Here is a 56,146-nt window from a genome sequence, read left to right on the forward strand (position 1 = left end):
TGCGGGGAGGGTCGGGCCCGTGCTCGGGGCGGCCCTGGCGAACGCCGAGCACGCCGTCGTCGGCGTGACGGCGGTGTCCGACGCGGGCCGCGACCGCGCCGAGGCGATGCTCCCCGGTGCTCCCGTCCTCGCGACCCCCGACCTGGTCGAGCGGAGCGAGCTCGTGCTGCTCGCCGTGCCGGACGACCAGCTCGCCGGGCTCGTGCAGGGCCTGGCGGACGCCGGGATCTGGCAGCCCGGGCAGCTCGTCGTGCACACCAGCCCCGACCACGGCGTCGAGGTCCTGCGGCCCGCCCTGGCCGCCGGCGCGATCCCGCTCGCGATCCACCCCGCGATGGCGTTCACGGGCACGAGCGTCGACCTCGCGCGACTCCGCGACGCCTACTGCGCGGTGACCGCCCCGGCGCCCGTGCTGCCGATCGCCCAGGCGCTCGTCGTCGAGATGGGCGCGGAGCCGTTCGTCGTGACCGAGCAGGACCGGCCCGCGTACGCCGACGCCGTGCGTGCAGCCGTGTCGTTCTCGACCGCGATCGTGGACCAGTCCGCCGGGACGCTCTCCGGCATCGGCGTCGAGCACCCCGGTCGCGTGCTGGGCGCCCTCGTGCGCTCCGCCGTCGACAACGCGCTCGCCGCAGCCGACGGCCAGGCGACCCTGTAGCCGTCCCTGCGGTTCCGGGCCGGAGCGGTGCGGCCGGTACCATCGGTGCATCCCCACGACCCCATCGGAGCCGCACAGCATGACCGACGAGACCGCATCCGCCACCGAGCCCTCGGGCGACGGCCCCTCCGCCGAGGAGCTCGCCGCCGCCGAGACCAGCGAACAGCGACAGGTGCGGCTCGACAAGCGGGCGAAGCTCCTGGACGCCGGCATCGAGGCCTACCCGGCTGAGCTGCCGATCACCACGATGATCCCGGCCGTGCGCGAGCAGTACGCGCACCTCGAGACGGGCGAGGAGACGCAGGACGTCGTCGGGCTCGCCGGGCGCATCGTGTTCTCCCGCAACACCGGCAAGCTCTGCTTCGCGACGCTGCAGTCCGGCGACGGCGCCCGCGTGCAGGCGATGGTCTCCCTGGCCGAGGTCGGGGACGAGTCCCTCGCCCGGTGGAAGGAGTTCGTCGACCTCGGTGACCACGTCTTCGTGCACGGTCGGGTGATCTCCTCGCGTCGTGGCGAGCTGAGCATCATGGTCGACGAGTGGGCGATCGCGGCGAAGGCGATCCTGCCGCTGCCGAACCTGCACAACGAGCTCAACGAGGAGACCCGGGTCCGCCAGCGGTACCTCGACCTGATCGTCCGCGACCAGGCCCGCGAGACCGTCCGTGCCCGCGCCGCCGTGATGTCCTCGCTGCGGCAGACCTTCACCGGACACGACTACCTCGAGGTCGAGACCCCGATGCTGCAGACCCAGCACGGCGGCGCCTCGGCCCGCCCCTTCGTCACGCACTCGAACGCCTTCGACACCGAGCTGTACCTGCGCATCGCGCCGGAGCTCTTCCTCAAGCGGGCCGTGGTGGGCGGCATCGACCGGGTCTTCGAGATCAACCGGAACTTCCGGAACGAGGGTGCCGACTCGTCGCACTCCCCCGAGTTCGCGATGGTCGAGGCGTACCAGGCGTACGGCAACTACGAGCAGATGGCCGACCTGACGCAGGAGCTCGTGCAGAACGCGGCGAAGGCCGTGACCGGTGGGTCCCTCGTCGTCACGCTCGCCGACGGCACCGAGTACGACCTCGGTGGCGAATGGGCGCGCATGGACATGTACGGCTCGCTGTCCGAGGCCGCCGGGCGCGAGATCACCCCGGAGACCCCGCTGTCCGAGCTGGTGGCGCTCGCCGAGGCCGAGGGCGTCGAGGTCGCGCACGCCACGCACGGCAAGTACGTCGAGGAGCTGTGGGAGCACTTCCACGGGGACGACCTGCACGCGCCGACCTTCGTGATGAACTTCCCGGTCGACACCTCACCGCTGACCCGCGAGCACCGCAGCCGCCCGGGCGTCGTCGAGAAGTGGGACCTGTACGTCCGCGGCTTCGAGCTCGCGACGGCGTACTCCGAGCTCGTCGACCCCGTCGTGCAGCGCGAGCGCTTCGTCGAGCAGGCGAAGCTCGCCGCCGGCGGCGATCCCGAGGCGATGCGCGTCGACGAGGACTTCCTGCGTGCCCTCGAGCACGCGATGCCGCCGTCGGGCGGCATGGGCATGGGCGTCGATCGCCTGCTCATGGCGATCACCGGCCTGGGCATCCGCGAGACGATCCTGTTCCCGCTGGTCAAGTAGGACGCGAGCGGACGTCGGACGGGAGGCGCGGTGCCGGCTGGCACCGCGCCTCCCGTCCGTCCCGGCACCGTCCCGGGCACGTGGCGCTCACCGGGGCGAGGTACGATGCTCCGGTGCCAGATGGAGTCGTGACCGGGATCATCTTCGCCGTGACGCCGACCGTCGTCGTCGGCCTCATCTTCTGGTTCGTGATGCGCGCGATCATGCGCGCCGACCGCACCGAGCGGTCCGCGTACGCGAAGGTCGAGGCCGAGGAGCGCGCGCGCTACGAGCGCGAGCACGGCCGCCCCGCTCCCGCACCGACCTCGGCGGAGTAGTCCCGACCAGCCTGCGCCCACAGCGCAGTCCGTCACCGGCCGTTCACCGACGGGTGGTGCAGTGACGTGGTGACCGCACGTCCCTCCCCGTCGTCCCTGGCCCCGTCGGCGCTCGCCCCGTCGTCCCTGGCCTCGGACCCGGCGGACCTCGACCCCGAGGACGCCTTCGGGCACTCCGTGCTGCCCGACGCGGCCCGTGACGCCGTGTGGGCGGACGGCGACGAGGACGACGTCGACGTCTGAGCGCCCGCCGTCGGTCACCGACCGTTCATCCCGTCGTCGCCCCGTCGTCGCCCGCACGGGTGAGCATCGTCCGCATGTCCATCACGCACGCCTTCACCGGCCGCAGCCTCGTCGGCGACATCGAGAGCGAGTACGACGAGTTCGACCTCGACGCCGACCTCGAGTCCTCCCAGCGACGGGACGGGTGGCTCGAACCCTCCTGGTGACATCCCGCTCCTGACGCTCTTCGGGGTACGGCCACCGGATCACGACGATCCGGAACGCCGTACCCCTTTTCCGTGTCCGCTCGGCGCAGCGCCCCGGGGTACACGCTTGCGATCGTCGATGAAACCTCCCTGCAACACCGGAAACTCGGCGACATCCCCTTGTGCGCGGGCATCGGCCGGGTCCATGCTGACGTTGGGCCTGTACCCCGCGGGGGACAGCTACTCGGGTGAAGCACGACGTTCCCTGGGAATCGATCCGATCGGTTTGTGGGGTACACCTCGCGACCGCTTTACTCATCACCACCCCCCAACGAGGCCATCACCGTCGAACCGCAGGGAGAGTCACCATGACGATCGCGACCGCAGCACCGAAGACGACGACCACTGGCACCACCGCGCGCCGGAGCAAGAAGGCAGCAGCCGCGAAGACCGCGGTCGCCGCGGTGGAGACCACCACCCTCGACGCCGTCGAGGTCGAGGCCGACGAGCAGCTCGCGGGTGTCCGCGGCGCCTCGGTCGACCAGGTCGGTGACTACCTGCGCCACATCGGGCGCCTCTCGCTCCTGACCGCGGAAGAAGAGGCGGACATCGCCCGCCGCATCGAGGTCGGCCTCTTCGCCGAGGAGAAGCTCAACACCGAGCCCGGCATCGACAAGACGCTGCAGCGCGAGCTGCGCTGGCTCGTCCGCGACGGTGAGCGCGCCAAGGAGCGCATGATCACCTCGAACCTCCGACTCGTCGTGAGCATCGCGAAGCGCTACTCGCAGCGCGGCCTGCCGTTCATGGACGTCATCCAGGAGGGCAACCTCGGCCTGGTCCGTGCGGTCGAGAAGTTCGACTTCACCCAGGGCTACAAGTTCTCGACCTACGCCACCTGGTGGATCCGCCAGGCCATCTCGCGTGGCCTCGCCGACAAGGCGCGCACCATCCGCATCCCGGTGCACACCGTCGAGCTGATCAACAAGATCTCGCGCACCGAGCGGGACCTGACCGTCGACCTCGGCCGCGCGCCGATGGCCGATGAGGTCGCCGCCGAGCTCAGCATGAGCACCGAGGAGCTCCTCGACCTCAAGGGCCGCTCGCACGAGCCGGTGTCGATCCACACCGTCGTCGGTGACTCCGACGACAGCGAGCTCGGCGACTTCATCGAGGACGAGGACGCCGCGAGCCCGAACGAGCTCACCGAGACGACGCTCCTGCACCGCGACATCCGTTCGATCGTCGCCGAGCTGCCGAGCGACGAGGCCAACGTCATCCGCATGCGCTACGGCCTGGACGACGACAAGCCGATGACGCTCGACGAGATCTCGAAGATCGTGCACACCACGCGCCAGGCGGTCAGCCGCGTCGAGTCGCGTGCCAAGCTGCGCCTGTTCGCGAAGGCCGTGAGCCAGGACATGCAGCTGTACCTGACCGACTGAGGTCAGCAGGCTTCGGCCGGGGTCTCGACCTCGGCACGGGGAACCGGGCCGTCCTGTGGGAAGGCGGTCCGGTGGGGTGATGGGACGGCCCGTCCAGGCACTGCCTGGGCGGGCCACTTCGCTGTCCGGGGCCCGGCCGCCCGCGGCCCCGCGCGCTAGTCCTCGAGCTCGCGGCCGAGCTTCTGGCGCAGGTCCTGCGGGATGAGCTCGATGAGCTGGTCCGGGCGGACCGGCAGGTCGAGCAGGCTGAGCTTCACCCGGCCGGTGCGTCCGTGCCGCTCGGCGTCGAGGCGCACGACGCTGCCGGCGTCCTTCCGCAGTCGGATGTCGATCTGCGCCCCCGTCGCGACCTCGCCCACGACGAGCCCGTCGACCTCGAGGGCGGCGCTCCTGGTGCCCTCGGCGATGTCGAAGCGGTAGCGCTCCCGCGCGGCCAGGACCACGGCGCGGTCGATGCCCGCCATCGGGGCGACCGGGGTCACGACCGAGCCCGACAGTGCGGGGGAGAGCACGGGTCCGCCGGCCGCGTAGTTGTAGGCGGTGGACCCGGCGGGGGTCGCGGCGACGATGGCGTCCGCGCGGTAGTAGCCGTAGCCGAGGCCGTTGACGCTGAGGTCGGCGGAGACCTGTCCGGCTCCCGGGCGTCGCACGATCGTCAGGTCGTTGAACGCCAGGTAGTCCGTGCGGGCGCCGCTCCACGACAGTCGGGCCTCGAGGGCGTGGTGCGGTTCGAGCTGGTACTCGCCGGCGGACAACCGGTCGAGCGCGTTCTCGAGCTCGGGCGGCTCGATCTCCACCAGGAACCCGACGTTGCCGTAGTTCACGCCGAGCACCGGCACCGGGCGCTTCGCCACGAGTCGCATCGCGCCGAGCATCGTGCCGTCCCCGCCGAGCGCGACGACGAGGTCGACCTGGTCCGTGAAGTCGTCGTCGCCGATCACCTCGACGTCGCCGCCGATGCGCTGCGCGTCAGCCCGCCGGGCAACGAGCCGTCCGGCACCCGAGGCGTTCCACCGCTGCAGGGTCGTGATCGACTCCCGCACGTTCTTGGTGGGGTGGACGACGAGGCCGACGACGGGCTGCTCCATGCCCAGATCGTAGCCGCCCGGGCCTGGTCGGCGGCCAGTGCGGAGGTCCTGGGCCACCGTGCGAAGAGAGGTCACGCCCACGGCGAACAGGGGCAGCCCTGCGGGGGTCCGCTGGTTAGTCTCGATGTACGTCACCGAGCTCCCACGAGCCCGGCAAGGGAGAGCACATGTTCGAGAGATTCACCGACCGAGCCCGTCGTGTTGTCGTCCTCGCTCAAGAAGAAGCGAAGATGCTCAACCACAACTACATCGGCACCGAGCACATCCTCCTCGGCCTCATCCACGAGGGCGAGGGCGTCGCCGCCAAGGCGCTGGAGTCGCTCGGCATCTCGCTCGATGCCGTCCGCGAGCAGGTCCAGGACATCATCGGGCAGGGCCAGCAGCAGCCGACCGGGCACATCCCGTTCACGCCGCGCGCCAAGAAGGTGCTCGAGCTGTCCCTGCGCGAGGCGCTGCAGCTCGGCCACAACTACATCGGGACCGAGCACATCCTGCTCGGCCTCATCCGCGAGGGCGAGGGCGTCGCCGCCCAGGTCCTCGTCAAGCTCGGTGCGGACCTCAACCGCGTCCGTCAGCAGGTCATCCAGCTCCTGTCCGGTTACCAGGGCAAGGAAGCGGTCGCCGTCGGCGGCGAGCAGCAGCAGAACGCCCAGCAGGGTTCGCAGGTCCTCGACCAGTTCGGTCGGAACCTCACCCAGGCCGCGCGCGACGGCAAGCTCGACCCGGTGATCGGGCGCGAGAAGGAGATGGAGCGGGTCATGCAGATCCTCTCCCGCCGCTCCAAGAACAACCCCGTCCTGATCGGTGAGCCGGGCGTCGGCAAGACCGCGGTCGTCGAGGGCCTCGCCCAGGCGATCGTCAAGGGCGACGTCCCGGAGACGCTGAAGGACAAGCAGCTCTACTCGCTCGACCTCGGCTCGCTCATCGCCGGGTCCCGCTACCGCGGTGACTTCGAGGAGCGCCTCAAGAAGGTCACGAAGGAGATCCGCACCCGCGGCGACATCATCGTCTTCATCGACGAGATCCACACGCTCGTCGGTGCCGGTGCTGCCGAGGGCGCGATCGACGCCGCGTCGATCCTCAAGCCGCTCCTCGCCCGTGGTGAGCTGCAGACGGTCGGTGCGACCACGCTCGACGAGTACCGCAAGCACTTCGAGAAGGACGCCGCACTCGAGCGCCGCTTCCAGCCGGTGCAGGTCAACGAGCCGTCGCTGCCCCACGCGATCAACATCCTCAAGGGCCTCCGCGACAAGTACGAGGCGTTCCACAAGGTGTCCATCACCGACGGCGCGATCGTCGCCGCGGCGAACCTGGCGGACCGCTACGTGCAGGACCGCTTCCTGCCGGACAAGGCCATCGACCTGATCGACGAGGCCGGCGCACGTCTCCGCCTGTCGATCCTGTCGGCGCCGCCGGAGCTCCGGGAGTTCGACGAGAAGATCTCGACGGTCCGCGGGCAGAAGGAAGCCGCGATCGAGGAGCAGGACTTCGAGAAGGCCGCGAGCCTGCGCGACGAGGAGAAGAAGCTCCTCGGCGAGCGTCTCCGCCTCGAGAAGCAGTGGCGTGCGGGTGACGTCGCCGCGTCCGGCACCGTCGACGAGGGCATCATCGCCGAGGTCCTGGCGCAGGCCACGGGCATCCCGGTCTTCAAGCTCACGGAAGAGGAGACCTCGCGTCTCGTCTTCATGGAGAAGGCCCTGCACGAGCGCGTGATCGGACAGGAAGAGGCCATCTCGGCCCTCTCGAAGACGATCCGCCGCACCCGTGCCGGTCTCAAGGACCCGAACCGCCCCTCGGGCTCGTTCATCTTCGCCGGCCCCACGGGCGTCGGGAAGACCGAGCTCGCCAAGGCGCTCGCGGAGTTCCTGTTCGACGACGAGGGCGCGCTGATCTCCCTCGACATGTCGGAGTTCGGTGAGAAGCACACGGTCTCGCGACTCTTCGGTGCCCCTCCCGGGTTCGTCGGGTTCGAGGAGGGCGGCCAGCTCACCGAGAAGGTGCGCCGCAAGCCGTTCTCCGTGGTCCTGTTCGACGAGATCGAGAAGGCCCACCCGGACATCTTCAACTCGCTGCTGCAGGTCCTCGAAGAGGGTCGCCTGACCGATGGTCAGGGCCGCGTGGTCGACTTCAAGAACACCGTCATCATCATGACCACGAACCTCGGTTCGCAGGGCATCGCGGGTGGTCCGGTGGGCTTCCAGGTCGAGGGTGACTCGGCAGTCGGCTACGACCGCATGCGCTCGAAGGTGAACGAGGAGCTGAAGAAGCACTTCAAGCCGGAGTTCCTGAACCGCGTCGACGACACGATCGTCTTCCCGCAGCTCTCGCAGCCCGAGCTGCTGCAGATCGTGGACCTGTTCGTGAAGCGCCTGTCGGACCGCCTGCTGGACCGCGACATGACGGTGGAGCTCACGCTCGCCGCCAAGGAGCAGCTCATCAAGGTCGGCTTCGACCCGGCACTCGGTGCCCGACCGCTGCGCCGCGCGATGCAGCACGAGGTCGAGGACCAGCTGTCCGAGCACATCCTGCAGGGTGAACTCAATGCGGGCGACCACGTGAAGGTCGACTTCGCCGAGGGTGCGTTCCAGTTCGAGACCGGGCGTCAGCCGGGTCGCGAGGAGGTCCTCGCCGGGGCGAACGCCGTCGAGTCCGCGGAGACCCCGCAGGGCGAGATCGAGTCCTAGGACTCCTCGACACGACGGACGGGAGGCGCGGTGCCAGCTGGCACCGCGCCTCCCGTCCGTCCGTCCGTGGTGACGAAGTGATGTGCGGGTTCCGGCGTGCGCGGCGGACACGACCCCCGGGCGGGGGGTACCGTTGTTCGTGCGAGGGTTCCCCCCAACACCTCGCGACCGACGTCCGGCTGGTTCCCCCAACGGGTCGGACGTCAGTGGCCCCGGTCTCCCCCCCGACCGGGGCCACTTCACGTTCCGGACCGGCCGCGTCAGCCGAACGTCGCGGCGAACTCGCGGACGGCGCGTTCCCAGCGCTCCGGGTCCTCGTTCCACTCGAGCGTGTGCCGCGCGTGCGTGAACGTCTCGACCCGAGCGCCCCGGGCGCGGTGAGCCGCGACGTCGGCGGCTGCGACCAGGGGGTCGGCTGTCGAGTGCAGCAGGAGCGTCGGGGTGCGGTCGTCCTGCCAGCGCGTGACCGACAGCGGGTAGGGGACGCCGGCGAGGCGGCTGAGGCCCGGCGTGCTCGCGATGCGTCCGGCGACGACGCCGACGGCCGCGGGGAAGCGTGCGGTCGTGACGGCTCCGCGGAGCGCGGACCGGACGTCGAGGAGCGGTGCCACCCCGACGATGCCGTCGACCGGCGTGCGTGCGGCGGCGGCCGACGCGGCGAGGGCGCCGGCGGACCAGCCCTGGAGCACCACCCGCTCGGCTCCACGGGCTCGGGCGGCGTGTGCGGCGGCGGCGACGCGGTCGACCGCCGCGGGGTCGAGGGAGCGCAGCGGCAGACCGGAGGTGTCGATCACCTGGTTCGAGGCGCCGAGCTCCCGCCAGACCCGCAGGCCGCGCAGGACCTGCTGCGGGCCGAGCGACTGCCCGTGGACGTGCACGACGTGGATGCGCCCGACGACGCCGTCGGGTTCCTCACCCGGGACGTCTCGCTCGTCGGTCCACACCAGCTCGGACTCCGGTGGCACGAACGGTGCGGGGCGGAGGAGTCGGCGTGCGGCGGCGGCCCCGAGGGCGACGCTCCCGGCGGTGGCGATCACGGTGCCGGTGACGGCGGTGCGGACGAGCTGCATGGTGTCCACCCTGCCAGCGCGACGTGTACGTGCGTCGGGTGCCCACGGACGGACGGAAGGCGCGGTGCCAGCTGGCACCGCGCCTCCCGTCAGAGCGTGCTCGGTGTCCTAGGCCTGGACGTCGCCGCGCCAGCCCGGCTCGGTCGGGGCGTTCTCGACGCGCTCCTTGTAGTTCTGCAGGTCCTTCTTGACGGCGTGACCGCCGACACCGACAGCGGAGCCGAGCTTCTCGAGGAGGCCGGTCGGCTCCCAGTCGATCTGCGCGGTGACCCGGGTCTCGGCGTCCGACAGCTTGTGGAACGTGACCACGCCGGCGTGCTCGACGTCGCCGTCCTTGACGGTCCACGCGACGCGCTCGTCCGGGTGCTGCTCGGTGATGACAGCGCGGAACTCGCGCTCCTGACCGGCGACCTTGACGGTCCAGTCGGTGGTCTTGTCGTCGACCTGGACGATCTTCTCGACCTCGTCGAGGAAGTGCGGGAACTCCTCGAACCGGGTCCACTGGTCGTAGGCCTGGCGGACGGGGACGTTGACGTCGACGGTCTCGATGATCTGGGGCATGGTCGCTCCTTCGTTCGTCGTGCTGTTCGTGTTCGGGCTCTTCGTCTTCGTGACGCTCTGTGTTCGTGACGCTTCGTGTTCGTGACCGACGCTAGGCCGGTCCGGCTGGAGGCCCTCCAGGGGCGGTGTCCCCCTGCTGCGCCGTATGCTCGACGGGATGACTGGTCACGGCAAGCACGCGTTCGACGAGCGGGACGAGCACGGCATCCGGGTGCGTCCGGCCCTGGCCTCGGACGTGCCGCACATCCAGCGACTCATCGCGCCGTACGTCGACCGGCGCATCCTGCTCGGCAAGGAGAACGTCGCGCTCTACGGTTCGATCCAGCAGTTCCGGATCGCCGAGGGGCCCGACGGCGTGCCGATCGGCTGCGGCGCCCTCGCCGTGTTCTGGGACGACATCGCCGAGGTCCGGACCCTCGCGCTCGACGCCGACTGGATCCACAAGCGGGTCGGGCACCGGATGCTCGAGGCGCTCGAGCACGATGCCCGCGAACTCGGCGTCGCGCGCATCTTCTGCCTGACGTTCGAGGTCGAGTTCTTCGCGAAGCACGGGTACCTGGAGATCGGCGAGCAGGTCGTACCGCCCGACGTGTACGCCGAACTCGTGCGGTCGTCGGACGAGGGGGTCGCGGAGTTCCTCGACCTCGCCCGTGTGAAGCCGAACACGCTCGGCAACACCCGCATGTTGAAGATCCTCTGACCGCGGGTCAGCTGGGGATCGTCTGACCGCCGGTCAGCTGGGGACTGTCTGACCGCCGGTCAGCTGGGGATCGTCTGACGCTTTCGGGGGTGGCGCGGCGTCGCTCCGCCGCGCAGCGGAGGGTTCGCCCTACCCTGTGCGCATGTCGTCGTTCCGCCACCCCGTCGGACCCGAGTCGTCCCGTGTCTACTGGCGTCGTCGCGCGCTCGTCGCCGGCGTGCTGCTGCTCGTCGTCGTGGTGGTCGTGCTGATCGTGGTCGGTCGGGGGAGCGGGGCGTCGTCGGCGTCTGCGCCGGGGGCCTCCCCGTCGGCGTCCACCGGTGGTGGGGCCGAGGCCGCGTCTGCTCCCGCTGGTGACGGGTCCTCGCCAGCCCCGTCGGCGTCCGCTTCGGCGCCCGCTGCGGCATCCGGCGACGCGGCGACCTGCTCGAAGGACCAGATCGAGCTCACGCCGGTCGTCGACAAGAGCACCTACGGGCCGACCGAGGACCCCCAGATCGCGATGTCGATCAAGAACACCGGCTCCGACGCGTGCCACATGGACCTCGGTTCGGCGCAGCAGGCACTGACGATCAGCTCCGGCGAGGAGCAGTACTGGTCGTCGAAGGACTGCCAGACCGGCGGAACGAGCCAGGACGTCACGATCAAGGCCGGGCAGCAGCTCACCACGCCGGCGATCGCCTGGGACCGCACGCGCTCGTCGACCACCACGTGCGACAGCGCGCGGCCGTCCGTTCCCGGTGGTGGCGCGAGCTACCACCTGCAGGTGGCCGTGGGGGACCTGGAGTCGAAGGAGTCGGCGCAGTTCGTGCTGAACTGAGCGCGTCCCGCTGAGCGGCACGTGGCGCGCCCGGCGGTCATCCGCCCACCGCACTCCGCTGTGGGAGCGATCCACTCTGCGTCATGCTGACAGAGTGTCGGATCAGGGAATCGTGCAGGAGTCGGCCTACGAGCGCGACCGCGGCGTGGAGCCGGTGAGGATCGCGACGCTCAAGGGGCTGCGGAAGCGCGCCAAGCGTGGGCTGTTCGAGCCCGCCGGCGACACCATCTGGTCGGACGGCGTCCGCAGCGAGTAGCGGGCGGGGCGTCAGTGCGGTCCGCCCTCGGGTCCGCTGCTACGCCTGTTCCTCGCCCGGTCCGGGTTCGAGTCCGGTCATGAAGTCGTCGAGGAACGTCTGCATGTCGAACGGCCGCGCGCTGTCTTCCGGTCCGTGGTGCGTGGAAGTCATGCGTCAACGGTACGTCACATCACTAGGTTGTCTAGCGACCTGTCCGGAAGCGGCGTTTCCGGTCCTGGCGTCGTCCGAGAGCGGCGCGGCCCGGACATGCGAACGGGCCCGCCGTCCGAAGACGACGAGCCCGTTCCGAGCAGCTGAGGTCAGCCGATGACCGAGATGTTCTCGGCCTGCGGGCCCTTGCGGCCCTCAGTGATCTCGAACTCCACCTTCTGGTTCTCCTCGAGCGACTTGTAGCCGTTGCCAGCGATCGCGGAGAAGTGCGCGAAGACGTCGGCGCTGCCGTCGTCCGGAGCGATGAAGCCGAAGCCCTTTTCGTTGTTGAACCACTTGACGGTGCCAGTTGCCATGATGGCGTTTCCTTAACTTTCTTGCCAGGCCACGATCGTTGCCTGTCTTGCGAGACGGCTCTTGCTGCCGCCGATCCACCGACGGTTGTCGTCAGATCAGTGCGTCCCGCGGGCATGGGCCGGTGGGACGGGTTCGGGGCCAGGCGACCTGGGAAGATCAGTGACCGATGGCGCTCGAAGGTGCAGAGCACCGGAAGAACGATGGACTCCCGCCGGAGCGGTTGGTACCAACCTACCGTGCTGCGGCCGCAATGGAAGAGGCAGCGCCCACTTCTGTGGACGATCGAGGGTTTCGTTACGCTCGCGGTCATGGGGACCGTGCTGCCGGGAGTGATCGCGTTCGTCGTCGGGACCGCCCTCGCGGTGGCGGCACTGGTGCCCTGGGTGGCGCTGCAGTACCGCCGTCACGGGGCGTTCGGGTTCCGCCGGAGCCTGCTCGCGTTCGGCACCCTGGTCTACGCGCTCGCGCTCGTCTCCTACACGCTCCTGCCCCTGCCCGACGACGTCTCGGCGCTCTGCCCGGGTCCGTCGCCCCAGCTCGTGCCGTTCACGTTCCTGCAGGACATCGCGAAGGAGGGCGGCCTGACGGGTCCCCGGTCGTTGTTCGCCAACCCGGCCGCGGCGCAGGTGCTGTTCAACGTCATCCTCTTCATGCCGTTGGGCGCGCTCGTCCGGCACGCGGTCCTGCGCCGGCGCTGGCTCGCGGGGCTCCTGCTCGGCACCGTCGTGGGCTTCGGTGTGTCGCTCCTCGTCGAGTGCACGCAGCTGACCGGGGACTGGTTCCTCTACCCGTGCGCATACCGGCTGTTCGACGTCGACGACCTGCTGGCGAACACCGCGGGAGCGCTGCTGGGCACCCTGGCGGCCCCGCTGGTCGCGCTGCTCGCCGGCTCGGACCGGACGACGGACGCATCGGCGCCGCGCCCGGTGACGCTGCTCCGTCGAGCGTTCGGGATGTTCGCCGACCTGCTCGCGATCGTGTTCACCGGCGGTCTGCTGACCTCGGGCACCGCGATCACGCTGGCCCTGCTCGAGGTCGACGAGCGGTCGACGCCCGCGGTCGCGCTGCTCACCGTCTGTGCGCTCCTCGCCCCGGTGGGTCAACTGGCGATCGTCCTCGCCTCGGGACGCACCCTCGGTGAGCACGTTGTGCGGTTGCGGCCGGTCCCGCGGCCGGGAGCGGGACGGCGTGTCGTCCGCTGGGCCCTCGGTTCCGGCGGGTGGGCGTTCTGCAACGCGGTGGACTTCCCCCTGTCGGGCCTCCTGGCCCTGGTGCTCGTCGTGGCTGCGCTGGTCGGGCTCCTCGCGACGCGCGACCGACGCGGCTTCGCGAACGCCGTCGCCGGCCTCGGTGTCGAGGACGACCGCGTCCCCGCAGCCACGTCCGGTCGCCCGACGCAGGAAGATCTGGTGGACTAGGGGCGATGGCAGACAAGGAACAGCGCTTCCGGAGCGAGCAGCTCGAGGAGGCCCTCGCGAAGCAGGACGTGGCCGCGGTCGCGTTCGCCCTGCGCAACGACATCGTGATCGTCCCGCGGCTCGTCACCGGCAAGAAGGACATGCAGGTCCGCGTCTTCGGCCGCGAGGGCTCCGACAAGCGCATCCTGCTGCTCTTCTCGTCCGCCGACGCCTACACGGCGATGGTGCCGGACGAGAAGATCCGGCAGGTCATGGTCTACGACGGGCCGAGGCTCGAGGAGTTCCTGGCGGCACACCTCGACTCGCTCGAGGGCGTGTTCTTCGACATCGCCGGGCCCCACACCATGCAGGCTGCACCGTCGGACCTGCTCGCCGCGCTCCGCGCGTAGCCGTCGATCAAGGCGGTCGTCCGCCCGCTGCTCCGGCCTGGAGGCGCTGGTCGCCTCCGCCGTACCGCGCACCGTCACCGGTGGTCGGGTTCGTGGTCGTGGGTCAGAACGCGCGGTCGAGCTCGCGTTCGCGGACCGATTGCGTCAGCGAGAACGCGACGCGCAGCGCCTCGCGCAGGTGTTCGGTATCCGCGCCGAGCACGGTCGTGAACCCGAGCCGGGAGGCCTCGTTCGCCCGCTGCTTCGCGCCCGTCGCCGGACGGATCTCGCCCGCCAGGCTGATCTCGCCCACCGCCGCGAGCGTGTGCGGGTACGGCCGGTCGCGTGCAGCGCTCGCCAGGGCCAGCGCGATCGCCAGGTCGGCGCCCGGCTCGGTGAGCTTCATCCCGCCGACCGTCGAGACGTAGACGTCCGCGTCGGAGAGCTTCAGGCCGGCGCGGCGTTCGAGCACGGCGAGCAGCATCGCCACGCGTGACGCGTCGACGCCGTTGACCACGCGGCGCGGCTGCGGCGCCGAGCTCGGCACGACGAGCGCCTGCACCTCGACCGGGAGCGCGCGGCGTCCCTCGAGCGCGACCGTCACGCACGTGCCGGAGACCGGGGTGCCGTTCCGCGACATGAAGAGGCCGCTCGGGTCGGGGACCTCGTGGATGCCGTCGCCGGCCATGTCGAAGCAGCCGACCTCGTCCGTCGGGCCGAAGCGGTTCTTGAGGGCGCGGACGAAGCGGAGCGCGGTCTGCCGGTCGCCCTCGAAGTGGCACACGACGTCGACCAGGTGCTCGAGCAGTCGCGGACCGGCGATCGAGCCGTCCTTCGTGACGTGGCCGACGATGAGGACCGGGAGTGACCGCTCCTTCGCCACCCGGATCAGGGTGGAGGCGACCTCGCGCACCTGCGACGTGCCGCCGGCGATGCCGTCCACCGTGCTCGACGAGATCGTCTGGACGGAGTCGGCGATCACCAGGTCGGGCTGCACCTGGTCGATCTGCCCGAGGATGACCCCGAGGTCGACCTCGCTCGCCAGGTAGAGCTGGTCGTGCATGGCGTTCGTGCGCTCGGCGCGGAGTCGGACCTGGTCCACGGATTCCTCGGCGCTGACGTAGAGGACCCGCTTGCCGGTCGCTGCCGCTCGCGAGGCGACCTCGAGCAGCAGCGTCGACTTGCCCACGCCCGGCTCGCCCGACAGCAGCACGGCGGCCCCGGGGACGATGCCGCCGCCGAGGACGCGGTCGAACTCGCCGATGCCGGACGTCCACCGCTGCACCCCGGTCCCACGGGCCTCGGTGATCGGTCGGGCGACCCTGGTGCCGGCGACCGAGACCGCCGCCGTGCCGCGCGAACTCGCAGCGGCCGCCGTCGTGTCCTCGACCGTGCCCCACGCCTGGCACTCACCGCAGCGGCCGACCCACTTGATGCTGGTCCACCCGCACTCGGTGCAGCGGTAGAGGGACTGGGTGCGCGCCATGGCTCGAGGCTAGAGCGCTCCGCCGACACCGCGGTGCCGTGGCGCATGCCCGTCTCGTGCGTCGTCCTGGTCGTGCTGGGGCGTCTGGTCCTGGCTGCGAGCCTGCTCCGGCAGCGGGATCCCGCCCGTCATCCGTTGGCGCAGCCGCTCCACACGGCCAGGGCGGTCGCCGTGGTCGAGCTCGGCTGCGTGCTCGACGTCCTGTTCGGCACGGGCAGTCGCGACGGCGCCGGCCTCACGCCCGAGGTCCTCGGCCTCTCGCGCGGACAGGTAGTGCCGGATCGCCGCGACGGTGTCGACCCGCGCATCGACGGCGGGCTCGAAGGCGCTCGCCCAGATCTCGTAGCCGCGGTCGTTCGGGTGGAACAGGTCGCCGTAGCTGTTGAAGAAGGTCCGACGGAGCCCCACGCGCTTCGTGATGACGTGGAGCGGCGCCACGGTCAGTCCGAGTTCGGCGGCGACGCGGTGCACGATCTCGTTCGCCACAGCGACCTTGCGCTCCCGATCGGGCACGAACATGCAGGGCAGCTCGGCGACGATCGCGTGCGACGGCACGGCGCTGTAGATCGCTCGGAGGTTCCGTTCGAACTTGTCCGGGTGGAAGTCCGCGATGTCGTTCGCCCCGATCGAGACCGTGCAGATGTCCGGCGAGTACTGCCGCAGCTTCGGGAGCTGGTCGTGCTTCGCACCCCACGTCGTCGCACCCGAGACGCTGAGGTTCACGACGCGCACCGACATGCGCGAGCGGTGCCGGACGCGACGAGCCAGGAGTCCGACGTACCCGCGCCCCGGAGCCGTCGCGCCGACGCCCTGCGCCGCGGAGTCGCCGATCGCGAGGTACGTCAGCTGACCCTCGTGCTGCAGGCGCTCGCGCCACCAGTCGGCGTGGACGGGCAGCATGTCGACCACGCGCTGGGAAGCGGCTCGCTGCCCCCGGATCCCCGCGCGGGCGCCGAACGCGCCGCCACCCACGACGGCGAGCCCGCCGATGACGGAGGTGAGCAGGGCGACGAGGGTGCGGGTCTTCATGCCGGAGACCGTACGCGCGCTCGCTGCCGCCGGGCTCTGCCGAGACCGACCCGTGGACGACGGGCGGGACGACGTCGGCTGTGCAGGGGAGTCGACCCGCGGTGGTCGTGAGCACTGCCGCGATCGTGTAAACTCTCTCCCGGTACCGTGTCCGAGCGGCCGAAGGATCATGTCTCGAAAACATGTGTGGGGGCAACTCCACCGTGGGTTCAAATCCCACCGGTACCGCCACAGAGAACCCCGCTTCGGCGGGGTTCTCTTCGTTTCCGGCGGATGACTCCGCGAGCAGCGCGCGGCACGCACCGAGTCGGCAGCGTCGATCCGTGACACTGCCTCGTCCGCGCGTTCCGGCCCTGAACGTCCCCCGTCGTGTCCCCCGGAATGCCGTCAGTATTCCCCTCGGAATTGTTCGGTGAAGCATTCCTGCAGACGCAGGCCACCAGCCCTCGCCCGAGCGGTGCAATGCAGCAAGGGGTTGCGAGATCGCAATTAGTTCCGCTACCGTACGAGCGACCGGGTTCTTGGGGGGCTAGCGGTCAGACCGCTAGTCGGCGCATCGTTGCGTTCACCCGAGAAGCTGTCATCCGCTGCGGTGAATCAGGGGCACATGCGACGCGAAGCAGGCACAGGGCGAGGAACCGGCGACGAAGTCGTCGAGCTCCACGGTTTCACGAAGTCGTTCGACGAATTCGAAGCGGTCCGCGATCTGTCGCTCGGAATCCGAAGAGGCGAAGTCTTCGGTTTCCTGGGACCGAACGGCGCCGGTAAGACGACGACGATCGAGTGCATCGTGGGGCTGCAACGGCCGACGGGCGGTTCCATCCGGGTCCTCGGACTCGATCCGTCGCGGGACCGCGGCGAGATCACCCGCCGCGTCGCCGTGCAGCCGCAATCGGCGAGCCTCTTCGACACACTCACCGTCCGGGAGACGCTCGAGCTCTTCTCGTCGTTCCACAAGCAGCCCCGCGCCCTCGAGGAGGTCCTGGCCGAGATCGGTCTCCAGGAACAAGCGTCAGAACGTTCCAAGGCGCTCTCCGGCGGGCAGACCCGAAGGCTCCTGCTGGGGGTGGCGTTGGTCGCGGATCCCGAGGTGCTCGTCCTCGACGAGCCGTCGGCAGGGCTCGACCCCGCGGCGCGACAGGCGCTGTGGAAGGTGATCTACGGACTGCGGGATCGTGGGACGACGATCATCCTCTCCACGCACCACATGGACGAGGCGACCTCTGTCTGCGACAGGGTGGCCATCATGGTGGGCGGCCGACTGGCCGCGCTGGACAGCCCGGACGAGCTCGTCCGGCAGCATGCGAGCACGAGCGACGTGGCCTTCACCGTCGCGACAACGGTCTCGGACGCGGATCTGGCGTCGGCGCTGGAAGTACCGTTCACATCCGACCCCGTGCCCGGCGGGACGAGGGTCCGAGTGACCACCGACGATCCCGACGAACTCATCCGCCGGGTGACCTTCGCGAGAGCCCTGCGTGCCCGCGAACTCAACGTCCGCCAGGGCAGCCTCGAGGACATCTTCCTCCGACTCGCCGAGCTCCCGGACGACCGACGCCGGCGCGACACCACGGCCGAAGGGAACCGCTCGTGACCACGGACTCCGCAACCGCCTCGCGATCTCGATCGCGCGAGGCGTTCAAGCAGCTGACGTTGCTCAGCACCCGCGAACTGCTCCGCAACATCAAGACGGTCATCGCCCTGATGTTCATGTTCTTCTTCTTCCTCATCCTGATGGCGGGGATCGACTTCGTCATCAACGGAGGCCGCCCTGCTCCCGTCGCCTCGGTGGCAGACGGCCCGCGCAGCGCTCAGGTCGTCGACGCTCTGAAGGAGCGAGGCATCACGGTCCGCGCGGACAGCTCCGCCACGGCCGAGATCACGGTGGACGGAGACCGCGCGCAGATCGTGCTCCCCGCCAAGGACAAGCCCGCGTGGAAGGAACTCGTCGCCGCCGTCCACTCGACCGGTGTCCCGTCCGCGAAGATCGTCGTGACGGACGCCTCAGGGGCGCCGGAGACCGACATCCTCCGGATCAACCTCGCGACCGTCCTGGTGACCGGTTTCATGGCGATCGCGTTCATGGGCACATCGGTGCCGCTCGTCACGCTCCGGCAGCGGGGGACCCTGAGACTGCTCGGGACGACGCCGGTGAAGCGGCTGTCCTTCATCGTCGCGCAGAGTCCGATCCGGTTCGCCCTCGGCATCGGTGAAGCGCTCGTCATCGTCCTCGTCGCTGCGAGTCAGGGCTACGTCGAGTCGTTCAACGTCCTCCGACTCTTCGTCACCCTCATCCTCGGGCTTGCGATGCTCTTCGCCTTCGCGTACCTCCTGGCGAGCAGGTCCGCTCATCCTGACGTGATCACGCAGGTGACCGGGTTCCTTCCGGTCATCGTCATCCTCACCTCGGGCACGGTGCTGCCGATCGACATCTTCCCCGACGTGGTCCGGTACATCACCTACGCGTTCCCGAGTACGTGGTTCATGCAGGCCATCGGGGCGGACATCGCCGGCACGGATCCGTTCGTACCCGTCTACTGGCTGTGGTTGATGATGGCCGGGGTCGGAGTCGCTGCGGCGTTGCTCGCCGCGCGACTCTTCAAGTGGGATCAAGGCGACCTCTAGCGAGGTCGGGGAACCATCGGGGGGAACCATTGGGGGGAACAATGGCATCACACACGATCACGGCCGAGCCGCTCAGCGCGGAGTTGCGAGCGCTCGACGACCTGGTGTCCGACGAGGGAGGTCTCGTCCATGCCGTCCAGAAGCTCACGGGCGACGAAGAGCCCTTCGCTGTCTACACGGCGACGCTCGGCGCGCTGGACCGCCTGCAGGAGAACATCCGCGTTGCGCCCGGGTCGGAAGCGGGGATCGAGCTGGCCGGGAGCGGCGGCGGGACCGACGAACGACTCGCTCGCGCCATCGCGATCGTGGAAGCGGTCGAGCGCTACTCCAGCTGCGTGCCCCCGGACCGGCTCCGCTGGGCCAGCCCCCGCGAACTCGGTGACTCGGCCGTCGACCTGACCGTCCTGCCTCGATGCAGCGCTCACGAGCTCTCCGATGTCCGCTGTCCGGTCCGCGAGGCCGATCCGGAAGAACGTGTCCGGTGGACGACGGCATGGTCGTCGGCGCGGCAGCAGCTCGTCTGGGTACCGGCGACACTCGTGTGGATGCACCTCGAGGCGCTCACGTCCAGCGAGCGCCTGACCGTCCCGATCTCCACCGGGTGCGCAGCCCACACGGATGCCGCGCAGGCACTGCTGAACGCCGTGTGTGAAGTCGTCGAACGGGACTCGATCGCCCTCACGTGGCTGCAGAGGCTGCAACTGCCCGAGATCGACCTCGCTGACGCGCCCCGGGCCGTGACGGCCGCTGTGGCTGCGGCGAACTCGACCGGACGCGTCCACCGCTTCTTCGACGCGACCACGGACCTCGGCGTGCCCACGGTCTACTGCGTCGACACCGACCCGTCGTCGGAGACGCTGCGCCACGTGGTGATGTGCTCGACCGAACTGGACCCTGCACGAGCCATCGTGAAGATCGTCCGCGAGATCGCGTCCTCCCGCATCGCGCTCGAGCACGCCGGTCCGGTCCCCGACTCGATCGACGACTTCACCAGTGTCACCGACGGTGCGCGCTTCATGGGGCACCCGGACCGCGCGGACGAGTTCTCCTTCCTCCTGGAGAACGACCGCCCGACGCGGCGGTTCTCCGAGTTGCAGAACCTCGACGCCGGTGACCCGCAGAGCTCCCTGAACGCCGTCGTGCGGAAACTCCACGATGCAGGCTGCGAGGTGCTCAGTGTCGACCTGAGCACTCCGGAGGCCCGAGCGGTCGACCTGACCGTGGTGCGGGTCATCATCCCCACGCTCATGCCGTTGTCCTTCGCTCACCGCGCGAGGTACCTGGCCCATCCGCGGCTCTACGACGTCCCGACCCACTTCGATCAGGCCGTGCTCGGAGAACGGGACCTCAACCCGTACCCCCAGCCCTTCGCCTGAGACAGGAGCTCCGATGCTGCAAGCGCACCTCATGGGTGACGGGACGTTCTTCGCTGCGCTCCGAGGGCGAGCGCGTGCCGACCCCTTCACCACGTCACCCGACCGTCGAGCCGTCTTCGACTCGACGAACTGGCCAGCAGCACGAGCCCGCGTCCTCGTCACCTCCGCCAGGGACAGAGCTGCCGAGGAGCACCTCGATGCAGCCACCCGAGGCGCGGGACAGACCTGGATCCCCGTGCAACTCGAAGCGCGCAGCCTGCGCGTCGGTCCGGTGATCGGACCCCGGCGAGCGGTCTGCATGGACTGCTTCGACCGACGGCAGGAACAGCACGGTCGGCGGAACCGCACGGACGTCGAGCTCGAGGCTGCCCACAACGGCGGTTCGCCCGCGAACGGGTTCACCCCGGCGCACGTCGACATGGTGTTCGCGGTGCTCGACCGCATCACGTCCTCCGACGAGCGACTCCGGGCAGCAGCTTCGTCGCTCTGGCGCTTCGGCTACTCGGACCTCTCCGTCAAGCAAGCACTTGTGATTCCGGTAAGTGGTTGCCGACGATGTGACCCGGATCACGGCGAAAGAGAGCGCTCCGTGCAGCTTTCGCAGTACTTCCCGCGTTAAAGGCGGACCGGATCGTCGCTCAGCCGCTCGTCGCCAGCGGCCCGTTCTGCGTGCAACAAAAGCGGCAATTGTTTGTCAGAGAATTCACGGAGTCCGATCCTTGCGTCAATTGAGAAAGCGTCGATAGCGTCTTTTCCAGACATCGAAGATCCTCGAGTCCACGGACCTCGCGAATGTGGGGGAGCGGGGAACGGTGTCCATTCAACAACAATCTGAAAAAGGGGAAAAAATGGACAAGGCAATCGATCTGGTGTCGGTGGAAGAGCTCTCCGTGGAGGACCTGCCCCAGGCAGTCGCCCCCGGTGCGAGCAGCGCCGGAACCGTCGGCTGTGTGTCGAGCGCGGGTAGCTGCGCCGGCACGCTCAGCAGCGTCAGCTCGTACAGCAACCACTGACCTGCGAGGGCGGACGGCCGACGGCCGTCCGCCCCTTCTCCTCTCCCATCTCCCGACCGAGGCACAGATGACGCAACTCACGAGCGAGACCGAACCCGACGGGGTGCTCCGGCTGGCCAGTGGTGTGACGCGTGGCGTCGCAGCAGACGGCCGTCTCCTCCTCAGGAGCCCGGCCGGACACTTCGCGGCAGTGCCGGCGGGCGTCGAGCCGCTCATCGCGCGACTCGAAGCGGGTTGCGACCACGACGAACTCGTGCAGCTCATCCGCCGGACGGACGCCGTCGACGAGACCGGAACGGCTGCCACCGACGGTGTGCGCAAGTTCCTCGATGCGCTGCGGAAGTCCGGTTTCATCGAGGGGCAGTCCGGGGAGCACTCCCGTACGGATCGCTTCCTCGCCCGCGCCGGGGCCGACTTCTTCGCTCGACTCCCGCTGCCGGTGAACATCGACGGGCTCGCCGCAGCGGTCGCGCGCCCGTTGCACAGGTTCTCCGCGCCCACGCTCCTCGTCGTCGCGGGGATCACGGCAGCCACGGCGGTCGCAGGTGGACTCGCAACGGTCCTCGCGAACACGAGCGAACTGGCTCAGCCGTCGATCGAGGCCATCGTCATCGTCGCCGTCCTCGTGGTCATCCAGCTCGCAGTGCACGAGACCTGTCACGCCATCGCCATGCGCACGCAAGGAGCGCGGGTCCGTGAGATCGGTGTCGGGCTGCTGTACTACTTCGTCCCCGTCGCCTACGTCGACCGCACCGAGGCGTACGCGGTCCGGTCCCGGCCAGGGCTCGTGCTCATCGCCCTCGCTGGTCCCCTCGTCGACGCCGCGCTCATCGGTGTCGCGGCCGTCCTCGCGCTGAACGTGACGGGTGGAGCCCACGAGGCCGTGGTCCTCTACCTCACCGCCGAGCTGTTCCTCCTCCTCGCGAACTGCAACCCGTTGTTCCGCTCCGACGGCTACCACGCGATCGAAGCCGCCTTCGGGGCGCTGAACATGCGGGCGCGCGCCTTCACGATCGTCACCAACGCCCTGCTCCGGCGACCGCAGCCTGCCCACGTCCTCACCATGGCCCGAGTGCGCCGGGTCGGCCTCGTGTCCTACGCGCTCGGAAGCGTGCTCTACCTGGTGCTGATGCTCTGGAACCTCTCGCACACCATCCTGCTGACCGTGTTCGGGACTCCGTCATGACGCAGTACGCCGTGGCGCCCTTCACCATGTCCCGGATCGCATCGCTGCCGGGGGATGCACTGCACTTCGACCAGCAGCTGACCCCGGACCTCCTCGAGGAGGGACACCGGCTCCAGGAGCAGGTCGACTCGATCAGCCGACAGGTCGCAGACGCAGTGCACGTCCTGGTCCCGACGTGCTCGGAGGGTGATCGCCGAGCGCTCCTGGGTCTCCGGAGAGACCTGCACAACCGCCGGCCGTTGACGACCGTCGGACTGGAGGCAGCGGAGCGACACGGGTTGGACCTCGAGGAGCTGGTGCAGCGCCGAGCCGCCGTCGCGGTGAGCCGGGCGCTGATCGCGAAGCTCGCGGACGAGGACGGCACGCGGGCTGAAGAGCGGGTCCGGGAAGCGCTCCGCACTCCGGACGTCGCGGATGCGCTCCGGCTCCTCAGCCCTGGTTTCTTCGAAGCGCTCGGGAAGCCCGCACCAGCGGGGAGCAAGCGGGGAAGGTCCGCTCTGGCCTTCACGTCGAGAGCCGCCCTCAAGCCGAGCCCGCTGTCGACACTGACCCGCGTGTCCGTCGACGGAGCGAACCTCGACGACCGCGTCTCCACACTGTCGCCGGTGGTCGCCTCGACCGTCCTCCGGGAGCTGGCCACCCGCCGTCACGCCCTCCCGACGCTGCAGTACCGGTCCGCCGTGCGCGCGACGGGGGAGCGTCTCGTCGCGAGCGTCGAGACGGCGGAGATGACGCACGGCGCGGTCGTCTTCGGGAGACATCCGAAACGGCTGCACGACGCGGACAGCGATGCCGCGCTCCTCAGCACCTGGGTCGGTGGTACCGCAGACGAGTTGCTCCGCGTCGCTGACGGCGGAGGTTGGGCGCGCGCAGCACGGTGGATCGCGTCCGGGGCCGTCTCCGCCGTACCCCCGTGGGCCCACGACTCCCGCCGTCCGGAGTCGGCGCTCGGCGAGCTGATGCTGCGCAGCGACTGCACGGAGGTGGCCGCTGCCGGGGCGCTCCTCCTGCAGGTCGGTCGCGACGCGCAGACGCTCGCGTCGACGTCGGGACCGTCTCGGAGCGCCGTCCTCCGGTCGATCCAGGACGGACTCCAGCAGCTCGCCTCCGACCTCGACATCGATCTCCCCCGCCAACGCCTCGTCAACGAGGACGCGGGTGCCGCGTCACGTCCCACGACCTCGTCGAGCGACCTGCCGGGATCGCTGGCCGCCCTGGTCCGCCCCACCCTCTTCCGCTCTCGGGTCTACGACGTCGTCAAGGACGCGTTCGTCGCCGCGCACGGTGCCGGCGGTGCGACACACGACGTACTGGGCTTCCTGACCGAGTGCTCGTTGTCCAAGCCGTTCCGCGCAGCGCTCCAGGCCGCTCGCGCGGCAGACCGCAGCGTGGACGCACACGTCGGGCGCAGCGGACTGCCCGTCGGGGCCACCACGGCGCCACCCACGATCTCCGCGTTCGTGCAGACCGCGCACGCCCACGACGACCGGACAGCGGTCGTGAACCAACTCATGCCAGGGGTGGGCGGCGTGGTGGCCCGCTTCTGTGCGCTCGGAGACGCGCCGTCGACGCTGGTCCCGATGATCACCGGGTGGGTGGAGCAGCTCTACCCGGGTGCGGACGACGTGCGCTCGGTGCTGCCCGGGGTCGACGTCAACCCCTTGCAACGCGCCGCGGCCGCTGCCGTCCCGCCACTCCGAGGTGCGGACCTGGAAGAAGCGCTGCTCGGCATCGCGCTCACCCACGACCCGGAGACCGACGTGCTCGAGTTCGTCCGGAACGACGGCGCCCTCGTCGCGCCGGTCCCTCTCGGCATCGTCCCGGCGTGGACGTTCGAAGGGCCGGTCGGACTGCTGCTCGCGCTCGTCGACCCGTGGATCGACGGTTCCCGCATCACCCGTGAGTCGAACCCGATCCGGCGGGCAGGCCGCACGGAACGCGTGGAACGGCATCCTCGGCGCACCGACCGTTCGCTCGTCACCCGGCGCCAGACCTGGCGGGTGCCCGTCGACAGCATCCCGGTCCAGGGGAACTCGACACCTGGCGACTTCCTCACCGCCCTGCACGGGTGGCGGACCGCGAACGGGATGCCGGACGAAGTGTTCGTCCGGATCCACGGCGACGACCCGTTCGACGCGGACACGCGGAAGCCGATGTGGATGCGCTTCAGCAGCTGGTACACGGTCAGCGCGGTGTGGGCGTTGCTGCCGGGGCGTCACACCCTCGAGGTCCAGGAGAGCCTCCCGGTCCGCTCCGGCGCGGAACACGCAGTGGAGCACGTCATCACGCTCGGATGGCCGCGGCCGACGCCTGGTCCGCTCCGGGCCCGGCACGAGATCGCAGTGGAGTCGAGGAGATGAGTGGCACGTGGACGTACTGGAAGGTGTACGCGCCGACGGCGGAGATGGATCGGGTCGTCCTCGAACTCGCTGACCTCGTCGAGCGCATCGCCGGTGCCGCGACCTCCTGGCACGTCCTCCGCTACGCGGATCACTCCGGCCCGCACCTCCGCTTCAGGGCGTTCACGTCGCCGTCGAGCGCGGACGCCGTCCATGCCTCCCGGCACGAGGTGGGGCACCCGGTCCGCCTCGACCTGTACGAGCCGGAGGTCGACAAGTGGGGAACGAGCGGCGTCCGGCGTGCCGAGGAGCTGTTCACGACCTCGACGCTCCTCGCGGTCCACGCCATCAGGGAGCGGATGGACGTCGCGGACCTGCTCGTGCGACACACCGTGTCCGTCCTCGTGCCCGACCAGCGGACCCGCCTCGCTGTCCTCCGCACCCACGCGGCGTGGTGGCTGGGAGAGCAGTCGTCGGACGGCGGAGCGGTCGAGTCGAGCCTCGCAGCGCTCCGCGACGAACCCCCGCCGAACGTGCAGGACGGCGACCCGTGCAGCCACCGACTGCTGGGGCGCTTCGTCGACGGCCTCGCGGACGCGATGCGTCATGCCGGACCGGGACATCCGCCCGTGTACCACCTCCACCAGCACGTGCACCTCACGATGAACCGCCTCGGGCTCTCGCCACAACGAGAAGCCACTGCGGCCCTCAACGAACTGATCCGTCTCGAAAGGGCAGGCGTCGAACAAGGATGAACACCTCGCTCACAGCAGCAGCGCTCGACATGGCCACCCAGAACGACGCGCAGTTCACGATCCCGACGATGCCACGCGTGGTCGCAGCCGTCCCGACGACGTGGTTGCAGGACCGGTACGTGATCGAAGGGGTCGTCTCACGGCGGGTGCTCCAGGGCCGGACGGTGCAGCGTCTCCTCCCGGATCTCCTTCCGCTCCTCGACGGGACGCGGACGTGGGGCGAGCTCGCAGCGGACGCCGGAGTGGCCGAGCCCACCATCCGTCAGGTACTCGGGATCCTGTACTCGGCGGGACTCCTGGAGGAGGGTGACGCACCGAGGCCGACCGGCGACCAGGCCCTCCACGACTTCCTCAGCAGGACCTTCGACGCGACTCGGCATCACCAGTCCGGCTCAGCCGCGCGGGCGGCGCTCGACGCAGCGACCGTCGGGGTCGTCGTCGACGACCAGGACTTCGCGTCGGAGGTCGTGGCTGCGCTGCGATCGAGTCACGTGCGGGTCATCCCGGTCGACGAGTTGCAGGACACCCCGCCGAGCCTCGCCGTCACGGTGGACCTCGACGGTGTCCGACCTGACGCGCAGATCTGCGCTTCGCTCCGCGCTCGCGGTGTCCCCGTGCTGCCCGTCACGCTCCGCGGAGCGGACGTGAGCATCGGCCCCGTCAGCTACCCCGACCACAATCCGTGCCCGGACTGCACGGAAGCGGGGCTGCAGGTGCTCGGAGCACACCGAGACGTCCCCGGCGAGCAGGTTCCGCTGCGCGGACTGCTCCCGGCCTGCATCGTCCAGGAGGCAGTCCTCCTGCTCGCTGGGGTCGGCACCGCCCGGACGGTCTCCGAAGCGATCGTCATCGGCGGCGATCCGCTCAGTACGCGCTTCGAGTTCGTCGTCCGGCGGCCGGGGTGTCGGACCTGTGGCACGGGCGAGTCGGACTCCGACGGCGGGATCGCCTTCGCCTTCGAGGAGTCCGTGGCCTTCCCTCCCGCGCGTCTGACGAAGCCACGGACGCACCAGCAGCACTTCGAACCCGCGAACATCGCGTTGAGCCTCGAGCAACGGCCTGCCGAAGGCGAGTGGTTCCCGCTCCCGGTCGATCTCGAGGTCGACCGACCGACCGGGGCCGCCGCATCGCTTGCGCACGTCCTCGCTTCCGGCTTCGCGCTGAAGCCGCCTCACCTCGCAGAAGCAGGCAAGGTGCGCCGGTGGGCTCCGACGGGCGGTAACCTCGGCTCCCCGCAGGCGTACTTCACCACTCGCGACGTCCCCGACGTCCCCGACGGACGATGGATGTACCGCGGGGACGCCTACGCCGCGTGTCGCCTCGGCGACGCTGACGACGGCGATCCCGGCGTCGAGCTCGTCGTGGTGAGCGAGATGTACCGCGTGTGGAAGAAGTACAACACCTTCTCCTACCGCATCGTCGCGCTCGACGCCGGCGTCGCGATGGCCCACGTCGCCATCGCGGCGACAGGTCTCGGGCTGCCGACGACCAACCACCTCGGATGGGTGGCAGCCGAACTGCAGTCCCGCTACGACCTCGACGACAGCGAGCAGATGGTGACCGGGAAGCTCACCATCGGAGGCCTCCGATGACCGACCGCATCAGCATCGTCAGCGACCTCCGCACCGCGGCCGACGCCAGCGCGCAGCGCGTCGGATCTGCGCCGCAGCCGGTGTCGGCAGTCCCGGGCTCCCGGGAGCTCGGCCGGGCGATGCGGTACCGGTCCGCCACGACGCACTTCGTCGACCAGCCCGTCGAACGGCGCCACGTCGACGCCTCGGCGGCCGCCATGACCACGATGGACGCCGGTCTCTGGGGCGACGCAGCGCACAGCTCGCCGCTCCGCGTCCTGGTCGCCTGCCGACGGGTCGCGGGCGTGCAGCCTGGTCTGTACGAGTACGTCGACGGGGGGCTGCTCCGCCTCGACGGGGATGCCGAACCGCTCCGGATGCGCGAGATGGTGTTGCAGCCCGAGTTCGCTGAGGCAGGCGCCATCCTCCTGGCCGTCGGGAACCTCGCAGGGATGACGAGCCGCTTCGGCGCCCACGGCCACAGGATGCTGCTGAGCAGAGGAGGAGCCGCGTGCGAAGCAGCATGGCTCACCGCGGTCCGGTTCGGACTCGTCGGGAGCATCTTCGCCGGTTTCCTCCCCGGCGCGCTCCGCCAGCGCACCGGCATCGACGGCAGTTCTGACCTGCAACTCCTCGCACTGGCGATCGGCGCTGCGGCATGAGCGTCCACCCGCGGGAGCGGTTGGTCCCGGAGCTGTTGCATCCGTTGCGGCTCTCCATCGTGGCGAAGATCGTCGGAACGCACAGCATCACCTTCCGGGAGCTGCGGGACGATCTGGGGGTGTCGGACGCGGCGCTGAGCCGGCACTGCTCGAACCTCGAGGCAGCAGGTCTGGTGAGCGTCACGAAGACCTTCATCGGGAAGACCGCGCGGACCCGGTTGAGCATGACGACGGACGGTGAGGTCCGGTGGCAGTCACACCGAACTGCGTTCTGCGAGCTGATCGGCGTGGACACCGGACCGCTCTCGGCAACGGAGCCGACCGGCGACGCCGCCCCTGCGGACGCCGCAACGCCGCATCCGCATCGGCGCGCCCGATCCTGACGTGGCTCGGACGAGCGAGGCACGGACACCAGCTCGATCCTGATCGGCACCGGCGCGGACGTCGGAAGGGTCGGCCGCTTCGTCTCGCCGCAACGCGGTCCGGCGGTCGCCTGCGCTCCGGCGCCGGGCGGTCTCACGCGCCGGCTCCGCCGTCCACCGGGATGCTCGCCCCGGTCACCATCGACGCACGGTCACTGAGCAACCAGGCGGCGACCTCGGCGACCTCCTCCGGACGCGCCATCCTGCCGAGGGGGACCGACGCGTTGATCTGCTCGGTGATGCCCGGCGTCGCGGCCTCCCACTCCTCGATCATCTCGGTCTCGGTGCCGCCCGGCGTGATGCCGTTCACCCGGATGCCCTCGGGCGCCCAGGTCACGGCGGCCGTCTCGGTGATGCTGTTCAGCGCGCGCTTCATGGCGCCGTAGGCGGGGAGTGCGGGGTTCGCGCGGCGGCTGCCGATGCTCGAGGTGTTCACGATCGATCCGCCACCGGACCGGCGCATCAGTGCTGCCTGGGCGTTCATCGCGATCCAGTGGCCGCGGAAGTTGACCGCGAACTGGGTCTCGACGTCCTCGTCGCTCGTGGTGTCGAGCGGGCCGGGCTGCTGGATCGCTGCGCCGTTGTTGAAGGCACCGTCGAGCCGTCCGTGCAGGGTGTCGACGTGGTCGACGGCCGCCCGGATGCTGACGGGGTCCGCGAGGTCGAGTGCGACGGCGTCCGCGGTACCGCCGGTGCTGCGGATGTCGGTGACGAGGGTGTCGAGGGCGTCGGTGCTGCGGGCGGCGAGGACGACCGCGGCGCCCTCGCGAGCGAAGAGCCTCGCGGCGGCGGCACCGATGCCGCGGCTGGCGCCGGTGACGAGGACGACCTTGCCGGCGAGCAGGTCGAGGGAACGGGGTGCGGTGAGTTCGGTCATGGCATCAGCGTCGGTCCGACGGGAGCGCCCGATCCAGGTACAGCCGGTACCAGGACGCCGTCGGACGGGCGGGGCAGGATCGGGGCATGGACAAGCAGGAGCTCGCCGCGTTCCTCCGCTCCCGCCGGGAGCGGCTGCGGCCGGCGGACGTCGGGCTGCCGTCGGGTGCGCGTCGGCGGACGCCGGGGCTCCGCCGTGAGGAGGTGGCGGTCCTCGCCCACATCTCCACCGAGTACTACGTCCGGCTCGAGCAGGGGCGCGCCCCGCGGCCGTCGGCGGAGGTCCTGTCCGGCATCGCCGGCACGCTCCGACTCACGGACGCCGAGACCGACCACCTGCACCTGCTCGCCGGGACCGCCCGGGCGCGGACCGGGACGCTCCGACGCGAGGTCCGACCGAGCATCCTGGCCGTGATCGAGCGGCTGCCGCAGACGGCCGCGATCGTGCTCGCCGCGGACTTCGAGGTCCTCGCGTGGAACGCGCTCGCCGCTGCACTGATGGAGGACTTCGCCCTGCGCGACCGTGCCGGACGGAACCTGGCGCGTCAGGCCTTCCCGATCACCGGCTCGGACCAGCCCACGGACCCGCCGTACGGCATCTCGGACGGCGCCGAGTTCCAGCACCACGTCGTGATGCGCCTGCGGACGACCCTGGCGGAGCACCCTGCGGACGAACAGGTCGTCGCGCTCGTCGACGAGCTCCGGTCGGGGAACCCCGAGTTCGCCCGACTCTGGGACCGCCACGACGTGCAGCCGGCACCGATGCTGACGAAGACCTTCCGCCACCCGGCCGTCGGACCGGTGACGGTGGACTGCGACACGCTCGCGCTCACCGACGCTGACCAGTTCCTGGTGCTCTACACCGCGGCGCCCGGGTCAGCGGGTGCGGACGCCCTGGCCCTGATCGGGATGCTCGACGGACAGCGCGCACGCTGACCACGGGCAGCCCGTGCGGCACGGACCACCGCACCGCAGTCGTGGACCGACGCAACGTCTCCTCCGCTCGGGGCATGGGGATGAACCGGGACCGACGTCTGGCCGTGATCGTCGGGAGCCTCGTGGGGGTGCTCGGCGGCGTCGGGCTGATCGCTGCGGGCGCTCTCCTCCTGATCGGCTCGTAGCGCGGGCCGGACCGGACGCGGGTCGGCTCGCCACAGCCGGACGGGAGGCGCGGTGCCGGCCCGCCCCGCGCCTCCCGTCCGGACGTGGTCACGCCGCGCTGCCCGCGCCCTTCCGTCGCGCCCGCCCTGCCGACCGCGGCGGGTGCTGTCGCAGGTGCCCGCTGATCCGCCCCAGGACGTCAGCCAGCTGCGCTGCGTCCTCGTCACTGACGTGCGCGAACAGCAGCTCGTGCACCGTCGCGATGTGCCCGGGCAGCACGGTCGAGAGGGCGTCTCGCCCGGCGTCGGTCAGGGAGACCACGGTGCTCCGCTCGTCGTCGGGTGACGGTCCCCGCGTGACGAGCCCGCGCTGCTCGAGCACCTGCGCCTGGTAGGTCAGGCCGCTGCGGCTGTAGACGACCCCGTCCGCCAGGTCCGTCATCCGCAGCCGCCCGTCCGGCGCGTCGCCCAGTCGGGCGAGCACCTGGAACTGCACGGAGCTGAGTTCGCCGGCGTCGCGGAGCTGCTGCTCGACCGCCGGGCGCAGCAGGGCCGCGACCTCGGTGAACGACAGGTATGCGCCGAGCTGGGTCGGAGTGAGTGCCGACGGGGGAGAGTCCATGCGTCGATCCTACCTGTTGCTTCGAACTCGAAGCAGGTGTACGGTCGACCCATCGCTTCGAATTCGAAGCAAACGATGAAGGGGAAGACCATGGACGAGAACACGATGCGGGCAGTGCGGTTCCACGAGGTGGGCGGCCCGGAGGTCCTGCGGACCGAGGACGTCGAGCGCCCTGAGCCGGGCACGGGCGAGGTGCTGGTGCAGGTCGCCGCCTCCGCCTACAACGCGGCCGACAACGGCATGCGCGGCGGGTTCCTGCCGATCCCGGTCCAGCTGCCGCACGTGCCCGGGTACGACGTCTCCGGCACGGTCGCGGCGCTGGGCGAGGGCGTCGAGGGCCTCGCCGTCGGCGACGCGGTGGTCGGGTTCCTCCCGATGGAGCGCGACGGCGGTGCCGCCGAGTACGTCGTGACACCCGCGGAGGCACTGGCCGCCGCCCCGACGAGCGTCCCGCTGGTGGACGCCGCGGCGCTCCCGTCCGTGGCGCTGACGGCCTGGCAGGCCCTGTTCGACGAGGGGCGCCTCGAGGCGGGCCAGCGCGTGCTGATCAACGGCGCCGGTGGCGTGGTCGGGAAGTACGCGATCCAGCTCGCCGTCCGTGCCGGTGTGCACGTGGTCGCCACCGCGAGCCCGCGGAGCGCCGACGCGGTCCGCGCCGCCGGAGCACAGCAGGTCGTCGACCACACCACGACGGACGTCCTCGCGGCGCTCGACCAGCAGGTGGACGTGCTGCTCAACCTCGCGCCGATCGAGCCGGAGCGGTTCCGGGCGCTCGTCGCCGCCGTGCGTGACGGCGGGGCCGTGGTCAGCACGACCGCGTTCATGGCGACGCCGGACGACGAGTCCCGGGGCGTCCGCGCCGCGACGGTGTTCGTCCTGCCGGACCGTCAGCGACTGGCCGAGCTCGTCGCGCTCGTCGACGCCGGGCAGCTCACCGTCGAGGTCACCCGACGCATCCCGCTGGCGGAGCTCCCGGCGCTGCACGCCGAGGGCGCGGCCGGTCGGATCGCCGGCAAGGTCGTCGTCACCGTCTGAGGGACGACGACCGCCAGCCGGTCAGCCGATGGAGGACGCCGCGTCGACCGCGTGCTCGCCCGTGACGTACGGGGTGAGGTCGATCATCCGGTCGTCGACGCGGAAGACGTACCGGCCGACCTGCTCGACCACCGCGCTGCCGCCGAGCCAGTCGGCGGCCTCGCCACGCTCCTCCGGTCGGAGCCAGTCGACCGGGTCGGACGTCGACCGGAACCCGAGGACGGCCGCGGTGTCCTGCAGGGCCCGACGCTCGTCCGCGCCGAGCAGGTTGCGCTCACTGCGGAAGTAGACCGAGTCGGGGTCCACCTCGTACAGCCGCCGCATCCACACCCGGTTGACCGAGGCCACCAGCGCGTTGCGGGCGCCCTCGCCGGAGGGGTCGCCCACCCGCTCGGCGTTGTCCCAGAACGGCGCGACGTCCGGTCCGACACGGGCTCCGTCGAACACCCCGACCGAGGGGATCATCGGGACGCCGCAGCCGAGCAGGTAGACGTCGTCGCCGACGGTGGCCCGGATGTGCTCGATCGCCTGCCGGTAGGCCTGTTCGCGGGGCAGGTCGACGTGTCGGTGTCCGGCGATCGCCCCGGCGTACATGAAGTCGAGCTTCAGGTAGCCGTAGCCGTCCGTCGTGATCCGGTCGAACACGCCGCGGAGGTGGTCGAGCACCTCCGGGTTCGTCGTGTCGAGCGAGTGGTAGTACGACCCCCAGTTGTACCCGGAGACGAGCGGACGGCCGTCGTCACCGGCCACGAGCAGGTCGGGGCGCTCGGTGGCGATCGTCGATCCGGGCAGGGCGATCAGCGGCGCGAGCCAGATGCCCGGGCGGAAGCCGTGGCGCGCGATGGTCCGCGCCGTCGCGGCCATCCCGCTCGGGAAGTCCGGTCCGGCCGTCCAGTCGCCGACGATCGGCTCCCACCCGTCGTCCATCTGGAAGACGTCGACCGGGTACCCCTCGAGGTCGGCGGCCGCACGCGCGATCCGGTCCTCGGTGATGTCCTCGTAGTACGAGTACCAGCTGCTCCACACGGTGCCGGCGCGGGCGGTCCGGCGACCGAGCCGCTCGGCGACCCGGTCGGCGTACGCGGCGAAGACGTCCTGCTCGGCGCCGTACGCGACGAACCACTCCGCGTCGTCGTGCTCGCTCCTCGCCCACAGGACGTTGCGGTCGGCGCCGACCCGCGGGGTGCCGAGCCCGAGCGCCCCGACGAGCAACGTCCCGCCGTCCGGACCGGTCACCGCGCCCACGGCACTGCCGGAGTGTGCGTGCGGTGTCTCGTTCGCAGCGTCGTCGGCGGTGAGCAGCCGTTCGGGGCTGTCCTTGATCCCGATGGTGTCGCCGTCGACACCTGTCCATCCGCTCGGACTCCACGAGTTCCAGCCGTGCCGGTAGAACTCGGCTGCGGCGCCGAAGGTGTGGAGCAGCGCGACGGGCCCCGCGGGGACGATCCACCCGTCCGCCGTCCGGCGGGGTGTTCCGGAGACGTTCGCGGGGACCCGGAGGCCGTCGAACTCGAACGTGAACTGCAACTGCGGGCTCCTCGCGGTGTCGGTGTGCGCGGTGTCGGCGTGCTGTGTCAGGACGCGGCGGCGACCGCGGTGATCGTCGGGCTCGTGTCCGCTGCGAACCGCTCGGGGATGGGTGCCCCGGCCCGACGCATCGCGACCAGGACGCTGCCGACGGTCGGATCGTGGCGGGGCTCGACGAGCTCGAGGGTCGTGTCCTCGGCGGACAGGGCGCTGGCGAACGCCTCGCGGAAGCGCGGCGCCCGGAAGAGCCCGCCGGAGTACGACACCGGAACGGTCTCGCCGGCGGGGAAACCGAGCGCGCGGACCGTCGTGCCGACCAGGGTCGTGAGCTCGGCTGCGGCGCGGTGCAGGATCTCGGCAGCCGCGTCGTCGCCGGCGTCGGCGGCCGCGACGACCACCTTCGCCAGGTCGGCGACGGTCCCGCGGTCCGCCCCCCACTCGTCCATGACGACGCCGATCAGGTCGAGGTCCTCGGTCACCCCGACCCGCTCGCGGACGAGTGCGTGCAGCGGACCCCGGGGCAGTCGGCCGTCGGCCATCCGCGAGAAGGCGTTGAGCCCCTGGACGGCGACCCAGTACGCGGACCCCTCGTCGCCGAACACCTCGCTCCAGCCGCCGACGCGGTGGGCGGTGCCGTCGCGCTCGCCGTAGGCCATCGACCCGGTGCCCGCGATCACGTTCACGCCGTCCCGCCCGGCCAGGGAACCGGCCCAACCGCCGACCATGTCGTTGCCGCAGGAGTACCGGTCGTGTCCGAGCACCGCGGCGGGGAGGGCGTCGAGCACCGGGGTGTCCCGACTCGACTCCCCGTGTCCGGGGATGCCGAAGTGCGCGAACGTGATGTCCGCCGGGGTGATGCCGGCCGCCGACGTCACCGCGCCGACGCCCGTACGGACGACGTCGCCGACGAGTCCGGTCCCCGCGTCGAACCAGGAGGAGGTCGGCTGCCGCGACTCGGCGAGCGTGGTGCCCTCGCCGTCGGTGAGCAGGAACGCGGTCTTGGTGCCACCGCCGTCCATGCCGAGGAAGACCGTCATGGCCGCGCGACTCCCCCGCGGTGGTCGTGGATCGTCACGCCCTGCACGACGCGGTTGACCGTGCCGCCCGGGAACGGGTTGTCCGGCGTGCAGCCGTGCGCGACCGACGTCGCGAGGGCGAGGAGCTGCGCGAAGCCGACCAGGGCGACGCTGCGGAACGCGTCGTCGAGCCCCGCCAGGCCGTCGAGCGGGAAGGAACGCTCGTCGTCCGCGTCTCCGCCGACCGAGACGACCCGCACGGTCCCGTCCCCGCGCAGCTCGCGGAGGATGTCCGCGTCGTACCGCGCCGTGTACGGGTCGGCCGAGCCGTAGACGACCACCAGGGTGTGTGCACCCGCGACGGCCTTCGGGCCGTGCCGGAAGCCGAGCGGGGTGTCGAAGAACGACACGACCCCGCCCGCGGTGAGCTCGAGCAGCTTCAGCGCGGACTCGCGTGCCAGGCCCTGCAGCGCGCCGCTGCCCAGGTAGACGACGCGTTCGGTGTCCTCGGCGAGCGAGGCGATCCGTGCCTCCAGGCCGGCGATCGTCCGCGCCGCCGCGACCAGCGCGCCGGTGCCCGCCACGAGCTCCGGCCGGAAGGCCAGGAGGACGGCGAGGAGCATCGTGGAGAAGCTCGACGTCATCGCGAAGCCGGTGTCGTTCGTCTCGGCCGGCATGTCGAGGACGAACGACCGGTCCTGCCCGCGGTGCTCGCGGGCGAGGGAGCCCGCAGGGTCGCAGGTGACGACCAGGTGGCGCGCACCGGGCGCGACGTCGTCGAGGACGCGGGTCGCCGCGACGCTCTCCGGGCTGTTGCCGGAGCGGGCGAAGGAGACCAGGAGCACCCGGCCCGGGTCGCCGAGCGAGCCGTGCGGGTCGGCCACGATGTCGGTCGTGGCGATCGACTCGACGCGACGGCCGAGGTGGCGGCGGAGGTCGACGCTCGCGATGTCCCCGACGAAGGCCGAGGTGCCGGCCCCCGTGAGCACGATGCGCAGGTCCGGGTCGGCGAGCAGCGGCTGCAGGAAGGCGTCGAGCGCGGTACGGCGGTCGTCGAGCGACGCGACGAGGCGCTGCCAGCTGTCGGGCTGCTGCAGGATCTCGCGGTGGGTCGCGGTCTCGTCGGCGCGGACGGGGGCGGTCGTGGTCACAGGGACTCCTTGCTGGTGGTGGTGGCGGCCGCTTCGGCGAGACGCTCGCGCGGGGCGACGGCGGCGGCGTACGGGCGCAGGACGTCGCGGACCCGGTCGAGCACGATGTCCTCGGCGCGGTTCGGCAGCAGGCCCTCGCGGACCCGCTCGTACTGCACCGGCAGGTACTGGCTCAGCAGCGGGAGCGGGATGCCGACCTCGTCGAGGCGGTGCAGGAGCGCCTCGGTCGCGGCGGTGATCTCCGGGTCCGGCCAGTAGTAGCGCATGCGGTCGCTGTAGCTGTAGGTGCGGGCGATGCGCCGCTCGTGCTCGTCGCCCTCGTAGTAGCGCTCCCACCGGCCCGGCTCGGCGAGCATGCGGCGCTCGACGACGCCGCGCAGGTCGGTGGCGGTGCCGTCCGGTACGAGCTCCGACTCGAGGGCGTCGAGGGCGAAGAGCGCCTCGCGGAGCCCGAAGGTCAGACCGGGGCCGACCTTGAGCACCGCCCAGTGGTCGTCGACCAGGGCACGGAGCGCCTCGGGCGTCTGGTAGTCGGTCGAGTGCGCCTCGTACACGAGTCCGGGCGTCGCCTCGATGACCTCCTGCAGGGCGGCCGTGGCCTCGGGGACGTAGTCGATCACCTGCAGGTGGTCGAACTCGACCGCGGGCTGCACGACGAGGGCGACGACGCGCGGCCACACGTCGGCGAGCCCGGCGCGCTCGAACGCGGCGCGGTGCACGTCCAACGTGCCGACCGCTGCCGTCGCCGGGGTCGGCACGAGGTCGTGGAGCGTCTCCTTCGCCCCGCCGGGGGTCGGGACCTCGGTGCCGATGACGTAGACGATGCCGTCGCGGTCGATCCCGGCGTCGGTGGCGGCGGACTCCGCGGCGGCGAGCAGCACCGCGGCCCGCTCGGCGACGACCGCGTCGGTCAGCGGAGCGGTCTCGCCCTGCAGCGGCATGCTGCAGTCGAGGTGGATCTTCGTGTACCCGGCGGCGACGTAGGCGCGGACGAGGTCGACGGCGAGCGGCATGGCCTCGTCGGCCGGGCGCTCCTGCCACGTGTTCGGGCCGAGGTGGTCGCCGCCGAGGACGAGCCGGTCGGCCGGGAAGCCCTCGGCCTCGGCGAGCTCGAGCACCGCCGCGCGGAAGTCCGCGGGTGTCATGCCCGTGTAGCCGCCGAACTGGTCGACCTGGTTCGAGGTCGCCTCGACGAGCAGGGGTGCGTCGTCCTCGAGCGCCTGGCGCATCGAGGCCCGCAGGACGTAGGGGTTCGCCGAGCAGACCGAGGTGATGCCCTCACCGGATCCGGCACGGTGGCGAGCGACGAGCGCAGTGATGGGGTTCACGTGGTTCTCCTGGTGCGTGCGCCGCGGTCGGCGGCGCTGCCGACGCGGCACCGTCCGGCGCCGCGTCCGGTCTCAGTGTCGGCAACGACCGATCAGTTCCGCTGCCGTAACGATCACTCCGGTCATTCGCAGTGATCGTTCTGGCGCATGATGGGGCCATGGACAACGACACCCCGGACGTCGGCCGCAAGCGGCGGGACCGGATGCGGGACATCCTCGAGCGGGTGCGCGAGCAGGGGTCGACGAGCACGGACGAGCTGATCCGCGCCTGCGGGGTCTCCGCGGCCACGGTCCGCCGCGACCTCAGCGAGCTCGAGGCACGCGGGCTCGTCCGGCGCAGCTACGGCCGGGTCGAGGCCGTGGGTGCGCTCCCGGAGCTGCCCGTCGTGATGCGGGCCTCCGAGGCCGACGCCGCCAAGCGCGCGGTCGGACGGCTCGCGGCCCGGCTCCTGCCCCCGGGGCGGCAGGCCGTCGCGGTCAGCGGAGGGACCACCACGCAGGAGGTCGTGCGGGCGCTCGGCGACCGGAACGGCCTGACCGTCATCACGAACGCCGTGACCATCGCGCTGGAGGTCTCGCGCAGTCCCCGGGTGAAGACGATCCTGACCGGCGGGACCCTCCGCGCCACCTCGCTCGAGGCGGTCGGCCCCCTGGCCGAGGCGGCGTTCTCCGCCTTCAAGGTGACGACGGCGTTCCTCGGCACGGACGGCATCAGCGCTGCCGGCGGCGTCACCACGCACGACGACACCGAGGCGCGGACGAACGGCGTGATGGTCACGCACGCCGACCGGGTGGTCGTGGTCTGCGACGGGTCGAAGGTCGGACGGCAGACGATGGCACGGATGGCCGACATCGGTGACGTGTCCGTCCTGGTGACCGACGAGCACGCCCCGCGCGAGGCGCTCGAGCAGATCGCCGCGGCGGGCGTCGAGGTCCTCATCGCCTGAGCACTGCGCACCCGAACGCGCACTCGTCCTGCGCGTTTCACGACGCTGCGTGGTGGTCGCGTCCGCCGCCCCCTACCGTGGGGCCCGGCCGGCGAACCCCGTCGAGGCCGCGCACCCGGACACCGCAGGAGCCCGTGTCGGGAAGCGCGCCCTCCCACCCCTCCGTGCCTTCTGCCACCGCAGGTGGTTCCGACCGCCGTCCCTCGGCGGTACCCCGAACGAAGGGCTTCCCGTGTCCCGCATCGTGTTCGTCGGCGCCGGCAGCGTCGTCTTCACCCGACAGCTGCTCGCCGACCTCCTCCGCTACGACGACCTCCCCGAGCTGGACCTCCGGCTGTTCGACGTCGACGAGCGCCGCCTCGCCGTCGCCGAGGCCACCGCCCGCCAGGTGAGCGAGCGCCTCGGGCGTCCGGTCACCGTCACGGCGACGACCGACCGCCGTCGCGCCCTCGCCGACGCCGACTTCGTCGTCGACATGGTGCAGATCGGCGGGATCGCGGCGACCCGGACCGACCTCGAGATCCCGGAGCGGTACGGCCTGCACCAGACGATCGGCGACACGACGGGGGTCGGCGGGGTCTTCCGTGCCCTCCGCACCTTCCCGTTCCTCACGGAGCTGACCGCGGACATGCGCGAGGTCGCCCCGGACGCGGTCCTGCTCAACTACACGAACCCGATGGCGATGAACATCTGGTGGGCGAACACCGTCGCGCCGGACATCACCGCGCTCGGGCTCTGCCACAGCGTCTACTGGACGGCGCACGACCTCGCCGGACTCCTCGGCCTCGACGTCGAGCAGACCCGCTTCCGCGCAGCGGGCGTCAACCACCAGTCGTGGTTGCTCGAGTGGACGCACGACGGCGAGGACCTCTACCCCCGTCTCCGTGAGCGCATCCGGCAGGACCCGGAGCTCGAACGCCGCGTGCGGGTCGAGGTCTTCAAGCGGGTCGGCTTCTACCCGACCGAGACGAGCGAGCACTCCTCGGAGTACCTGTCGTGGTTCCTCCGCTCGCCGGAGCAGGTGGACCGCTTCCGCCTGCGGCCGCTCGAGTACGTCGGCATCTCCGAGGACAACGTCGCGGAGTTCGAGGCAGCCGAGCGCGACCTGGCGGCCGGCCGGCCCGTGCAGCTCGAGGAGGGCGCGTCGGAGTACGCCCCGCAGGTCATCCACTCGCTGGTCACCGGCACCGAGCGCGAGATCCACGCGAACGTCCCGAACGCGGGCCTGATCGACAACCTGCCGGCGGGCTGCGTCGTCGAGGTCCCGACCACCGTCGGCGCCGCTGGCATCGCACCGATCCCGATGGGGGCGCTCCCCGTGCAGGCGGCGGCGCTGAACCGGCCGTACGTCTCCGTGAACGAGCTCACGGTGCACGCCGCGCGGACGGGCGATCCCGTCGCGATCCGGCAGGCGGTGCTCATGGACCCGAACGCGTCGTCGACGCTGACACCCGAGCAGATCTGGGAGCTGTGCAACGACCTCGTGGTCGCCCACGGTGACCTGCTGCCGGAACCGCTGCGCGCGACGATCCCGGCTCGCGGGATCTGAGCTCGCGGGCCGACGCACCACTGACGACGAAGGAGTCCGCAGTGACACGCACCAGGACCAGCTCCGCCCGCCGCCGCACCGCACGACGTCGCACCGCACGCACGGCACTCGCCGTCGCGATCGCGGTCGCCGCGTCGGTCCTCACCGGCTGCGCACCGCAGGGCGCCACCGTGCTCGACACCACCGCACCGGTCCACCTCACCATGTGGTCGGGGCAGAGCGACGAGGCGGCGAAGCTCCTGCAGGGGCTCGTCGACGAGTACGAGGACGCACACCCGAACGTGACGATCGACATGTCCTCCGGGGCCTCGTCGACGGACGAGCTGCTGCAGAAGCTCGCGGCCTCGTTCGCCGGGAACGACTCACCCGACATCTCGTACACCTTCGGGTCGTGGGCGAGCCAGCTCGAACGGTCCGGGCGGACGCTCGACCTGCGCGCCGAGGCCGAGGACCCGGAAACGCACTGGGACGAGTTCTCCCCGGCGGCCCGCGGGACCGCGCAGCCGACCGGGCGGAAGGTGATCGGCTTCCCCGCGGTCGTCGACAACATCTCGCTCTTCTACAACAAGACGGTCTTCGACGCCGCCGGCGAGCCGTACCCGACGGCGGACTGGGACTGGTCGGACTTCCGTCGCACCGCGAAGGCGTTGACGGACCGGGACAGCCAGACCTTCGGCTACGGCTACTCGGTGTCCGGCAGCGAGGAGACCACCTGGCAGATGTGGCCGCACCTCTGGCAGAACGGCGGCTCAATCCTGTCCGAGGACGGCGAGCACGCCGCGTTCGACTCGAAGGCCGGCGTCGACGCCCTGTCGTTCATGCGGTCCATGGCCGTGACCGACCGCAGCGTGTACCTCGACCAGACGGACACCAAGTTCGCGCAGCTGTTCGAGAGCGACCGCGTCGGCATGATCACCTCCGGTCCGTGGGAGCTCTCCGCCCTGAAGACCGCCGGGACGTCGTACGGCGTGGTGCGGCTCCCGGGGACGGACGGCGACCACCAGACGGTGTCCGGACCCGACCTCTGGACCCTGTTCGACAACCACGACGTGAACCGCGCGTACTGGGCGAAGGACTTCACGAAGTGGCTGACCTCGCCCGCGCAGGACGAACGGTTCAACGTCGCTGTCGGCAACCTGCCGCTGCGGTCGAGCGAGGCCGACAGCCCGGCCTTCCGGGAGCAGGTCGCAGCCCTGCCCGGACTCGACGTCATCCAGGCGAACTCCGCGAACGCGAAGCAGGTCCGTCCGACCCTGCCCGGCTACAACGGCCTGTCCGAGGCCTTCGGCGACGCGGTGTCCCGCGTGCTGCAGGGCGAGGGCGAACCGGCCGAGGCACTCCGGCAGGCGACCGTCGCCGCCGACAAGGCACTCCGTCAGGGCTAGGAGGCCCCCGTGACCACTCCCGCACTCCGTACCCGTCCGACCACCGGCGCTGCCGGCGCCCCGGAGCCGCGTCGACGACGATCGGCCGCCGCCCGCGAGGGCCTCGCCGGCTGGGGCTTCGTCGGCCCGGCCCTGGCGGTCGTGCTCGGCCTCACGATCTTCCCCGGGGTCTGGGCGCTCGTCCTCTCCTTCCAGCGCTGGGACGGCTTCAGCCCGCCGTCCTTCGCCGGCATCGAGAACTACCAGGACCTGGCCACCGACGCGAGCGCGCTCGCGGCCGCCGTGCACACCCTGCTGTACACGGTCCTGTTCGTCCCCGCGTCCCTGCTGCTCGGGCTCGCCCTGGCCGTCGCCCTGAACCGGCGCATCCGGTTCATCGGCCTGTACCGCACGGCGATCTTCGTGCCGTTCGTGGCCTCGGCCGCGGCGACGGGCATCCTGACCACCTACCTGTTCAGCCCGCAGTTCGGCATCGTCAACACCGTGCTGCGCGTGCTGCACGTGCCGCCGCAGGGCTGGCTCGAGGACCGCTCCGAGGCGATGGTGGTGATCGTCATCATGTCCCTGTGGGGGCAGGCGGCCTTCACGACCGTCATCTACCTCGCCGCACTGCAGGACGTCCCCGGCGACGTGCTCGAGGCAGCGCGGATCGACGGCGCGAACACCTGGCAGACCTTCTGGCGCGTGGTCTGGCCGCAGCTGGCGCCGGTCACCGCGTTCGTCGGGATCTACCAGACCCTGCAGGCCGTGCAGCTCTTCGACCTCGTCTACGCGACCACCCGCGGCGGACCCCTCGACGCCACCCAGACGATCGTCTACTACCTGTGGAAGACGGCCTTCCAGAACCTGCAGTTCGGCTACGGGTCCGCCATCGCCTACGGCATGTTCTTCGTCACCCTCACCGCGACCGTGATCGTCACGGTCGTGCAGCGCCGAGCCGGAAGGAACGCGGCACGATGACCGTCGAGACCCGAGTCCTCGAGACCCCGAACCGGCGGTCCGCCGTCGCGGCACCGACGGGACGCCCCGCGCCCCGCCGTCGACGTCGCCTGCCGTTCAGCCCGTGGCACCTCCTGCTCGCACCGGTGGCACTCCTGTTCCTGCTGCCGTTCGTCGAGATGTTCCTCACCTCGCTCGAACCGGCGTCGGAGATCAACAAGTTCCCGCCGTCGTTCCTCCCGACGCAGTTCACCCTGTCGGGCTACACGCGCCTGTTCGCCGAGTCGGACATCCTGCACTGGCTCCTCAACACGGTGATCGTGTCGGCGTCCGCGATCGTCTCGCACCTGGTGCTGTGCTCGCTGGCCGGCTACGGGTTCGCACGACTGCGGTTCCCGGGGCGGACGTTCGGGTTCCTGGCGATCCTCGCGACGATCATGATCCCGTCGCAGCTCCTCATGATCCCGACCTACGTCATGTTCGCGCGGCTGCACCTCGTGGACAGCCTCGGCGCCGCGATCGTGCCGTGGCTCGCGTCGGCGTTCGGCATCTTCCTGATGCGGCAGTTCTTCCTCTCCCTGCCCGCCGAGCTCGAGGAGGCCGGCCAGATCGACGGGTGCTCGCGCCTGCAGGTGTTCTTCCGGATCGTCCTGCCCCTCGCCCGTCCGGCGCTCGCGACGCTCGCGATCTTCACCCTGCTCGGGTCCTGGAACGACCTGGTCTGGCCGCTCGTCGCGATCAACGACGCGGACTCGTTCACGCTGCAGCTCGGTCTGACGAACTTCCAGGGCGCGCGGCGGACCGACTGGTCGCTGCTGATGGCGGGGAACGTGGTCGCGACGCTGCCGCTGATCCTGCTCTTCCTGGTGGCGCAGAAGCAGTTCGTCGCGACGATGGCGTCGGCCGGCCTGAAGGGCTGAGCGGCACGATCGACGGGAGGCACGGTGCCCACGGGCACCGTGCCTCCCGTCGTCCGTGCGGGCGGTCCGGGAGGCGCGTGTCGGCCCGGCACCGTGCTGCCGGACGGCGCGGTGTGCCGGACGGGAGGCGCGGGTCCGGTCGGTGGCGAGCCTCCCGTCGTGCGTCCGGACGGTCGGGAGGCGCGTGTCGGCCCGGCACCGTCCCTCCCGTCCGGCGGTCCCACCGGGCACGACGAAGCGCCCCTCGGATCCCGAGGGGCGCTTCGGCGTCGTGCGGCCGTGTCGGCGACCGCTCACTTCAGGCCGGAGGACGCGAGCCCGTCGATCACCCGCCGCTGCAGCACGATGAACAGGACCAGCACCGGGGCCATCGCCATCAGGCTCGCCGCCATGAGCAGGGGGTAGTCGATCGTCCGGTCGCTGGACAGGGTCGCGAGACCGGCCGCGAGCGGCATGTCCTCGGCGCGGGTGGAGACCACCAGCGGCCAGAGCAGCTCGTTCCACGACCACAGCACCGTCGTGATCGCGAGCACGCTGATCGACGGACGTGCGAGCGGCAGCATGATCCGCCAGAAGGTCTGGAACGGGTTCGCGCCGTCCATGCGCGCCGCCTCCTCGAGCTCGGCGGGCATGTTGCGGAAGGCGGTGCGCATGAGGAACGTGCCGAAGGCGCTGAACAGGCCGGGTGCGACGATGCCGGCCAGGGTGTCCAGCCACCCGAGGCCCTGCACGATCTGGTACTGCGAGATGAGGTAGACCTGCGACGGCACCAGCAGGATCGAGAGCACGATGCCGAGGATGACCGCGCGTCCGCGGAAGCGCATGCGGGCGAAAGCGTAGCCGGCGAGCGTGCACAGCACGATCTGCGCCAGGGTGCGGATCAGGGTCACCCAGATCGAGGTCGCGAGCTGGTCGAGGAAGGGGAGCCGCTCGAAGACCCGGGCGAAGTTGCCCCACTGCAGCTCACCGGGCCAGAAGGTCGGTGTCGGCGAGGTCACCTGCGCGTTCGTGGACAGCGCCATGATGATCTGCCAGAGGAACGGGAACGCCATGACGAACCCGCCGATGCCGAGCACCACGTGGATCCACCAGTGGCTGCCACCGCGGCGACCGGGCCGCGACGCGGCCTGTGCGCGGGTGCGACCCGCGGCCCTCGTGGCCGCCGCGACCTTGCTGCCGCGCGCGTCGATGATGCCGGTCATGACTGGACCCACTTCCGCTGGACCCGGAACTGCACGACGGTGATGATGCCGATGAGCACGAAGATCACCATCGCGATGGCAGCCGCGAAGCCCTTGTCGTTGTCGATGAACCCGGCGTTGTAGAAGTAGAAGACGAGGGACATCGTCTCCGGGATGACCGGGTTGGTGGAGCCGAGGATGGCGTAGAGCAGGTCGAACAGCTGGAAGCTCGAGATCGTGGTGACCACCAGCACGAAGAAGATGCTCGGCGTCAGCAACGGCACGGTGAGCGAGCGGAACTGACGCCAGCGGCTCGCACCGTCGAGCTCGGCCGCCTCGTACAGCTCGGGCGGGATGTCCTTCAGCCCGGCGCCGAGGATGATCATCGAGAACCCGAGCGACGACCACAGGCCGACGAGGGACACCGCGACGAGCGCGAAGCCCGGGGTGGAGATCCAGTACGGGCCGTCGATCCCGAAGCGGCCGAGGAACCAGTTCACGATGCCGAAGTCGCCGTTGAACATGATGCGCCAGACCAGGGCGATCGCGGCCGGCATCGCCACGTAGGGCAGGAAGAAGAGCACCCGGTAGAACTGTGCGAACCGCAGGCCCGGGGTGTTGAGCAGGCTCGCGAGCCAGACCGCGATCGGGATGCCGAGCAGGACGATCACCGTGTAGACGATCGTGTTGACGAGCGACTGGTACAGCTGCGGGTCGGTCAGCAGGCGGCCGTAGTTCGCGAGCCCGGTGAAGGTGGCGCCGCCGAAGACACCCCAGCTCGTGAACGAGTACCAGAAGGTCTGCAGGATCGGCCAGATGAAGAACGTGCCGACGCCGATCAGCAGCGGGAGCACGAACAACCACGGCCAGATGCCGTCGGTGCGGTGGGCACGGGTCGATCGCGGCCGATCGTCGTGCTGGGGTCGGGACGGCGGAGACGGCCGGGTCGCCGTCGTCTGCCGGGTGGTGGTCGTCATCGGGTCGCTCCTACGCCGGGGCGGGCGGATCAGGGGGTGCGGGTGTGGGTGCGGGGAGGTGGGTCCGGTGGGACGGACGACGCCGATCGACCGGGAGGACCCGGCCGATCGGCGTCACGGTCACTCCTCGGCGAGCGCGGCGTCCATCTCCTTCGCGAGCTCGGCCGTCACCTGGTCGACGGGTCGCGAGCCGTCGAAGGCGCTCGGCAGCAGGTTCGTCTCGAGGGTGTTCCACGCGGCGGTGTTCCTCGACACCGGCAGCGGCTTCGCGTAGTCGACCGCGTCGAGGAAGACCTGCAGGTCCGCGTCGGGCATCGTCTTCGTGAAGGCGTCCTGCGTGCCCTCGTAGGCCGGGATCACCGCGCCCATGTCACCCTGCTGCTGCTGGGCCGGCTTGCTCGCCAGGTACGCCTGCAGTGCCTGGGCGGCCGCCTTGTTCTTCGACCCCTCGGCGACGACGTTCGAGACGCCGTGGATGACGGTCGCCTGCTCCTTGCCCTTCGGCAGCGGGTAGACGACGACGTCCTGCTCCATGTCGGTTCCGATCAGCGCCGACCGGAACCAGCTGCCGCCCTGGTACATCGCGAGCTTGCCGGAGGTGAACCACTGGTCCGCCGTGGTGTCGATCAACTGCTTGATCGTCGGCGAGGCGCCGGAGGCGATCAGGTCCGTCCAGAAGCGGATGCCCTCCTGAGCAGCCTTCGTGTCGTACTCCGACTTCCCGTCGTCGACGACGGACCCGCCGGCCTGGAAGATCGTGTCGTAGTAGGTGGTCTGTCCGTCCATGCCGCCGGCGGCGCCGTACGCGCCGTCGCCCTTGAGCTTCTGCGACAGCTCGGCGGCGGTGTCCTGGAAGTCCTGCCACGTCCAGTCCTTCGACGGCAGCGGCACGCCGGCCTTCTCGAACAGGGCCTTGTTCACCCAGACGCCGATCGTGTCGAAGTCCTTCGGGACGCCGTACTGCTTCCCGTCGTAGGTGTACAGGTCGTCGAGCGCCTTCGAGTACTTCGACGGGTCGATCGCGCCCGACTCCACCGCTCCCGTGATAGGCGCGAGCTTGCCGTTGCCCGCGTAGAGCTGGAAGTTCGGACCGTTCATCCAGAACAGGTCGGGGAGCGTGTTGCTGGAACCCTGCGTCTGCAGCTTCGTGAAGTAGTTGGCGTACGGCGTGACGTCGACGTTGACCGTGATGTCCGGGTACTCCTCGTTGAAGCCCTTGATGTTCGCCTTGATCGCGTCGACCTGGTTCTGGTCCCACACGGCGTAGGTCAGGTCGGCCTTCGTGTCCTTCGCGACCGTGCCCGTCCCGGAGTCGGAGCCGGCGGAGGACGCGCTGCTGCACCCCGCGAGGAGGGCGACGGCGCTGACCGCGGCAGCGAGGCCGAGCAGGGCACGGCGGCGACCGCGGCCGTGACGGGGGGAGGGGAGGGTCATCGGGTGTTCCTTCCGGAGGGGTCGTCGTGGCCGGCTGCGGCCGCGAAGTGACGGATGGTGGCTTCGGGGAGGGGCGGCACGTCGAGCGGGACGGAGCCGTTGCGGAGCGAGCGGGTGGCGAGTGCGCCGGCGGCGACCGCCATGCGCGCCGCGATCGGGGACAGGGTCGTCGGCTCACCGAGCGCGACGGAGCGGAGGAACTCGGTCATGGTGAGGAGATCGGCGTCGGCGTGGCCGTCCTCGACGCCGTCGATCGGGTACTCCACGTCACCGGCGACGTCCCACCCACGGCGGTGGTTCCACACCTTGACGACGCCACCGCCGGTGTCCCCGATGTTCTCGAGTCGCCCGTGGGTGCCGATCACGGTGTAGTTCCGCCAGTAGTCGGGCGTGAAGTGGCACTGCTCGTAGCTCGCCTGCACGCCGTTGTCGAGCGTCATCATCACCATCGAGACGTCCTCGACGTCGACGACGGGGTTGAGCCCGGTCTGCTCGGCGGGCGGCCAGTTGTCGAACGAGAACCAGTCGGTCATGAGCTCGTCGCTGCGGTCCCGCCGGTCCGTGACGTCGCCGTACACCGAGAGCGACCCCATCCCGACGACCCGGCTGGTGTACGCACCGGCGAGGGCGTGCACGACGTCGAGGTCGTGGCTCGCCTTCTGCAGCAGGAGCGAGTTCACACGGCTGCGGTCGGCGTGCCAGTCCTTGAAGTAGTAGTCCCCGCCGTTGCCGACGAAGTGGCGGACCCACACCGCCTTGACCTCGCCGATCTCGCCGCGGGCGATGACCTCGCGCATGAGGCGGACGACGGCTGCGTGCCGGAAGTTGTGGCCGACGTACAGGGGCGTGCCGGTCTCGGCGGCGGTGTCCAGGACGGCGTCGGCGTCCTCCACGGTGATCGCCAGGGGCTTCTCGAGGTAGACGGCGATGCCGGCGCGGAGCAGGTCGGTCGCGATCTCGGCGTGGGTCCAGTCCGGGGTGGTGACGATCGCCGCGTCCACGAGGTTCGGTGCGCCGTCCGTGCCGATCAGGGCCCGGTGGTCGGCCACCACCTCGGCCTCGGGCCAGTGTGCGGCGGCACGGTCCCGCCCGGCGGGCGTCGTGTCGGCGGCGGCCGTGACCCGCGCGTCCACGCCGTCGGCGTCCAGGCCCGCGGCGGCCACGTGGTCGGCGATGGCTGCGCGCTGTCCGATGCCGACGACGCCGACCCGGAGCAGGCGTGTGCTCGTGGTGGTCATCTCGCTCCCTTGCGTGATTGTGACGGTAATGATGCCAAATCGATCATGAGTGCACAATAAGCACGCACGGCGCGATCACGGAAGCGTTCATCCGACGTTGTTACATGTCGGCAACGTCCGGCGGTCGACGCGCACGGCAGGGCTGTGGGGCGCCGTGGACGCATCCGAGCGGCCGCGCATCCGAGCGGCCGCGCATCCGTGCGGTCCGGATCGGTCGGGTCAGCTCGCGACGACGAGCTCCACGCCGGCCGATGCCAGTTCCGCGGCGAACGGAGCAGGGACCGGCTGGTCCGTGACGAGCACGTCGATGCGCTCGAGCGGGCAGATGCGCGCGAAGGTGGCGCGCTCGATCTTCGTCGAGTCGGCGACCACCACGACTCGGCGGCCGACGGACGCGAAGTGCCTGCTGACCTCGGCCTCGCCCTCGTGCATGGTCGTCGCGCCGTACTGGCCGGTCAGACCGTCGACGCCGAGCACGACGACGTCCAGTGCGAAGCCGTCGAGCGTGTCCCGCACGGTCGGCCCGATGAGCTCGTAGGACTGCCGCCGCGCCACGCCGCCCGTGACCATGATCTTGACGTTGGCGCGGACGGACAGCTCGTACCCGATGTTCAGCGCGTTCGTGACGATGGTGATGCCGCACTCGCCGTCGGCGCGGAGGAAGCGCTCGCTCTTGCCGAGCTCCCGCGCGACCTCGGTCGTCGTCGTCCCGCCGTTCAGGCCGACCGTGTCGCCGGGCGAGACGAGCGCCGCGGTCGCCCGGGCGATGGCGGTCTTCGCCTCGGCCTGCCGTGCGATCTTGTACTGCAGCGGCAGCTCGTACCCGGCCCCCAGTGCTGCGGCCCCTCCGTGGGTGCGCGTGACGAGCCGCTGGTCCGCCAGTGTCGCGAGGTCGCGGCGTGCGGTCGCAGCGGAGATGCCGAGGGCCTCGCCGATCTCGGCGATCGAGACGTTCCCGCGGTCGCTCACGAGCTCGAGGAGCGCGTTGAGCCTCTGCTGCGGGGTCATGGCGTCATCCTACGGGCGAGCCTGCCGTGCGATGTGAGCGGAAATGATGCGCGTTGTTTGCACTGATCATGATCGGTCGGCAGGCTGACGGCGTCCGATCAGCGCTGGTCGGCGTGATCGGAGGGCCCGCGATGACCGCTGACGGCGCAGTGCTCGGGATCGACGTCGGGGGCACGAGCATCAAGGTGCGCCTGGTCGCCGACGACGGGCGGGTGCTCGAGGAGCAGCGCGTCCCGACCCCGCGCGACGACCTCCACGCCGTCGCACTGGCCGGACTCGTCGCGACGCTGGGGCAGCGGGCGCGGACGCTCGCACGGCAGCACGGGGCCGACCTCGGGGCGATCGGACTGGTCGTCCCCGGGGTCGTCGACGAGGACAGGGGCCGTTCGGTGCTCTCGGTGAACCTCGGCTGGCGGGACGTGCCGGTCCGGGCCCTGGTGGAGGGGGCCCTGCGTGCGGCAGGCGTCGACGCGGTCCCGCTCGCCTTCGGCCACGACGTCCGGGCCGGCGCGCTCGCCGAGGTCCACGCCGCCACCCCCGCAGCGACCCCGGGCGGTCCGCTCGCCACCGATCCTGCCACCGCGCTCGGTCGCGGCACCGTCGCGTTCGTCCCCGTCGGGACCGGTCTCGCGAGCGCCCTGGTCGTCGACGGCCGGGTCGTGTCGGGCGGTGGCTGGGCCGGGGAGATCGGCCAGGTGCGGATCCGGGACGGCGCGCACGCGGGCCTCCGGGTCGAGGAGGTCGCCTCGGCCGGCGCCGTCGCGCGTCGCAGCGGTTCCCCGAGTGCCCACGACGCGATGCTCCGGGTCCTCGACGGCGACGCGGTGGCCCGACGGGCGTGGGACGACTGCGTCGACGTGCTCGCCGACACCCTGGCCTGGCTGACGGCGGTCGCCGGCTGCCACACCCTGATCGTCGGCGGCGGCCTCGCCCAGTCCGGGCCGCTCCTCTTCGACCCACTGCGGGCCGCGGTGGCGGACCGGCTCACCGGGGTCAGGCTCCCCGAGCTGGTGGGCGCGCGCCACGGTGATGCGGCCGGCGCCATCGGTGCGGTGCTGCTCGCCCGCCGTGTGCTGGTCGCCCCGGCGCGGTCCGGCTCCGCGCGCGCCGGTTCGACGGACGCCGTGACGGTGACCGCGTGACGGCCCTCGTCCGCGCCCCACGCATCGTCACCGCCGAGGTCGACCTCCCGGACGCCTGGCTCGCGGTCGACGGTGACCGGGTCGCCGCGGTCGGCACCGGTCCGGCACCCGCGCACGACCACGTGACCGAGGTGACGGGCACCGTCCTGCCGGCCTTCGTCGACCTGCACGCGCACGGCGCACTCGGGCAGGACTTCGCCTCGTGCTCGGTCGACGAGGCCCGTGCAGCGGCCGCCCACCACGCCGCGCGGGGGACCGCCCACCTGGTGGCGTCGATCGCGACGGGCACCGTCCCCGACACGGTCGCGGCGCTGCACCGCCTCCGACCGCTCGTCGACGACGGCACGCTCGCCGGACTGCACCTCGAGGGACCCTGGCTCGCTCCCGCCCGCCGGGGTGCGCACGCCGTCGGGCTGCTGCACCCGCCGACCCCCGACGAGGTCGACCTGTTCGTGGACGCCGGCGGCGCAGCGCTCCGGATCGTCACCCTCGCACCCGAGCTCCCGGGCGCGCTCGACGCGGTCCGGCGGCTGGTCGCGTCGGGCATCGTCGTCGCGATCGGGCACACCGACGCCGACGGCGACCAGGTCCGGGCGGCGGTGGACGCCGGCGCGACCCTCGTCACGCACCTGTTCAACGGGATGCCGCCGCTGCACCACCGTGCGCCAGGCCCGGTCGGCGTCGCGCTGTCGGACGAGCGGCTCACCGTGGAGTGCATCGTCGACGGCCACCACCTCGACCCCGTGACCGTCGACCTCGTGCGCGGAGCCGCGGGTGACCGCCTCGTGCTCGTCTCGGACGCCATGGCTGCGACCGGCTGTGCCGACGGCAGCTACCGGATCGCGGGCTCCGAGGTCGTCGTCGCCGACGGGGTCGCCCGGTTGGCGGACGGCTCGTCCCTGGCAGGGAGCACGATCACGGTGGCGGACGCCGTCGCGCGCTTCGTCGACGGTCGTCCGGACCGGCTGCCGACCGCCGTCCGCGCGTCGTCCGCACGAGCGGCGTCGCTGATCGGTCTGCGTCCGCCGCTCAGTGTCGGGGCTCCCGCCGACCTCGTGGTCGCCGGTCGCGACGGGCACGTCGACCCGCTGCCGCTCGGCCCGACCGCCTGACCGAGGGCGGCAGCCTGCTCGGGCGATCCGTGTCGCGGAGCCGGAGCCGGTGCCGTCGGACGGGAGGCGCGGTGCGGGCCCGCCCCGTGCCTCCCGTCCGGATCAGCGGCGCGACGACGGGCCGCACGCCGCACCCACGACCGGGCACCGGTTGCCGTCGAGCTCGTCGGTGTACTCGCCGCCGTCGCCGAGCAGCACGTGCCGGTACGCCGCGTCGTCGATCGGTCGCGCGGACCGCACGGCTGCCTCGAGCAGGCTGTCGTCGACCTCCGGGAGGGCGCTGACGGCCACGAGCGTGTCGCCCACGACCGCGGCGACCTCGTGGCCGTGCTCGCTCGTCCGTCGCACGACCTCGCCGTCCTCGTTGCACGACGTCTCCGCCTCGGAACCACCACCGGGGGCGACGCCCTCGATCGGTCGGCCGCACGGCGGGGTCGTCGCGGCGAGCGTGACCACCGTCAGGTCGGACCCGGAGGTGTCCCCCGGGGCGTGTGCCTTCTCGGCCGGCGACGAGAACACCTGCAGGAAGCCCGGCAGGCGCTTCTCGATGTTCGCCTCGTACACGGAGCCGTACCCGTCGGGGGAGATCGTGACGGGTCGGAAGTCCGCGCCGATGGCGGTCTGCGCCCGAGCGATCGCCTGCTGGTCGCCTCGCGCGTCGCCCGTGTCGACCCGGATGCCGACCGAGACGACCAGTGCGACGATCCCGATCGCGGCGGCCGTGCTCGCGACGATGCCGGCCTTCCGAGGGACCCCGCGGTGCGCGAGCATCGCCGGGACCGCGGCGACCACCGCGCCCCCCAGGTACGGCGTCGGCGGGAAGGCGAGGAGCGGGAGCGTCGGCTCGGGGCCGGCGAGTGCCGCGGGCAACAGCGCGACCAAGGCGACCGTGGGGACGAGGACGATGCCCGTCACGCCGAGCCACGCCGCCCGACGCCGCCGTGTCGTGAGGACCGCCAGACCACCGAGCGCTGTGGACGTCACGAGCGTGAGGCCCAGCAGCGCCACGAGGCCGGGTACCCCGGTGAAGAGCGTGAGGAAGGTGGCCGCTCGTGCGAGCTGCGCGGCGCCCAGGCCGATCGCCGTCGCGCCGAGCACGTGAACCCAGGCATGCGTTCCGGTCTGCTCGATGGTCGTGTCGCCCACGCCGTGCCCCCGTTCGCCGGACCCCCTGTCCGACGAGCCGATCCTCGCACGCCGCGCGCCGGTCACGGTGCCGGACGACCCCGGATCAGGCGCTGTCGGCTCCGGCGACGGTCGACCCCCGCACCACCAGGGACACCGGGTTCCGCACGCGCCCCCGCTGCACCTTCCCCTCGATGGTGTCGACGAGTGCTCCGGCGGCCAACCGCCCGAGCTGCTGCAGGTCCATGTCGACGCTGGTGAGCCGCGGTCGGGCGCCCTCGACCAGGATGTCCCAGTTGTCGAACCCGACGACGGCGACGTCCTCGGGGATCCGCCGCCCGGACTCCCGCACCGCGTCCATGACCCCGCGGGCGATGTGGTCGCTGCCGGCGACGATCGCGTCGAGGTCCGGGTGGCGTTCGAGCAGGCGCTCGGTGGCCCGACGCCCCCACGTCTCGTTCCACTCGCCGAACACGCGGCCCGGGCTGCCGACGAGCTCGAGCCCGTGCTCGTCGAGTGCCGTCGCGGCGCCGCGGAGACGATCCCGCGCCGCGGCGTAGGTGTCCTCGCCGTTGACGATCGCGATGCGCTGCCGACCGGTCGCCACCAGGTGGTCGACGGCGATCCGCCCGGCGAGCTCGTTGTCCGGCTCGAAGGACAGGTCCTGCTCGTCGGTCGACGGGGCGTACACGTAGACGACCGGGACGTCGGGCTTCGCCTGGAGCGGGGGTCGCGGGTTCGTCGTCCGCCCCACGATGAGCACGCCGTCGACCCGTCGGGTGAGCAGGGACTGCAGCTGCAGCTGCTCGCGCATCGCGCTGTCGCGGGCGTCGGCGAGCAGGACGCTGAGCGAGCCGGCGCCGAAGGCGTCCTCGGCCCCGAGCAGGATCGGCAGCACGAAGCGGTTGTCGAGGTCGCTCGTGAGCATGCCGATGGTGTTGGTCGACGCGCGGTTCAGGGCGCGTGCGAACGGGTTCGGGGTGAAGGACAGGGCGGCGGCGGCGGCGAGCACGGCCTCGCGCGAGCGGGCGCTCACGTGCGCGCGACCGTTGAGTGCCTTCGATGCCGTGGCGACCGAGACGCCAGCGGCGCGGGCGACGTCGGCCAGTGTCACGGTCTCGACCGTCGTCGCGGTGCGGTGATCCTCGTCGTCCATCAGCCCCTCCGAAACCAGTTTACGAAAGTTCTTGACACTGCGGCAAGAGTGCTCGTACATTGCTCCCGAAACCGGTTTCGGTTCCGCTCGACGAAGAGTTCCTCTCCCACGGGGTGCCCTTGTCGGGACGGTCGCAGCCGGACCCGAACGGCGATCACGTCGCATTCAGAGAGGAACCCGTGATCATGCGCACCAAGACTGTTGTCCGCATCGGCGCGCTGGTGGCAGCAGCCAGCGTCGTCGCCGGTCTGACCGGATGTTCTGCCCAGTCCTCCGGCTCCGGTTCGTCGGACGCCGCGAAGGGCACCTACACCTTCTGGGACCCGTACCCCCAGTACGACGCCTCGTCGGCGTGGGGCAAGCTCGTCACCCAGTGCGGCAAGGACGCCGGCGTCACCGTCAAGCGGACCGGGTACGACACGTCGGACCTGACGAACAAGGCACTGCTCGCCGGGCAGCAGGGCAAGTCGCCCGACGTCCTGCTCGTCGACAACCCGGTCGTCTCGACGCTGGCGCAGGCCGGGATCGTCACCGACACCGCCACGAACGGCCTGAAGACCGGCGACATCGCGGAGAACATCCTCGGCGCCGGCGTCATCGACGGCAAGACATACGGCGTCCCGATCGGCGCGAACACCCTGGCGCTCTACTACAACCCCAAGGTGCTCGAGGCCGCTGGCGTCGACCCCGCGTCCGTGAAGGACTGGGACTCGCTGACCGCGGCACTCGCCAAGGTGAAGGCGGCCGGGAAGAAGGGCATCACGTTCTCGGGCATCAACACCGAGGAGGGCTCGTTCCAGTTCCTGCCGTGGTTCTGGGGTGCCGATGCCGACCTGACCAAGCTCGACTCCGCCAAGGCGGAAGAAGCGCTGGACCTCTGGAAGGGCTGGATCGACGAGGGCTACGCGCCGAACTCGGTCATCCAGAACACCCAGACGACCAGCTGGCAGGAGTTCCAGTCGGGCGACTTCGCCTTCGGCGAGAACGGCACGTGGCAGAAGGACGCGGCCGAGGAGATGGGCGCCGGCGTCATCACCATCCCGGCGAAGGACGGCGGCGCCGCTCCGGTCCCGACCGGCGGCGAGTTCTTCACCATCCCGGTGCAGAAGGACGACGCCCGGTACGCGACGACGAAGAAGATCGTCGAGTGCCTGTCGTCCGGTGACGACGTGGTGAAGACCGACAACACGCTCAACTACATCGCCGCGTCGAAGGACCTCCAGCAGCAGCAGCTGTCCGGCAACGCCGACCTGAAGACCTGGGTCGAAGCCGTCGGTGCTGCCCGCGCTCGGACCGGGGACAACCTCGGCGTGAAGTACCCGGTGATCTCCGAGCAGCTCTGGACCGCGGTGCAGAAGGCCGAGTCCGGTTCGGCGTCGACGTCCGACGCCCTGCAGGCGGCCCAGCAGGCCGTCGACTCGAAGCTGCAGAAGTAGCCGCCGGCGACGTCCAGCACCGACACCACCCGCACCACCGAACGGAAGCCGACACGACCATGACGACCGACACGACGTCACTGCGACCGTCGGCTGCGCGTCCCCGGGCCGAGGACACCGCCTCCTCGGCCCGGAGCCGCCGCGCGCACGCGCAGCGGAGAGCGCAGCTCACGGCCTGGGCGTTCCTCGCCCCGGTGGCCCTGTACCTCGTGCTCTTCTACGCGTACCCGCTCTGGAAGAACATCGAGCTGAGCCTCAAGCACTACACGGTGGCGTCCTTCGTCTCCGGCAACGCCCCCTTCGTCGGCCTGCAGAACTTCGTCGACGTGTTCTCGAACGCCACCTTCGGCCCGGCGATCTGGCACACCACGGTCTTCGTGCTCGTGTCGATCGTCGTGCAGTTCGCCCTCGGGCTGGCCCTCGCGGTGTTCTTCCACGACCACTTCCCGCTGTCGGGGCTGCTGCGCGCACTGTTCCTCGTGCCGTGGCTCCTGCCGCTGCTGGTGTCCGCCAGCACGTGGTCGTGGATGATGAACAGCGACTCGGGCATCGTGAACGCGTTCCTCGAGGCGGTCGGCATCGGGCAGATCAACTGGCTGACCTCGCCCGACTGGTCGCTCGTCGCGGTCCTGGTCGCGAACATCTGGATCGGCATCCCGTTCAACCTCGTGATCATGTACTCCGGCCTGCAGGGCATCCCGGGGGAGCTCTACGAGGCGGCGTCCCTGGACGGAGCGAACGGCTGGCAGCGCTTCTGGCGGATCACGTTCCCGCTGCTCCGCCCGGTCACCGCGATCACCCTGCTGCTCGGCTTCGTCTACACGCTCAAGGTCTTCGACATCATCTGGATCATGACGAAGGGCGGCCCCTCCGGCTCGTCCACCACGCTCGCCATCTGGTCCTACCAACTGGGCTTCGGATCGCTCCTGCCCGACTTCAGCTCCGCCGCGACCGTGGGCAACGTGCTCATCGTCATCGCCCTGGTCGTCGGCCTGGTCTACGCGCGCGTCCAGCGCCGCCTGGAGGTGTGAGATGGCCACCACGACCGTCACCCGAGCCGTCACGACCCGCACGACGAGCGGTCGCGGACGCACCACCGCGACACCGACCGCAGCGAAGCGCTGGTGGCGGACCGCACTCGGGATCGTCCTCACCGCCGTGATGCTGTTCCCCGTCTACTGGATGGTGAACGTCTCGCTGACCCGCGACCAGGACATGCGGAAGAGCCCGCCGAACCTGATCCCGATCGACGGGACCCTGCACGGCTACACCACGGTGCTCGGCCAGCAGCTGCCGTTCCTCGGCACGAGCCTGCTCGTCGGCCTCGGCACGGTGGTGCTCACGCTCGCGCTGTCCGCCCCGGCCGCGTACTCGCTCGCCAAGCTGGGCCCGCGCGGCGGCGGTGCGATGAGCTTCGTGCTCCTCATCGCACAGATGATCCCCGCGATCATCATGGCGATGGGCTTCTACACGATCTACGTGCAGCTCGGGATCCTCGACACGGTCTGGGGACTCATCCTCGCCGACTCGACGATCGCGGTGC

Annotated in this window: 54 protein-coding genes and 1 tRNA gene (1 of these 55 cut by a window edge); 36 read left to right on the forward strand and 19 right to left on the reverse strand. The window is 70.9% G+C overall.

The features are described from left to right. The 6 genes from D8M35_RS02790 to D8M35_RS02805 all read left to right on the forward strand — a co-directional run. Positions 1 to 658: Rossmann-like and DUF2520 domain-containing protein (locus tag D8M35_RS02790; protein WP_126890455.1), on the forward strand; the 658-nt coding region annotated here is incomplete at its 5' end. A 79-nt stretch (positions 659 to 737) separates the two neighbouring features. Continuing rightward, positions 738 to 2,273 carry a lysine--tRNA ligase gene (lysS, locus tag D8M35_RS02795; RefSeq protein WP_126890456.1) on the forward strand — a complete coding sequence of 512 codons (1,536 nt, stop codon included), beginning with the start codon at positions 738 to 740 and terminating at the stop codon, positions 2,271 to 2,273. A gap of 113 nt (positions 2,274 to 2,386) precedes the next feature. After that, entirely contained in the window at positions 2,387 to 2,590 is a 204-nt protein-coding gene (locus D8M35_RS02800) for a hypothetical protein (RefSeq protein ID WP_058749396.1), read from the forward strand. A gap of 69 nt (positions 2,591 to 2,659) precedes the next feature. Beyond that, positions 2,660 to 2,833, forward strand: coding sequence for a hypothetical protein (locus tag D8M35_RS16315; RefSeq protein ID WP_153257423.1), 174 nt, complete (start codon positions 2,660 to 2,662; stop codon positions 2,831 to 2,833). Positions 2,834 to 2,907: 74 nt separating this feature from the next. Beyond that, a complete protein-coding gene (locus D8M35_RS17170) occupies positions 2,908 to 3,039 on the forward strand; it encodes a hypothetical protein (protein ID WP_274542761.1) in 132 nt (43 codons plus the stop codon). 347 nt (positions 3,040 to 3,386) lie between these two features. Then, entirely contained in the window at positions 3,387 to 4,460 is a 1,074-nt protein-coding gene (locus D8M35_RS02805) for a sigma-70 family RNA polymerase sigma factor (protein WP_126890457.1), read from the forward strand. A 155-nt stretch (positions 4,461 to 4,615) separates the two neighbouring features. On the opposite strand, the gene D8M35_RS02810 is transcribed toward D8M35_RS02805, so the two are convergent. Continuing rightward, on the reverse strand, positions 4,616 to 5,548 hold the full coding sequence (locus tag D8M35_RS02810; protein ID WP_126890458.1) for an NAD(+)/NADH kinase: 933 nt from the start codon (positions 5,546 to 5,548) through the stop codon (positions 4,616 to 4,618). 167 nt (positions 5,549 to 5,715) lie between these two features. Here D8M35_RS02810 and D8M35_RS02815 point away from each other — a divergent pair, with 167 nt between their 5' ends. Then, complete coding sequence (locus tag D8M35_RS02815) at positions 5,716 to 8,232, forward strand: ATP-dependent Clp protease ATP-binding subunit (protein WP_126890459.1); 2,517 nt, start codon at positions 5,716 to 5,718, stop codon at positions 8,230 to 8,232. 260 nt (positions 8,233 to 8,492) lie between these two features. On the opposite strand, the gene D8M35_RS02820 is transcribed toward D8M35_RS02815, so the two are convergent. Both D8M35_RS02820 and D8M35_RS02825 read right to left on the reverse strand, forming a co-directional pair. Continuing rightward, positions 8,493 to 9,302 (reverse strand): hypothetical protein, encoded by an 810-nt coding sequence (locus tag D8M35_RS02820; RefSeq protein WP_126890460.1) that lies wholly within the window; start codon positions 9,300 to 9,302, stop codon positions 8,493 to 8,495. A 108-nt stretch (positions 9,303 to 9,410) separates the two neighbouring features. Beyond that, positions 9,411 to 9,863 (reverse strand): SRPBCC family protein, encoded by a 453-nt coding sequence (locus tag D8M35_RS02825; protein ID WP_126890461.1) that lies wholly within the window; start codon positions 9,861 to 9,863, stop codon positions 9,411 to 9,413. 157 nt (positions 9,864 to 10,020) lie between these two features. Between D8M35_RS02825 and D8M35_RS02830 the strand changes: the two genes are divergently transcribed. The 3 genes from D8M35_RS02830 to D8M35_RS16320 all read left to right on the forward strand — a co-directional run bounded on the left by D8M35_RS02830 (position 10,021) and on the right by D8M35_RS16320 (position 11,639). Then, the gene (locus D8M35_RS02830; RefSeq protein WP_126890462.1) at positions 10,021 to 10,563 is read left to right on the forward strand and encodes an amino-acid N-acetyltransferase; all 543 of its coding nucleotides are present in this window, start codon (positions 10,021 to 10,023) and stop codon (positions 10,561 to 10,563) included. 142 nt (positions 10,564 to 10,705) lie between these two features. Next, the gene (locus tag D8M35_RS02835; RefSeq protein ID WP_126890463.1) at positions 10,706 to 11,383 is read left to right on the forward strand and encodes a hypothetical protein; all 678 of its coding nucleotides are present in this window, start codon (positions 10,706 to 10,708) and stop codon (positions 11,381 to 11,383) included. 94 nt (positions 11,384 to 11,477) lie between these two features. Beyond that, positions 11,478 to 11,639: a hypothetical protein gene (locus D8M35_RS16320; protein ID WP_153257424.1), complete on the forward strand. Its 162-nt coding sequence runs from the start codon at positions 11,478 to 11,480 to the stop codon at positions 11,637 to 11,639. Between the two features lie 302 nt (positions 11,640 to 11,941). On the opposite strand, the gene D8M35_RS02840 is transcribed toward D8M35_RS16320, so the two are convergent. Beyond that, entirely contained in the window at positions 11,942 to 12,148 is a 207-nt protein-coding gene (locus tag D8M35_RS02840; protein ID WP_022904520.1) for a cold-shock protein, read from the reverse strand. A gap of 309 nt (positions 12,149 to 12,457) precedes the next feature. On the opposite strand from D8M35_RS02840, the gene D8M35_RS02845 reads away from it, so the two are divergent. Both D8M35_RS02845 and D8M35_RS02850 read left to right on the forward strand, forming a co-directional pair. Next, entirely contained in the window at positions 12,458 to 13,567 is a 1,110-nt protein-coding gene (locus D8M35_RS02845; RefSeq protein WP_161972578.1) for a VanZ family protein, read from the forward strand. Between the two features lie 5 nt (positions 13,568 to 13,572). Beyond that, the gene (locus D8M35_RS02850) at positions 13,573 to 13,956 is read left to right on the forward strand and encodes an SseB family protein (RefSeq protein WP_126890465.1); all 384 of its coding nucleotides are present in this window, start codon (positions 13,573 to 13,575) and stop codon (positions 13,954 to 13,956) included. Positions 13,957 to 14,059: 103 nt separating this feature from the next. On the opposite strand, the gene radA is transcribed toward D8M35_RS02850, so the two are convergent. After that, positions 14,060 to 15,421, reverse strand: coding sequence for a DNA repair protein RadA (gene radA, locus D8M35_RS02855; protein WP_126890466.1), 1,362 nt, complete (start codon positions 15,419 to 15,421; stop codon positions 14,060 to 14,062). A 9-nt stretch (positions 15,422 to 15,430) separates the two neighbouring features. Next, entirely contained in the window at positions 15,431 to 16,450 is a 1,020-nt protein-coding gene (locus D8M35_RS02860) for an SGNH/GDSL hydrolase family protein (RefSeq protein WP_161972579.1), read from the reverse strand. A 141-nt stretch (positions 16,451 to 16,591) separates the two neighbouring features. On the opposite strand from D8M35_RS02860, the gene D8M35_RS02865 reads away from it, so the two are divergent. The 12 genes from D8M35_RS02865 to D8M35_RS02920 all read left to right on the forward strand — a co-directional run bounded on the left by D8M35_RS02865 (position 16,592) and on the right by D8M35_RS02920 (position 28,360). Beyond that, positions 16,592 to 16,681: transfer RNA gene (locus D8M35_RS02865), tRNA-Ser, on the forward strand. Between the two features lie 376 nt (positions 16,682 to 17,057). After that, positions 17,058 to 18,044, forward strand: coding sequence for an ABC transporter ATP-binding protein (locus tag D8M35_RS02870; protein ID WP_126890468.1), 987 nt, complete (start codon positions 17,058 to 17,060; stop codon positions 18,042 to 18,044). Next, entirely contained in the window at positions 18,041 to 19,075 is a 1,035-nt protein-coding gene (locus D8M35_RS02875; protein ID WP_126890469.1) for an ABC transporter permease, read from the forward strand. Before D8M35_RS02870 ends, D8M35_RS02875 begins: the two co-directional genes overlap by 4 nt. 41 nt (positions 19,076 to 19,116) lie before the next feature. Continuing rightward, entirely contained in the window at positions 19,117 to 20,451 is a 1,335-nt protein-coding gene (locus D8M35_RS02880) for a YcaO-like family protein (protein WP_126890470.1), read from the forward strand. 13 nt (positions 20,452 to 20,464) lie between these two features. Next, on the forward strand, positions 20,465 to 21,070 hold the full coding sequence (locus tag D8M35_RS02885) for a TOMM precursor leader peptide-binding protein (protein ID WP_126890471.1): 606 nt from the start codon (positions 20,465 to 20,467) through the stop codon (positions 21,068 to 21,070). A gap of 193 nt (positions 21,071 to 21,263) precedes the next feature. Beyond that, entirely contained in the window at positions 21,264 to 21,464 is a 201-nt protein-coding gene (locus D8M35_RS02890; protein ID WP_126890472.1) for a thiocillin family RiPP, read from the forward strand. A 67-nt stretch (positions 21,465 to 21,531) separates the two neighbouring features. Beyond that, positions 21,532 to 22,650, forward strand: coding sequence for a site-2 protease family protein (locus D8M35_RS02895; protein ID WP_126890473.1), 1,119 nt, complete (start codon positions 21,532 to 21,534; stop codon positions 22,648 to 22,650). Continuing rightward, the gene (locus tag D8M35_RS02900) at positions 22,647 to 25,010 is read left to right on the forward strand and encodes a hypothetical protein (protein ID WP_126890474.1); all 2,364 of its coding nucleotides are present in this window, start codon (positions 22,647 to 22,649) and stop codon (positions 25,008 to 25,010) included. Before D8M35_RS02895 ends, D8M35_RS02900 begins: the two co-directional genes overlap by 4 nt. After that, positions 25,007 to 25,744: a thiopeptide-type bacteriocin biosynthesis protein gene (locus D8M35_RS02905; protein WP_161972580.1), complete on the forward strand. Its 738-nt coding sequence runs from the start codon at positions 25,007 to 25,009 to the stop codon at positions 25,742 to 25,744. Before D8M35_RS02900 ends, D8M35_RS02905 begins: the two co-directional genes overlap by 4 nt. Positions 25,745 to 25,773: 29 nt before the next feature. Next, complete coding sequence (locus tag D8M35_RS02910) at positions 25,774 to 27,336, forward strand: hypothetical protein (RefSeq protein ID WP_126890476.1); 1,563 nt, start codon at positions 25,774 to 25,776, stop codon at positions 27,334 to 27,336. Then, positions 27,333 to 27,977 carry a nitroreductase family protein gene (locus tag D8M35_RS02915; protein WP_161972581.1) on the forward strand — a complete coding sequence of 215 codons (645 nt, stop codon included), beginning with the start codon at positions 27,333 to 27,335 and terminating at the stop codon, positions 27,975 to 27,977. Before D8M35_RS02910 ends, D8M35_RS02915 begins: the two co-directional genes overlap by 4 nt. Further along, complete coding sequence (locus D8M35_RS02920; RefSeq protein ID WP_126890478.1) at positions 27,974 to 28,360, forward strand: transcriptional regulator; 387 nt, start codon at positions 27,974 to 27,976, stop codon at positions 28,358 to 28,360. Before D8M35_RS02915 ends, D8M35_RS02920 begins: the two co-directional genes overlap by 4 nt. Positions 28,361 to 28,493: 133 nt before the next feature. Here D8M35_RS02920 and D8M35_RS02925 read toward each other — a convergent pair whose 3' ends face one another. Continuing rightward, on the reverse strand, positions 28,494 to 29,276 hold the full coding sequence (locus D8M35_RS02925) for an SDR family NAD(P)-dependent oxidoreductase (protein WP_126890479.1): 783 nt from the start codon (positions 29,274 to 29,276) through the stop codon (positions 28,494 to 28,496). 86 nt (positions 29,277 to 29,362) lie between these two features. On the opposite strand from D8M35_RS02925, the gene D8M35_RS02930 reads away from it, so the two are divergent. Then, positions 29,363 to 30,211, forward strand: coding sequence for a helix-turn-helix transcriptional regulator (locus D8M35_RS02930; protein WP_126890480.1), 849 nt, complete (start codon positions 29,363 to 29,365; stop codon positions 30,209 to 30,211). A 273-nt stretch (positions 30,212 to 30,484) separates the two neighbouring features. Here the strand turns inward: D8M35_RS02930 and D8M35_RS02935 are convergent, their stop codons facing one another. Beyond that, entirely contained in the window at positions 30,485 to 30,997 is a 513-nt protein-coding gene (locus D8M35_RS02935) for a MarR family winged helix-turn-helix transcriptional regulator (RefSeq protein ID WP_126890481.1), read from the reverse strand. Positions 30,998 to 31,102: 105 nt separating this feature from the next. Between D8M35_RS02935 and D8M35_RS02940 the strand changes: the two genes are divergently transcribed. Then, the gene (locus D8M35_RS02940) at positions 31,103 to 32,032 is read left to right on the forward strand and encodes an NADP-dependent oxidoreductase (protein ID WP_126890507.1); all 930 of its coding nucleotides are present in this window, start codon (positions 31,103 to 31,105) and stop codon (positions 32,030 to 32,032) included. A gap of 21 nt (positions 32,033 to 32,053) precedes the next feature. Here the strand turns inward: D8M35_RS02940 and D8M35_RS02945 are convergent, their stop codons facing one another. Genes D8M35_RS02945 through D8M35_RS02960 form a run of 4 tightly spaced genes read right to left on the reverse strand, consistent with a single transcriptional unit; the run spans position 32,054 to position 37,054 of the window. Next, positions 32,054 to 33,559, reverse strand: a complete 1,506-nt coding sequence (locus D8M35_RS02945) for a glycoside hydrolase family 36 protein (protein ID WP_126890482.1) — start codon at positions 33,557 to 33,559, stop codon at positions 32,054 to 32,056. Positions 33,560 to 33,606: 47 nt separating this feature from the next. Beyond that, a complete protein-coding gene (locus D8M35_RS02950) occupies positions 33,607 to 34,596 on the reverse strand; it encodes an N-acetylglucosamine kinase (RefSeq protein ID WP_126890483.1) in 990 nt (329 codons plus the stop codon). After that, positions 34,593 to 35,726 (reverse strand): SIS domain-containing protein, encoded by a 1,134-nt coding sequence (locus tag D8M35_RS02955; RefSeq protein WP_126890484.1) that lies wholly within the window; start codon positions 35,724 to 35,726, stop codon positions 34,593 to 34,595. The genes D8M35_RS02950 and D8M35_RS02955 overlap by 4 nt, the downstream gene beginning before the upstream one ends. Further along, positions 35,723 to 37,054, reverse strand: a complete 1,332-nt coding sequence (locus D8M35_RS02960) for a D-tagatose-bisphosphate aldolase, class II, non-catalytic subunit (protein WP_126890485.1) — start codon at positions 37,052 to 37,054, stop codon at positions 35,723 to 35,725. Before D8M35_RS02960 ends, D8M35_RS02955 begins: the two co-directional genes overlap by 4 nt. A gap of 158 nt (positions 37,055 to 37,212) precedes the next feature. Between D8M35_RS02960 and D8M35_RS02965 the strand changes: the two genes are divergently transcribed. From D8M35_RS02965 to D8M35_RS02985, 5 genes are all read left to right on the forward strand, one after another. Further along, positions 37,213 to 38,001 carry a DeoR/GlpR family DNA-binding transcription regulator gene (locus D8M35_RS02965; protein WP_126890486.1) on the forward strand — a complete coding sequence of 263 codons (789 nt, stop codon included), beginning with the start codon at positions 37,213 to 37,215 and terminating at the stop codon, positions 37,999 to 38,001. A gap of 232 nt (positions 38,002 to 38,233) precedes the next feature. Further along, the gene (gene melA, locus D8M35_RS02970) at positions 38,234 to 39,550 is read left to right on the forward strand and encodes an alpha-galactosidase (protein WP_126890487.1); all 1,317 of its coding nucleotides are present in this window, start codon (positions 38,234 to 38,236) and stop codon (positions 39,548 to 39,550) included. A gap of 41 nt (positions 39,551 to 39,591) precedes the next feature. Further along, positions 39,592 to 40,935: an ABC transporter substrate-binding protein gene (locus D8M35_RS02975; RefSeq protein ID WP_202976515.1), complete on the forward strand. Its 1,344-nt coding sequence runs from the start codon at positions 39,592 to 39,594 to the stop codon at positions 40,933 to 40,935. A gap of 9 nt (positions 40,936 to 40,944) precedes the next feature. Then, on the forward strand, positions 40,945 to 41,895 hold the full coding sequence (locus tag D8M35_RS02980) for a carbohydrate ABC transporter permease (RefSeq protein ID WP_126890488.1): 951 nt from the start codon (positions 40,945 to 40,947) through the stop codon (positions 41,893 to 41,895). Then, the gene (locus D8M35_RS02985) at positions 41,892 to 42,794 is read left to right on the forward strand and encodes a carbohydrate ABC transporter permease (RefSeq protein WP_126890489.1); all 903 of its coding nucleotides are present in this window, start codon (positions 41,892 to 41,894) and stop codon (positions 42,792 to 42,794) included. Before D8M35_RS02980 ends, D8M35_RS02985 begins: the two co-directional genes overlap by 4 nt. Before the next feature lie 293 nt (positions 42,795 to 43,087). Here D8M35_RS02985 and D8M35_RS02990 read toward each other — a convergent pair whose 3' ends face one another. From D8M35_RS02990 to D8M35_RS03010, 5 genes are all read right to left on the reverse strand, one after another. After that, the gene (locus tag D8M35_RS02990; RefSeq protein WP_238638068.1) at positions 43,088 to 43,996 is read right to left on the reverse strand and encodes a carbohydrate ABC transporter permease; all 909 of its coding nucleotides are present in this window, start codon (positions 43,994 to 43,996) and stop codon (positions 43,088 to 43,090) included. After that, positions 43,993 to 44,952, reverse strand: a complete 960-nt coding sequence (locus tag D8M35_RS02995; protein ID WP_238638069.1) for a carbohydrate ABC transporter permease — start codon at positions 44,950 to 44,952, stop codon at positions 43,993 to 43,995. Before D8M35_RS02995 ends, D8M35_RS02990 begins: the two co-directional genes overlap by 4 nt. Before the next feature lie 120 nt (positions 44,953 to 45,072). Next, positions 45,073 to 46,386: a sugar ABC transporter substrate-binding protein gene (locus D8M35_RS03000; protein ID WP_126890490.1), complete on the reverse strand. Its 1,314-nt coding sequence runs from the start codon at positions 46,384 to 46,386 to the stop codon at positions 45,073 to 45,075. Further along, positions 46,383 to 47,624 carry a Gfo/Idh/MocA family protein gene (locus D8M35_RS03005; protein WP_126890491.1) on the reverse strand — a complete coding sequence of 414 codons (1,242 nt, stop codon included), beginning with the start codon at positions 47,622 to 47,624 and terminating at the stop codon, positions 46,383 to 46,385. Before D8M35_RS03005 ends, D8M35_RS03000 begins: the two co-directional genes overlap by 4 nt. Before the next feature lie 219 nt (positions 47,625 to 47,843). After that, positions 47,844 to 48,632, reverse strand: a complete 789-nt coding sequence (locus D8M35_RS03010) for a DeoR/GlpR family DNA-binding transcription regulator (RefSeq protein ID WP_126890492.1) — start codon at positions 48,630 to 48,632, stop codon at positions 47,844 to 47,846. Between the two features lie 131 nt (positions 48,633 to 48,763). On the opposite strand from D8M35_RS03010, the gene D8M35_RS03015 reads away from it, so the two are divergent. Next, complete coding sequence (locus D8M35_RS03015) at positions 48,764 to 49,774, forward strand: ROK family protein (RefSeq protein ID WP_161972583.1); 1,011 nt, start codon at positions 48,764 to 48,766, stop codon at positions 49,772 to 49,774. Continuing rightward, positions 49,771 to 50,886: an N-acetylglucosamine-6-phosphate deacetylase gene (locus D8M35_RS03020; protein WP_126890494.1), complete on the forward strand. Its 1,116-nt coding sequence runs from the start codon at positions 49,771 to 49,773 to the stop codon at positions 50,884 to 50,886. The genes D8M35_RS03015 and D8M35_RS03020 overlap by 4 nt, the downstream gene beginning before the upstream one ends. A 102-nt stretch (positions 50,887 to 50,988) precedes the next feature. Here the strand turns inward: D8M35_RS03020 and D8M35_RS03025 are convergent, their stop codons facing one another. After that, positions 50,989 to 52,032, reverse strand: coding sequence for a hypothetical protein (locus D8M35_RS03025; RefSeq protein ID WP_126890495.1), 1,044 nt, complete (start codon positions 52,030 to 52,032; stop codon positions 50,989 to 50,991). An 85-nt stretch (positions 52,033 to 52,117) separates the two neighbouring features. Further along, positions 52,118 to 53,167 (reverse strand): LacI family DNA-binding transcriptional regulator, encoded by a 1,050-nt coding sequence (locus D8M35_RS03030; protein ID WP_126890496.1) that lies wholly within the window; start codon positions 53,165 to 53,167, stop codon positions 52,118 to 52,120. A 185-nt stretch (positions 53,168 to 53,352) separates the two neighbouring features. Between D8M35_RS03030 and D8M35_RS03035 the strand changes: the two genes are divergently transcribed. The 3 genes from D8M35_RS03035 to D8M35_RS03045 form a co-directional block, all read left to right on the forward strand. Continuing rightward, complete coding sequence (locus D8M35_RS03035) at positions 53,353 to 54,603, forward strand: extracellular solute-binding protein (protein WP_126890497.1); 1,251 nt, start codon at positions 53,353 to 53,355, stop codon at positions 54,601 to 54,603. 59 nt (positions 54,604 to 54,662) lie between these two features. Continuing rightward, positions 54,663 to 55,634: a carbohydrate ABC transporter permease gene (locus D8M35_RS03040; protein WP_126890498.1), complete on the forward strand. Its 972-nt coding sequence runs from the start codon at positions 54,663 to 54,665 to the stop codon at positions 55,632 to 55,634. A gap of 130 nt (positions 55,635 to 55,764) precedes the next feature. Next, positions 55,765 to 56,146, forward strand: the 5' portion of a protein-coding gene (locus D8M35_RS03045; protein WP_250368274.1) for a carbohydrate ABC transporter permease. 380 nt of this gene lie beyond the right edge of the window; only the first 382 of its 762 coding nucleotides appear in the window; the start codon lies at positions 55,765 to 55,767; the stop codon falls past the right edge of the window.

Source organism: Curtobacterium sp. HSID17257 (assembly GCF_003989515.1).
Taxonomy (GTDB): domain Bacteria; phylum Actinomycetota; class Actinomycetes; order Actinomycetales; family Microbacteriaceae; genus Curtobacterium.

Bases quoted from the DNA above. Each gene is read 5' to 3' on its own strand.
- lysS (WP_126890456.1), top strand. From the start codon at position 738: ATGACCGACGAGACCGCATCCGCCACCGAGCCCTCGGGCGACGGCCCC.
- D8M35_RS17170 (WP_274542761.1), top strand. From the start codon at position 2,908: ATGTCCATCACGCACGCCTTCACCGGCCGCAGCCTCGTCGGCGACATC.
- D8M35_RS02805 (WP_126890457.1), top strand. From the start codon at position 3,387: ATGACGATCGCGACCGCAGCACCGAAGACGACGACCACTGGCACCACC.
- D8M35_RS02810 (WP_126890458.1), bottom strand. From the start codon at position 5,548: ATGGAGCAGCCCGTCGTCGGCCTCGTCGTCCACCCCACCAAGAACGTG.
- D8M35_RS02815 (WP_126890459.1), top strand. From the start codon at position 5,716: ATGTTCGAGAGATTCACCGACCGAGCCCGTCGTGTTGTCGTCCTCGCT.
- D8M35_RS02820 (WP_126890460.1), bottom strand. From the start codon at position 9,302: ATGCAGCTCGTCCGCACCGCCGTCACCGGCACCGTGATCGCCACCGCC.
- D8M35_RS02825 (WP_126890461.1), bottom strand. From the start codon at position 9,863: ATGCCCCAGATCATCGAGACCGTCGACGTCAACGTCCCCGTCCGCCAG.
- D8M35_RS02830 (WP_126890462.1), top strand. From the start codon at position 10,021: ATGACTGGTCACGGCAAGCACGCGTTCGACGAGCGGGACGAGCACGGC.
- D8M35_RS02835 (WP_126890463.1), top strand. From the start codon at position 10,706: ATGTCGTCGTTCCGCCACCCCGTCGGACCCGAGTCGTCCCGTGTCTAC.
- D8M35_RS02840 (WP_022904520.1), bottom strand. From the start codon at position 12,148: ATGGCAACTGGCACCGTCAAGTGGTTCAACAACGAAAAGGGCTTCGGC.
- D8M35_RS02845 (WP_161972578.1), top strand. From the start codon at position 12,458: ATGGGGACCGTGCTGCCGGGAGTGATCGCGTTCGTCGTCGGGACCGCC.
- D8M35_RS02850 (WP_126890465.1), top strand. From the start codon at position 13,573: ATGGCAGACAAGGAACAGCGCTTCCGGAGCGAGCAGCTCGAGGAGGCC.
- radA (WP_126890466.1), bottom strand. From the start codon at position 15,421: ATGGCGCGCACCCAGTCCCTCTACCGCTGCACCGAGTGCGGGTGGACC.
- D8M35_RS02860 (WP_161972579.1), bottom strand. From the start codon at position 16,450: ATGAAGACCCGCACCCTCGTCGCCCTGCTCACCTCCGTCATCGGCGGG.
- D8M35_RS02870 (WP_126890468.1), top strand. From the start codon at position 17,058: ATGCGACGCGAAGCAGGCACAGGGCGAGGAACCGGCGACGAAGTCGTC.
- D8M35_RS02880 (WP_126890470.1), top strand. From the start codon at position 19,117: ATGGCATCACACACGATCACGGCCGAGCCGCTCAGCGCGGAGTTGCGA.
- D8M35_RS02885 (WP_126890471.1), top strand. From the start codon at position 20,465: ATGCTGCAAGCGCACCTCATGGGTGACGGGACGTTCTTCGCTGCGCTC.
- D8M35_RS02895 (WP_126890473.1), top strand. From the start codon at position 21,532: ATGACGCAACTCACGAGCGAGACCGAACCCGACGGGGTGCTCCGGCTG.
- D8M35_RS02900 (WP_126890474.1), top strand. From the start codon at position 22,647: ATGACGCAGTACGCCGTGGCGCCCTTCACCATGTCCCGGATCGCATCG.
- D8M35_RS02905 (WP_161972580.1), top strand. From the start codon at position 25,007: ATGAGTGGCACGTGGACGTACTGGAAGGTGTACGCGCCGACGGCGGAG.
- D8M35_RS02910 (WP_126890476.1), top strand. From the start codon at position 25,774: ATGGCCACCCAGAACGACGCGCAGTTCACGATCCCGACGATGCCACGC.
- D8M35_RS02915 (WP_161972581.1), top strand. From the start codon at position 27,333: ATGACCGACCGCATCAGCATCGTCAGCGACCTCCGCACCGCGGCCGAC.
- D8M35_RS02920 (WP_126890478.1), top strand. From the start codon at position 27,974: ATGAGCGTCCACCCGCGGGAGCGGTTGGTCCCGGAGCTGTTGCATCCG.
- D8M35_RS02925 (WP_126890479.1), bottom strand. From the start codon at position 29,276: ATGACCGAACTCACCGCACCCCGTTCCCTCGACCTGCTCGCCGGCAAG.
- D8M35_RS02930 (WP_126890480.1), top strand. From the start codon at position 29,363: ATGGACAAGCAGGAGCTCGCCGCGTTCCTCCGCTCCCGCCGGGAGCGG.
- D8M35_RS02935 (WP_126890481.1), bottom strand. From the start codon at position 30,997: ATGGACTCTCCCCCGTCGGCACTCACTCCGACCCAGCTCGGCGCATAC.
- D8M35_RS02940 (WP_126890507.1), top strand. From the start codon at position 31,103: ATGCGGGCAGTGCGGTTCCACGAGGTGGGCGGCCCGGAGGTCCTGCGG.
- D8M35_RS02950 (WP_126890483.1), bottom strand. From the start codon at position 34,596: ATGACGGTCTTCCTCGGCATGGACGGCGGTGGCACCAAGACCGCGTTC.
- D8M35_RS02965 (WP_126890486.1), top strand. From the start codon at position 37,213: ATGGACAACGACACCCCGGACGTCGGCCGCAAGCGGCGGGACCGGATG.
- D8M35_RS02985 (WP_126890489.1), top strand. From the start codon at position 41,892: ATGACCGTCGAGACCCGAGTCCTCGAGACCCCGAACCGGCGGTCCGCC.
- D8M35_RS02990 (WP_238638068.1), bottom strand. From the start codon at position 43,996: ATGACCGGCATCATCGACGCGCGCGGCAGCAAGGTCGCGGCGGCCACG.
- D8M35_RS02995 (WP_238638069.1), bottom strand. From the start codon at position 44,952: ATGACGACCACCACCCGGCAGACGACGGCGACCCGGCCGTCTCCGCCG.
- D8M35_RS03000 (WP_126890490.1), bottom strand. From the start codon at position 46,386: ATGACCCTCCCCTCCCCCCGTCACGGCCGCGGTCGCCGCCGTGCCCTG.
- D8M35_RS03005 (WP_126890491.1), bottom strand. From the start codon at position 47,624: ATGACCACCACGAGCACACGCCTGCTCCGGGTCGGCGTCGTCGGCATC.
- D8M35_RS03010 (WP_126890492.1), bottom strand. From the start codon at position 48,632: ATGACCCCGCAGCAGAGGCTCAACGCGCTCCTCGAGCTCGTGAGCGAC.
- D8M35_RS03015 (WP_161972583.1), top strand. From the start codon at position 48,764: ATGACCGCTGACGGCGCAGTGCTCGGGATCGACGTCGGGGGCACGAGC.
- D8M35_RS03030 (WP_126890496.1), bottom strand. From the start codon at position 53,167: ATGGACGACGAGGATCACCGCACCGCGACGACGGTCGAGACCGTGACA.
- D8M35_RS03035 (WP_126890497.1), top strand. From the start codon at position 53,353: ATGCGCACCAAGACTGTTGTCCGCATCGGCGCGCTGGTGGCAGCAGCC.
- D8M35_RS03040 (WP_126890498.1), top strand. From the start codon at position 54,663: ATGACGACCGACACGACGTCACTGCGACCGTCGGCTGCGCGTCCCCGG.